This window comes from Streptomyces sp. NPDC048521, assembly GCF_043199855.1.
GTDB lineage: Bacteria > Actinomycetota > Actinomycetes > Streptomycetales > Streptomycetaceae > Streptomyces.
In genome coordinates, this window is the sequence record NZ_JBICWR010000003.1 from 1 (window position 1) to 55,949 (window position 55,949).

A 55,949-nucleotide genomic window follows, 5' to 3' on the forward strand; every position below is an offset into this window, starting at 1 on the left:
GCCCCCCCGGGGGGGGGGTTTGTTCCCCCCCCCTCACCGCCCCCCCCGGGGGGGGGCGGGGGGCCTGCCCGCCGGGCCGGGGGGCCCCCCCCCCGCCCGGCCGCGGCCCCCCCACCGCCGGTCACCGTCCAAGGGGCTGATCGCCGTCGAGGCGGGAACGTACGGATCGACGGTCAGGATCAGCCGACCGTCGACTCAGCCGATGCGGTGCATCCAGTTGTGCTTGTCCTCGGTCATGCCGCGCTGGAGGCCGAGGAGGGCCTCGCGCAGGCGGAGGGTGACCGGGCCGGGGTTGCCGTCGCCGTGGGTCCAGCCGTCCGTCTTGGTCTTGACGTGGCCGATCGGGGTGACCACGGCGGCGGTGCCGCAGGCGAAGACCTCGGTGAGGGCGCCGGACGCGGCGTCCTCCCGCCACTGCTGGAGGGTGATCACGCCTTCCTCGGCGGTGTAGCCGAGGTCGCGGGCGACCTGGAGGAGGGAGTCGCGGGTGATGCCCTCCAGGATCGAGCCGGTGAGGGCGGGGGTGACGATCCGGTCGCCGTAGACGAAGGCGACGTTCATGCTGCCGCTCTCCTCGACCTTGGTGCGGGTCACCGCGTCGAGGTAGACGACCTGGTCGCAGCCGTGCGCGGCGGCCTCGGCCTGCGGCAGCAGGGACGCGGCGTAGTTGCCGCCGGTCTTGGCGTCGCCGGTGCCGCCCGGGACGGCGCGGACGTGGTCCTCGGAGACCCAGATGGTGACCGGCTTGACGCCACCGGCGAAGTACGCGCCGGACGGGGAGGCGATCAGCATGAACAGGTACTCGTTCGCCGGGTGCACGCCGAGCGCCGCCTCGGTGGCGAACATGAACGGGCGCAGGTAGAGGGACTCCTCGCCACCGTGCGGCGGGACCCAGTCGGCGTCCTGGCCGAGCAGCGCGTCCAGCGCGGCGATGAACAGCTCCTCGGGCAGCTCGGCCATGGCCATGCGGCGGGCGGAGTTGCGGAAGCGGCGGGCGTTGGCCTCGGGACGGAACACCGCGATCGAGCCGTCGGGCTGCCGGTACGCCTTCAGACCCTCGAAGATCTCCTGTCCGTAGTGCAGGACATGGGTGGAGGGGTCGAGGGAGATCGGGCCGTACGGGACGAGCTGCGCGTCGTGCCAGCCGCGGCCCTCGGTCCACTTGATCGTCACCATGTGGTCGGTGAAGTGGCGGCCGAATCCGGGGTTGGCCAGGATCGCCTCGCGCTCCGCGGCGGCCAGCGGGTGGGCGGACGGCTTGAGCTCGATCGTGGGCGTCGTCATGAGTGGTTGTCCTTCACCGGTTGTAGTGACGGGCCGCGCTCACGCCCATACTGCCAGTCGTCAGTGCAAGGACGTCCGAGCTTTCCCTCATACCGCGGCTCCGCGTTCGATTATCGCGCGGGGCTCGCGGGTGGACGGAATCGGGGTGAAAGCGGCCCAGGGGGTCGATGGTGGCACCCGGCGGGGACACGGGGAAGCCGCCAGGTGTGGTGACCCGGCGGCTTCTGAGGGTGGAGCGCCGGGTCAGCCGGCTACTCGGGCGGCGAGCGCGTCGCCGATCTGCGCGGTGCTGCGGGCGCCGAGCGCGGCGCGCTCGGTCAGGTCGGCGGCGACCGCCGCGTCGATCCGGTCGGCCTCGGCGTCGTAGCCGAGGTGACGCAGCAGCAGGGCGACGGACAGGACCGTGGCGGTGGGGTCGGCCTTGCCCTGGCCGGCGATGTCCGGAGCCGAGCCGTGGACCGGCTCGAACATGGACGGGAATTCCCGGCTGGGGTTGATGTTGCCGGAGGCGGCCACGCCGATGCCGCCGGAGACGGCCGCGGCGAGGTCGGTGACGATGTCGCCGAAGAGGTTGTCGGTGACGATCACGTCGAACCGCTCGGGCTGCGTGACCAGGTAGATGGTCGCCGCGTCCACGTGCATGTACTCGGTGGTGACCTCGGGGTACTCCGCGGCCACCTTGTTGAAGACGTTGGTCCACAGGTGGCCCGCGAAGGTGAGCACGTTGTTCTTGTGGATCAGCGCCAGCTTCTTGCGCGGGCGGGCCTGGGCACGCTCGAAGGCGTCGCGGACCACGCGCTCGACACCGTAGGCGGTGTTGACGGAGACCTCGGTGGCGACCTCGTGCTCGGTGCCCTTGCGGATGGTGCCGCCGTTGCCGGTGTACGGGCCCTCGGTGCCCTCGCGGACGACGACGAAGTCGATCTGCGGCTGACCGGCGAGCGGGGTGGCGACGCCGGGGAGGAGCTTGCTCGGGCGCAGGTTGACGTGGTGGTCGAAGGCGAAGCGGAGCTTGAGCAGGAAGCCGCGCTCCAGGACGCCGGACGGCACCGACGGGTCGCCGATCGCGCCGAGCAGGATGGCGTCGTGCCGCTTGAGCGCGTCGAGGTCGGCGTCGGTGAGCGTCTCACCGGTGGCGTGGTAGCGCCGGGCGCCGAAGTCGTACTCCTTGGTCTCCAGCTTCACATCCTGCGGCAGGACGGCGGAGAGGACCTTGAGACCCTCGGCCACGACTTCCTGGCCGATGCCGTCACCGGGGATCACTGCGAGATCGATGCTGCGAGACATGCGGGCACCCTACTCCTCGTCCCAGAGAATGACATGCTCTGTCCGCCATGCGGACAGGGTGCGTGGCGCCCTGGGCGATGTGGCTCAGTGGCCGGTCTCGCCGCCGTTGTCCCGGCGGTCGAGGGCGCGCTGGAGGGCGGCGGCGGCGTTCTTGCGGTCGGACTCGCTCGTGCGGGACACGTGGCGGACTCGGCGGCGGACGGTCGTCTCGGGCATGGGAATCGACTCCTTCGGCAAACGTGGAGTGCGGAATGTGAGGAGTTACGAGACGCCGGAAGGGGCGGGGAGCACCGGCCACAGGGGTTGCCTGCACGAGGCCGGGCTTACGACCGCCATTCGCTGGATCGAGCGAGACGTTCGGCTCCTACAAAACTAAGGGAGCCGGCCGTTCCTGTCTGCACAATTACTCGGACTTCCTACTATCTGAGACGGCGGACTGGGTCACACCGCGCTGAGCTGCGCTTTCGCGGTCAGGTGACGTCGCCGTCCCGCCAGTCGAAGACCAGCTCATGCGCCGGGTCGAGGGGGCCGGCGAGCGCGGGGCGCACGTACACGCCCCCTTCCTCCTCCGGCAGCCGCACGATCCCGTCCGGGGACAGGGCATGCACCTGGCCGCTCCACCGCTGCCAGCCCCGGGCGGTGTACAGCAGGGCGCCCTCGTCGCTCGCGGACAGTGCGCCGAGGTCGTAGGCCCGGTCGATCACCCGCTCCAGCTCGGCCATGACCCGGCCGCCGAGCCCGGTCCGCCGTACGTCGGCGCGGACGGCGACGGCTTCCGCGTACCCGGTGCGCAGCCAGCGCCCGCGGTGCCGGACACGGCGCATCACGACGGCCCCGTGGGCGGCGAGTCCGGCGCCGTCCCGCAGCAGCACGTGCATCCCGCCGAGCCCGTGCTCCCAGTCCTCGTCGGAGAGGTCCCCGTCGAACGCGTCGTCCAACAGGGAGCGCACGGTACGCAGTTCGGCGGGCCCGAGGTCGGCCGTGTGGGCGAGACGCAGGTCGAGGGCCATGCGGCCAGTGTCGCACTCCACCCGCCACATCCAACCGCTGAAATACGCTTGACCAGCAAGAGGAGTTCCCCGGCCGGGCGGACATGGCGACGGGCCGGGAAGCCTGCTCGATGTCAGGTTTCCCGGCCCGTGTTCAGGAGGCTGAGGTCAGCCCATGTGCGGGTACGTGTAGTCGGTCGGCGCGACCAGGGTCTCCTTGATGGCGCGGGTCAGCGTCCAGCGCAGGAGGTTCTGGGGGGCACCGGCCTTGTCGTTGGTGCCGGAGGCGCGGCCGCCGCCGAAGGGCTGCTGGCCGACGACGGCGCCGGTCGACTTGTCGTTGATGTAGAAGTTGCCCGCGGCGAACCGGAGCTTCTCCATCGTGTACGCGGCCGCGGCGCGGTCGTTCGCGATGACCGAACCGGTGAGGGCGTAGTCCGACACCGACTCCATCTGGGTCAGCATCTCGTCGTACTTGTCGTCCTCGTAGACGTGCACCGCGAGGATCGGGCCGAAGTACTCGGTCGTGAAGACCTCGTTCTCCGGGTCGGTGCACTCGATGACGGTCGGGCGGACGAAGTAGCCGACCGAGTCGTCGTAGCTGCCGCCGGCGACGATCGTGCAGGACGGGTCGGCCTTGGCGCGGTCGATGGCGGCCTTGTTCTTGGCGAAGGCACGGTCGTCGATCACGGCGCCGAGGAAGTTCGACAGGTCGGTGACGTCACCCATGGTCAGGTAGTCGACCTCGGCCGCGAACTCCTCCTTGAAGCCCGAGTTCCAGATGGACGCCGGGATGTAGGCGCGGGAGGTGGCGCTGCACTTCTGGCCCTGGTACTCGAAGGCGCCCCGGGTCAGGGCCGTCTTCAGCACCGCGCGGTCGGCGCTCGGGTGGGCGACCAGGAAGTCCTTGCCGCCGGTCTCGCCGACCAGGCGCGGGTAGGAGCGGTACTTCTCGATGTTGGCGCCGACCGTCTTCCACAGGTACTGGAAGGTCTTGGTCGAACCGGTGAAGTGGATGCCCGCTAGGTCGCGGTGCTCCAGAGCGACCTTGGAGACCTCGATGCCGTCGCCGGTGACGAGGTTGATGACGCCCCTGGGCAGGCCCGCCTCCTCCAGCAGCTGCATGAGCAGGACGGCCGCGTGGGTCTGGGTCGGGGACGGCTTCCAGACGACGACGTTGCCCATCAGGGCGGGGGCCGTCGGCAGGTTGCCCGCGATCGCGCTGAAGTTGAACGGCGTGATCGCGTAGACGAAGCCCTCCAGCGGGCGGTGGTCGAGGCGGTTCCAGACGCCCGGGGAGTTCGCCGGGGGCTGCTCGGCGAGGATCTGGCGGGCGTAGTGGACGTTGAAGCGCCAGAAGTCGACCAGCTCGCAGGGGGTGTCGATCTCCGCCTGCTGGGCGGTCTTCGACTGGCCGAGCATGGTGGAGGCGGCGATCGTCTCGCGCCACGGGCCGGCCAGCAGCTCGGCGGCGCGCAGGATGATCGCGGCGCGGTCGTCGAACGCCATCGCGCGCCAGGCGGGAGCGGCGGCGAGGGCCGCGTCGATGGCGTCCTTCGCGTCCTGCTGGGTGGCGTGGCGCAGGGTGCCGATGACGGCCTTGTGGTTGTGCGGCTGGACCACCTCGAACGGCTCGCCGCCGCCCATCCGCTTCTCGCCGCCGATGGTCATCGGCAGGTCGATCGGGTTCTCGGCCAGCTCCTTGAGCTTGGCCTCGAGGCGGGCGCGCTCGGGCGAGCCGGGGGCGTAGCCGTGCACCGGCTCGTTGACCGGGGTGGGGACCTGGGTCACAGCGTCCATGAGATCCGTAACTCCTTGTACGTGAGCGGGTGTGCGGGCTCAGCCCTTGCTGACCATGCTGCGCAGGAAGAAGCGCAGGTTCGCCGGCTTCTCCGCGAGACGGCGCATGAAGTAGCCGTACCAGTCGGTTCCGTAGGCGGTGTAGACGCGCATGCGGTGGCCCTCGGCGGCCAGCCGCAGGTGTTCCTCGCCGCGGATGCCGTACAGCATCTGGAACTCGTACTCGTCGAGCTTACGGCCGGCCTGGTGGGCCAGTTCCTGGGCGATGGCGATCAGGCGCGGGTCGTGGGACCCGATCATCGGGTAGCCCTCGCCCTCCATCAGCGTCCTCAGGATGCGCACGTAGGCCTTGTCGATCTCGTGCTTCTGCTGGTACGCGACCTCGGCGGGCTCCTTGTAGGCGCCCTTGACGAGGCGCACCCGGCTGCCGGACGCGGCGAGGCGGCGGGCGTCGGCCTCGGTGCGGAAGAGGTAGGCCTGGATGACGCAGCCGGTCTGCGGGAAGTCCTTCCGCAACTCCTCGTGGATGGCGAACATCGAGTCCAGGGTGGTGTGGTCCTCGGCGTCCAGGGTGACCGTCGTACCGATGGCGGCGGCGGCCTCGACGACCGGGCGGACGTTCGCGAGCGCCAGCTCGTGGCCGTTCTCCAGCGCCTGCCCGAACATGGACAGCTTGACGGACATCTCGACCTTCTCGCCCAGCTCCAGGAGCTTGAGGTGGTCGATCAGCTCCAGGTAGGCGTCCCGGGCGGCGGTGGCCTGCTCGGGCGTGGTGATGTCCTCGCCGACGACGTCCATCGTCAGCTCCAGGCCCTTGGCCGTCAGCCCCTCGATGATCGGGACGATGTCGGCCACGGTCTCGCCGGGGATGAAGCGGTCGACGACCTGCTTGGTCACCGGGGCCGCCGAGATCAGGCGTCGCATCCGGTCGCTGCGCGACGCGGCGAGAATCACGGGACCCAGCACGGGGCACCTCCACAGACAAGCACCGAAGCGGCCGGCACCCGGCGATTCGGGTACGGCACGGAGAACCACCGTGAAATCTAAGGATCTCTCCGATCGTCAGCCATCGACAGCTGTCACGCATCCGTGCCCAGGATCTCAGACAGATGTATGAAGGCGGCGAGAAATGCGGGAGAATGCCCGGGTGACGGCGGCCTACAAGGGTGACTACCAGGAGCTGGTGGACGAGATCTCGGAGCTGCTGGGCGTTCCGGCGACCCTGGAGAACCGCGACTTCGAGCTGATCGCCTTCGGCGCGTACGACAGCGAGGACGAGCTGGACGCCTCCGCTGTGGACCCGGTGCGCACCCGCTCGATCCTGACCCGGCGCTCCACGGCGACCGTCCGGGCCTGGTTCGAGGGCTTCGGCATCACGCGGGCGACCGGGCCGGTGCGGATCCCGCCCAGCCCGGAGGCCGGGGTCTACCGCGGCCGCATCTGCCTGCCGGTACGCCATCGGGGTGTCGTCCTCGGCTACGTCTGGCTGCTGGACGGCGACCCGGGGCCGACGGACGCCCAGCTGGCCGCCGCCATGCGGGTGGCGGACCGGATCGGCGCGCTGCTCGCGGACGAGGCGGAGGCCGGGGCCGGGCTGAGCCGCGAGTTGCGGGCGGTGCTCACCGCGGAACGCGGTTGGCAGCGGGACATGGCGGTGACCGAACTGCGCACCGCCCTGGGCCCCCGCGCGGACGGCCCGCACACGCTGGTCTGCCTCGCCCCCTGGCCCTCCGCCGACCCGGACGACGCCCCCTCCCCGCGTACGGTCCCGCACGCGACGGCGCTGTGCACGCTGCCGTGGGGCGCGACGGGCCTGAGCCTCGCGGTCCTGGTACGGCTGCGCAGCACGGACGTGGTGACACCCGCGCTGACGGCGGCCGCACGGCTGCTGAAGGAGGCCGAGGGGGCGGGGGGTGCCAAGTCGCGGGGAACCGGGGCGCGTACGGCCGCCGCCGTGGCCGCGAGGTTCGGCGGGCCCGCAGGGGCCGGCGCGGCTGCCGGGTTCGCCGCCGGGGTCGGCGAGCCGCGCACCGGCCTCGCCGAGCTGGGCACGGTCTGGCAGGAGGCGCTGGCCGCCGCGCGCGCCGCGCTGGCCGAGCCGCGGTTCGGTCCGGTCGCGGAGTGGGCGCGCATCGGGCCGTACCGGCTGCTGACCGCGCTGCCCCCACAGTCCGCGCACGATCCCGTGGTCGGCCCGCTGCTCTCCCCCGTCCACCGGGAGCTGGCCCGCACCGCCGAGATCTACCTCGACTGCGCCGGACAGGCCGGCCGCACCGCCGCCGAGCTGGGCATCCACCGGCAGACGCTGTACTACCGCCTGTCCCGGGTGGAGCAGCTGACCGGGCTCGACCTGGACGACGGGGAGGACCGGCTGCTGCTGCACATGGCGTTGAAGCGGGCCCGGCTGTAGCCACCCGACCGGTGGTGACGATATCGCGGAGGGCGGCCTCACCCGCCGCCGATGACCAGCACCGCCGCCTCGGCGTCCGCAGCGGGCGTCTCGATCAGGGCTTTGGGAGCGGGTCCGGCCCACAGGTCCATCGGTCCGTCTCCCCCAGAACCTGCGCGGGGCACGGAGCCCCAGGACGGCAGGGTCAGTTCTTCGCGGCTTCCCGGACCACCCGTCGCAGGCCCTCGGTGAGCTGCTCGGCGGTGGTCGCCGAGTCCGGGTCGAAGAGCCACTGGACCATGAGGCCGTTGAGGAGGGTCATGTAGAAGCGGCCCTCGGTCTCGGCGGACTCCTGGTCGACATCGGCCTCGGGGATCTCCCGGAACAGGGATACCAGCCCCGAACGGCCCGCCTTCTGCGCCTCGGCCAGCAGCTTGCGCACCTCGGAGATCCGTTCGTCCTGGAACATCAGCTCGAAGCTCAGCAGCCAGATCGCCCGTGCCTCGGGGACCGTGCGGATGATGGCGCCCCACACCTCCTGGAAGCGCTCCGGCGAGCCCGGGGGCTGCGTCATCTCCCTGCCGAGGCCGGGTTCGAAGCCCTCACCGACGTCTTCGATCAGGGAGATGTACGCCTGCACGAGCAGCGCGTCCTTCGACCCGTAGTGGTAGCCGATCGACGCCAGGTTGGTGCCCGACTCCTTGACGATGTCCCGCGCGGTCGTGCGCAGGAAACCCTTCTCCAGCAGGCAGCGCTTGGCGCCCTCGAGCAGATCCTCACGGTGTCCCATGCCGCTCAGCGTACCCCGCGATCCATACAGGCGTCCTATACGACCGAATTATACAATCGTTCTAGACAGATGTTTAAGACGTGCGTACATTCATCGCCATGACGAACCGGACGAGCGCCACCCCGACCACGCCCCCGACCTCCCCCCTCCGCGCCGGACGCCGTGAATGGACCGCTCTGGGCGTGCTGATGCTGCCGCTGCTGCTGGTCTCGATGGACGTCTCGGTCCTGTACTTCGCCACCCCCGCGATCAGCGCGGATCTGCACCCCAGCGGCACCCAGCAGCTGTGGATCTTCGACATCTACGGCTTCGTCCTGGCCGGCCTGCTGATGACGATGGGCTCCCTCGGCGACCGCGTCGGCCGGCGCAAGCTCCTGCTCCTCGGCGCCGCGGCCTTCGGCGCCGCCTCGCTCCTCGCGGCCTACGCGAACAGCGCCGAGACCCTGATCGCCGCCCGCGCGATCCTCGGCATCGGCGGCGCGACCCTGATGCCGTCCACGATGGCCCTGGTGCGCACGATGTTCACCGACCCCGCCGAGCGGGCGAAGGCGATCGGAGTGTGGTCCGGCGTGATGACCGGCGGTGTCGCCCTCGGATCGGTGATGAGCGGCGTCCTCGTCGAGCACTTCTGGTGGGGCTCGGTCTTCCTGGTCAACCTGCCCGCGATGGCACTGCTGCTGATCCTCGGTCCCGTGCTGCTGCCGGAGTCGAAGAACCCCGAGCCCGGCCGCTTCGACCGGGCGAGCGTCCCGCTGTCGATGGCCGCCGTGCTCCCCGTGGTCTACGGCCTGAAGGAGATCCCCTCCGAGGGCTGGCACCCGGTGTACGTCGTCTCGATCACCGTCGGCCTGCTCTTCGCGGCCCTGTTCGTCCACCGGCAGCGCACCGCCGGCTCCCCGCTGATCCCGCCGGCCCTCCTCCGGGGCCACGGCTTCACCCCGGCACTGGTCCTGAACCTCGTGTCCGCGTTCGGCATGATGGGCTCGGCCATCTTCACCACGCAGTACCTGCAGTCGGTCCTCGGCAAGAGCCCGCTGTCGGCCGCACTGTGGAGCCTGCTCCCGTCGGTGTTCATCGGGGTCGCCGCACCGCTCACCACCCAGCTGGTCCAGCGGGGCGTCAACCGGGCGTACGTCGTCGCCGGCGGCTTCGCGGTCGCCGCGGCCGGTTACGCGCTGCTCGCCTTCACCGGCACCGATTCCCTGTGGCTGGTGCTGGCCGCGGCCGGCGTCCTCGCCTGCGGGGTGGTCGCGATCATGTCCCAGCTGACCGACATGGCCATGGGCGGCACCCCGGTGGAGCGGGCGGGCACGGCCTCCTCCCTCATGGAGACCAGCGCCGAGTTCGGCGGCGCCCTCGGCATGGCGGTCCTGGGCTCCATCGGCACGGCCGTCTACCGCCACGAGATGCCGGCCACGGCCCCGGCCGAGGCCCGCGAGACCCTGGGCGGCGCCCTGGCCACGGCCGCCCGCCTGCCCGGCCGCACCGGCGAGACACTGCTCACCACGGCCCGGGAGTCCTTCACCGGCGGGATGCACGGGGTGGCGGTCGCCGGAGCGGTGACCCTGGCGCTGGCTGCGGCGGGAGCGGCGGTGACGCTGCGGAGGCTCCCGGCCGGGGAGAGCGAGTCGTAGGGCAGGAAAAACGCCGGACGGGCTGAGAAACCTCAGCCCGTCCGGCGTTTCGGCACGGGTGGCTCAGACCAGGTTCACCGACCGGGCCGACGTCGCCCCGATCTCCGCGGCAAGCTCGGCCAGAACGCCGGAGGCCACCGTGTCGTCCACGGTCAGCACCGCCAGCGCCTCACCGCCCGCCGTCGCGCGGGCGACCTGCATGCCGGCGATGTTGATGCCCGCCTCGCCGAGGATGCGGCCGACGGTGCCCACGACACCCGGACGGTCCTCGTAGCGCAGGACGACCATGTGCTCGGCGAGCGCGAGGTCGACGTCGTAGTCGCCGACCGCGACGATCTTCTGGACGTGCTTGGGGCCGGCCAGCGTGCCGGAGACCGACACCTCCTCGCCGGTGCCCAGCGTGCCGCGCACGGTCACCACGTTGCGGTGGTCGGCCGACTCCGAGCTGGTGGTCAGGCGGACCTCGACGCCACGCTCCTGCGCGAACAGCGGGGCGTTGACGTACGACACCGTCTCGTCGACGACGTCCTCGAAGACACCCTTGAGCGCGGACAGCTCCAGCACCTTCACATCGTGCTGGGTGATCTCGCCGTACACCTCGACGTCGAGGCGGACCGCGACCTCACCGGCCAGCGCGGTGAAGATGCGGCCGAGGCGCTCGGCCAGCGGCAGACCGGGCTTGACGTCCTCGGCGATGACACCGCCCTGGACGTTCACCGCGTCCGGCACCAGCTCGCCGGCGAGGGCGAGGCGGACGGACTTGGCGACCGCGATACCCGCCTTCTCCTGGGCCTCGTCGGTGGACGCGCCGAGGTGCGGGGTGCACACGACCTGGTCCAGCTCGAACAGCGGGGAGTCGGTGCAGGGCTCCTTGGCGTACACGTCGAGGCCGGCACCGGCGACCCGGCCCTCCTTCAGCGCCGCGTAGAGCGCCGCCTCGTCCACGATGCCGCCACGGGCCGCGTTGACGATGCGCACGCCGGGCTTGACCTTGCGCAGCGCCTCGTCGCCGATGAGGCCGAGGGTCTCGGGGGTCTTGGGCAGGTGGACGGTGATGAAGTCGGAGACCTCGAGCAACTCGTCCAGGGAGAGCACCTTGACGCCCATCTGCGCGGCCCGCGCGGGCTGCACGTAGGGGTCGTAGGCGACGACCTTCATGCCGAAGGCGGACATGCGCTGCGCGACGAGGGCACCGATGCGGCCGAGGCCCACGACGCCCAGCGTCTTCTCGGCCAGCTCCACGCCCGTGTACTTGCTGCGCTTCCACTCGCCGTTCTTCAGCGCGGCGTTGGCCTGCGGGATGTTGCGGGCGGTGGCGAGGATCAGACCGCAGGCCAGCTCGGCGGCGGTCACGATGTTGGAGGTCGGGGCGTTGACGACCATCACGCCGGCCTTGGTGGCGGCGGAGACGTCGACGTTGTCCAGGCCGACGCCGGCTCGTGCGACGACCTTGAGCTTCTTCGCCGCGGCGATGGCCTCGGCGTCGACCTTGGTGGCGGAACGGATCAGGATCGCGTCGACGTCGGCGATGGCGGGGAGCAGTTCGGCTCGGTCGGCTCCGTTGGCGTGCCGGATCTCGAAGTCCGGGCCGAGCGCGTCGACGGTCGCGGGCGACAGCTCTTCAGCGATGAGTACGACGGGTTTCGAGCTCACGTGAGTCCTCACAAGTCCAATGCGGACGGCCGTCCCGACGGCCGCAGGCGGTGGAGGGGCTAGCCGCGGAAGACGCACGACGCTGTGGGCCTGACGCGTGTTGTGCAGCAGTCTAGTGGCGTGACGGAGGTCGTCATGCGCCTCCGCGGAAGGATCACCCGTCCGTGGCTGGACGGGGTGGACAACAGGGGCCGGAGCAGTCCGCCCCGGCCCCTGACATGAGGCTTACGCCTCCTCGTTCACCCAGCTCATCAGCTTGCGCAGCTGCTTGCCGGTGGTCTCCAGCAGGTGCTCGGAGTCCTGCTGCTTGTACTCGTTGTACTTCTTCAGGCCACCGTGGTACTCGTCCATCCAGTTCTGGGCGAACGTGCCGTCCTGGATCTCGGCGAGGACCTTCTTCATCTCGGCCTTGGTGGCGTCGGTGATGATCCGCGGACCGGTGACGTAGTCGCCCCACTCGGCGGTCTCCGAGACCGACCAGCGCATCTTCTCCAGACCGCCCTCGTACATGAGGTCCACGATCAGCTTCAGCTCGTGCAGGCACTCGAAGTAGGCGATCTCCGGCTGGTAACCCGCCTCGACCAGGGTCTCGAAGCCGGCCTTGACCAGGGCGGAGGTACCACCGCACAGCACGGCCTGCTCACCGAACAGGTCGGTCTCGGTCTCCTCGGTGAAGGTCGTCTTGATGACCCCGGCGCGGGTACCACCGATGGCCTTGGCGTACGACAGCGCCAGCGCGAAGGCGCCTCCGGTGGCGTCCTGCTCGACAGCGGCGATCGCCGGGACGCCACGGCCCTCCTCGTACTGACGGCGCACCAGGTGACCCGGGCCCTTCGGGGCGACCAGGGCGACGTCGACGCCGGCCGGGGGCTTGATGAAACCGAAGCGGATGTTGAAGCCGTGGGCGAAGAACAGCGCGTCGCCGTCGTTCAGGTTCGGCGCGATGGACTCCTCGTACACCTGGGCCTGGATCGGGTCCGGGATGAGGATCATGATGACGTCGGCCTCGGCGGCCGCCTCCGCCGGGCTCACCACGCGCAGACCCTGCTCCTCGGCCTTGGCCTTGGACTTCGAGCCCTCGTGCAGACCGACGCGGACGTCGACACCGGAGTCACGCAGCGACAGCGCGTGGGCGTGGCCCTGACTGCCGTAACCGATGACCGCGACCTTGCGGCCCTGGATGATGGACAGGTCGGCGTCAGCGTCGTAGAACAGCTCGGCCACTTTGGGTTCTCTCCTTGGTGTGCAGATGGTGCGTCCCACCGTATGCCGGTGGGGGAAGGGAAGTTTCGGGGTCTCGGCATACGGGCGGGCGGCGATTCACCGACCGCCCGTATTCAGCCTTACGCAGATCGGTCGAGCGCGCGCAGCGACCGGTCGGTGATCGAACGGGCGCCGCGGCCGATCGCGATCGTGCCGGACTGCACCAGCTCCTTGATGCCGTACGGCTCGAGCATCTTGAGCATGGCGGACAGCTTCTCGCTGGATCCGGTGGCCTCGATGGTGACGGCCTCCGGGGAGACGTCGACGGTCTTGGCGCGGAACAGCTGGACGATCTCCACGATCTGGGAGCGGGTCTCGTTGTCGGCGCGGACCTTCACCAGGACGAGTTCGCGCTGAACGGCCTGGCCCGGCTCCAGCTCGACGATCTTCAGCACGTTGACGAGCTTGTTGAGTTGCTTGGTCACCTGCTCGAGCGGCAGGTCCTCGACGCCCACGACGATGGTGATGCGGGAGATGTCGGGGTGCTCGGTGACACCGACCGCGAGCGAGTCGATGTTGAAGCCGCGGCGGGAGAACAGGGCGGCGATCCGGGCGAGGATGCCCGGCGTGTTCTCCACCAGGACGGAGAGCGTGTGCTTGGACATGGTGTTCTGCTCTTCCTCGCTCAGTCGTCTTCGCTGTCGCCGAAGTCGGGGCGGACGTCCCGGGCGGCCATGATCTCGTCGTTGGAGGTGCCGGCGGCGACCATCGGCCACACCATCGCGTCCTCGTGGACGATGAAGTCGACGACGACCGGGCGGTCGTTGATGGAGTTCGCCTCCGCGATGACCTTGTCCAGGTCCTCGGGGCGCTCGCAGCGCAGGCCCACGCAGCCCATCGCCTCGGACAGCTTCACGAAGTCCGGCACGCGCGTGCCCTTGGCCTCGGGGTTGATGTCGTCGGGGCCGCTGTGCAGCACGGTGTTGGAGTAACGCTGGTTGTAGAACAGGGTCTGCCACTGGCGGACCATCCCGAGGGCGCCGTTGTTGATGATGGCGACCTTGATCGGGATGTTGTTCAGGGCGCAGGTGGTCAGCTCCTGATTGGTCATCTGGAAGCAGCCGTCGCCGTCGATCGCCCAGACGGTACGGCCCGGCTGCCCGGCCTTGGCGCCCATCGCGGCCGGGACCGCGTAGCCCATCGTCCCGGCGCCGCCGGAGTTCAGCCAGGTGGCGGGGGTGTCGTACTGGATGAAGTGCGCGGCCCACATCTGGTGCTGGCCGACGCCCGCCGCGAAGATCGTGCCCTCGGGGGCGAGCTGCCCGATGCGCTCGATGACCGCTTGCGGGGAGAGCGAGCCGTCCCCGGGCTGGTCGTAGCCGAGCGGGTAGGTCTCGCGCCACCGGTTCAGGTCGCTCCACCAGGCGGTGTAGTCGCCCTGGTGGCCGTCGCTGTGCTCCTTCTGGACGGCCTGGACCAGGTCGGCGATGACCTCGCGGGCGTCGCCGACGATCGGCACGTCGGCGGCGCGGTTCTTGCCGATCTCGGCCGGGTCGATGTCCGCGTGGACGATCTTGGCGTAGGGGGCGAAGCTGTCCAGCTTGCCGGTGACGCGGTCGTCGAAGCGGGCACCGAGGGCCACGATCAGGTCGGCCTTCTGGAGCGCGGTGACGGCGGCGACGCTGCCGTGCATGCCGGGCATGCCCAGGTGCTGCGGGTGGCTGTCGGGGAAGGCGCCGAGCGCCATCAGGGTGGTGGTGACCGGGGCGCCGGTCAGCTCGGCGAGGACCTTCAGCTCGGCGGTGGCCTGGGCCTTCAGGACGCCGCCGCCGACGTACAGGACCGGCCGCCGGGCAGCGGTGATCAGCTTGGCGGCCTCGCGGATCTGCTTGGCGTGCGGCTTGGTCACCGGGCGGTAGCCGGGCAGGTCCATGACGGGCGGCCAGGAGAAGACGGTCTTCTTCTGGAGGATGTCCTTGGGGATGTCGACCAGGACCGGTCCGGGACGGCCGGTCGAGGCGATGTGGAACGCCTGCGCGATCACCCGCGGGATGTCCTCGCCCTTGGTGACCAGGAAGCTGTGCTTGGTGATCGGCATGGTGATGCCGACGATGTCCGCCTCCTGGAAGGCGTCCGTGCCGATCGCGGAGGACACCACCTGCCCGGTGATCGCGACCAGCGGCACCGAGTCCATGTTGGCGTCGGCGATCGGGGTGACCAGGTTGGTCGCACCGGGTCCCGAGGTGGCCATGCAGACGCCCACCTTGCCGGTGGCCTGCGCGTAGCCGGTGGCGGCGTGGCCGGCGCCCTGCTCGTGCCGGACCAGGACGTGACGCACTCGGCTGGAGTCCATCAGCGGGTCGTACGCCGGAAGGATCGTGCCGCCCGGAATGCCGAATACCGTGTCCGCGCCGACCTCCTCGAGGGAGCGGATGAGGGACTGCGCACCCGTGACGTGCTCGACGGGGGCGGACTGCTGTCCTCCGGAACGGGGCCGCGGCTGCGGATGGTGGGCCCCGGTGGCCTGCTCGGTCATCGGCATTCTCTTCTCGATGCTGAGGGTTTTTGCGAGGTTCGGGCGGAGTTCAAGCGCTGCACGAAAGGCGCTCGTGCAACAAAAAACCCCTCGTGCCGAAAGGCAAGCGAGGGGAGCGCGCCGGTGAGGTCGCTGGGGATTCCGGATCGTCCTCCGGTGCGTCCCAGCTCAGCCGACGCGCTGTCCAAGTACGAGAATTCGGGTGCGCATGGCACTGACCCTCCCCCCGGCACGCACCACGTGTCAAGTAGGTGGGACGGGAGTCTCATCATGTGAACGAAGGGCACTGCCGCCTCCGAAGACAGCGGGGACACCCCCGGTGTGCACCCCGTGCCCTTTCCCTCGCTCGTTCACCTCCGGGGCGCCACCGTCGGCGTCGAGGCCACGACCGTGCTCAGACCCTCGGGCCTCCGCGTTCCCCCGCTCTCGGCTTCGCTCGCACGGGACGACGCCCACGCGCCCTCGACACCGACACGCCCCTGCGGCTCTCTCGCGCCGCCCGCGAAGGCCGGTCCGGCCGGTGCGTGGGGCACCGGATAATGGCCGGATCCGAGCGCCCGGCGCAGCCGGTACTCGTCCAGGGCTCCGGCGAACGCCATGCCCTGCCCGTGCGTGCAGCCCATCGCGCGCAACGCGACCACCTGGTCCGGCAGATCCACGCCCTCGGCGACGGACTGCAGCCCCAGATCGCCGGCGATCCGCAGCAGCCCAGCGGTGATCTTGTGCAGGCGCGCGGACTCCACCACCCCCTCGACCAGGCTGCGGTCGAGCCTGAGGATGTCCACGGGCAGCCGCCTGAGAGCGGTGATGGCCGCGGAGCCGCTGCCGAACCCGTCCAGCGCGATCCGCACCCCGAGCCTGCTGAGCGCGGTCAGTCGCCGCTCCAGCTCCTCCAAGGAGATCCGGGGATCGGTGTCGGACAGCTCGACGACCAGCGCCCCGGGCGGCAGCCCGTGCCGGCTCAGCAGCGCCTCCACGGAGCCCAGCGGCGTCGAACGGTCCAGCAGCCGCCGGGCGCTCATCCGTACCGCCACGGGTACCACGAGTCCGGTGGCGGCCCGTTCGGCGGCCTGCTCCACGGCCTCCTCGAGGATCCAGCGGTCCAGCTCGGCGGTCTTGTCGCCGTCCTCGGCGACCCGCAGAAACTCGGCCGGCGTGAACAGCACCCCTTGGGAGGAGCGCCAGCGCGCCTGCGCCGAGACGGCCGTGATCCGGCCGTTCTCCAGGCACACCACCGGCTGGTGCAGCAGCGCGAACTCGCCGTCGTGCAGCGCGGCACGCAGCCGCGTGGCCAGCTCCGCCTTGCGCACGACGTCCTGCTGCATCTGCGGTCTGTACAGTTCGACGCGGCCCTTCCCGGCCGATTTCGCACGGTACATCGCCAGATCGGCGTTGCGCAGCAACTCACCGGCGCCCAGTCCCGGTTCGGCGAAGGCGACGCCGATGGAGGCGTTGACCCGGACATCGTTGCCGTCGATGGCGTACGGCTGGGAGAGGGTCACCCGGAGGCGGTCGGCCAGCTCCAGGATGTTCCGCTCCCGGGCGGCACGGTCGCGGGTGCCGTCCCCGACGATCAGGGCCGCGAACTCGTCGCCGCCCAGCCGGGAGGCGGTGTCCCCCTGCCGGACCGCGTCCTGGAGCCTGCGGGCGGCCTGGACGAGCAGTTCGTCCCCGGCCTGGTGCCCGATCGTGTCGTTGACGGCCTTGAAGCCGTCCAGGTCGATGAAGAGCACGGCCGTGCCGCGCAGGGCGGCGCCCCGGTCGGTGGCGCGGCGGCCGGACAGGGCCTGCTGCACGCGCTTGGTGAACAACGCGCGGTTGGGCAGGTCGGTCAGCGGGTCGTGCTCGGCGTTGTGCTGCAACTGCGCCTGCAGCCGCACTCTCTCGGTCACGTCCCGGCTGTTGAAGATCAGTCCGCCGTGGTGGCGGTTGACGGTGGACTCGACGTTGAGCCAGCCGCCGTCGCCGGAGCGGAACCGGCACTCGATGCGCGTGGTGGGTTCCTCCACCGGGCTGGCGGCGAGGAACCGGCGCACCTCGTGCACCACACAACCCAGGTCCTCCGGGTGGATGAGCGCGGCCAGCTCCGTACCCACCAGCTCCTCGGCGGACCGCCCGTAGACCCCGGCGGCGGCCGGCGAGACGTACCGCAGGATGCCGTTGGGCGCGGCGATCATGATCACGTCGCTGGAGCCCTGCACCAGGGAGCGGAAGTGGTTCTCCTTCTGTGCCAGCTCCTGGGTGAGGGTGATGTTGTCCAGCAGCATGATGCCCTGGCGGATGACCAGCGCGAGCACGACGGCCCCCGCGGTGATCAGCACCACGTGATCGGGTCTGCGGCCGTTGAGGACGTTGTACAGGATGCCCAGGGTGCACACGGCCGCGGCGAGGTACGGGGTGAGCGCGGCGAGGGAGCCGGTGATCGGCCGTCCGGCCGGGTACCGGCTGTGGTCACCTGCCGGGGCGGGTAGGGACGGATGCCGGCGGCCTGTGCCGCGCTGTCCGGGCAGGTGCTCGTGGACCACGCGCGTGTGCCCGTCGGAGGCGCGTTCCTCCTGCGCGCTGCGTTGCCGGCGCGCGACCCAGGGGGCGTAGGCGAGCAGCAGCGAACCGGCGAACCAGCCCGCGTCCAGCAACTGTCCGGAGCGGTAGCTGCTGTGCAGCAGCGGCGAGGTGAACAGCGCGTCGCACATCACGGTCAGCGCGAGCGCGCCGATCGCCGTGTTCACCGCCGTGCGGTTGCCCGGGGCACGGCGGAAGTGCAGCGCGAGGACCATGCTGACGAGCGCGATGTCGAGCAGCGGGTACGCGAGCGACAGCGCGGTGTGCGAGACGCTGGACCCGTCGATGCGGGCCGCCTGGGCGAGCGCGAGGCTCCACGACAGGGTGAGCAGCGAGCCGCCGATCAACCAGGCGTCCAGCGCCAGGCAGATCCAGCCCGCTCGCGTCACCGGACGCTTGGCGAGGACCAGCAGGCCCACGATGGCGGGCGGCGCGAAGCACAGGAAGAACAGGTCGGCGTAGCTGGGGCTGGGCACGGGCCGGGCCAGGACGACCTCGTACCAGCCCCAGACCGCGTTGCCCAGCGCCGCCATCGCCGAGGAGAGGGCGAACAGCAGCCAGGCGGACCGGAATCGCACGCGTGCGCTGCGGGCGTACAGGAAGCACGAGACGCAGGCGGTGCCCGCCGCGGCGCTCAGCCCGAAGTCGCCCATGACCAGCGCGACTTCCTCGGTCCCCCAGTCGAACGCGGCTCCGACGGCGTAGGCCGCGCAGATCAGGGCGAGGACGAGCTGCTCCCTCAGTCGCGTACCCTCACGGGCGGGCGGCCGTGCGGGCGGCGGCGCGTCCTGCGGGTGCGGTGCGCGCACCGCACCGTCGAGGGTGCTCGACACAGAGGGCGGCGCGCTCACCGGGGCCTCCCGGTCCGCGCCGCTCCCGGGTCCCGACGGTCCCGCTGCGCCGGGTGGGCATGCCTCCTGCGGCCGCTGTGCCGGCGCTGGTGGTGGCTGGTGTGGTGGCCGCGCCTGCGCGTGGCCGAGCGCCAGGGTCGCCGTCGGCGGCTCCGCCGCGTCGGATCGTTCGTCCATAGGCCGTGCATCGCCCGTCGCCCCCCTCACAAATCTGAAATGTCCATCCCCGGCGCCGAACGGTCAGCGGCGCAGCCCCTGTCGGGACGATACACCAGGATCGTCACTCAGGGACATAGCTTCTCTACGCTCCGTGACGACCAGCGGCGATGCGGGCACGGGCCGCGTCCGAAAGATTGCGGAGGGTGCCGGAAGCGGATTACCGCCCGCTTGATCCCACCGTGTCGTCGTCCGTCGTAAGGATCACGTTCCGCAGGGGCTCCTGGTTCACGAAGCGGGTCAACTGGTCGACGAGCAGCCGCTTGGCACGCGGCAGGAAGGCCGAGGAGGGGCCGCCCACGTGCGGGCTGATGAGCACGCCGGGCGCCTGCCACAAGGGGTGTCCGGGCGGCAGCGGCTCGGGGTCCGTCACGTCCAGGGCGGCGGTGATCCGGCCGCGCCCCAGCTCGGCGAGCAGCGCCTCGGTGTCGACGACGGGCCCGCGCGCGACGTTCACAAGCAGCGCCCCGTCCTTCATGTTGGCCAGGAAATCGGCGTCGACGAGACCCCGGGTGACCTCAGTGAGCGGGGTGGAGAGGATCACGACGTCCGCGTCGGGGAGCAGGGAAAGCACATCGGTGATCGGGTGCACAAGACCGCGCGCCGTGGTGCGCCGGGAGCGCGCGATGCGCGCCACCCGCGCGACCTCGAAGGGTGCGAGCCGGTCCTCGATGGCGGCACCGATGGAGCCGTAGCCGACGATGAGGACGTTCTTGTCGGCCAGGGAGGGGTGGAACCGGCTCTCCCAGCGCTCCTCCTGCTGGGCCCGGACGAAGCCGGGGACGCCGCGCAGGGCGGCGAGGGTCAGGGTGAGCGCGAGTTCGGCGGTGCTCGCCTCGTGCACTCCGCGCGCGTTGCACAGCTGCACGCCCGGCACGATCGACGACAGCCGCGCCGTGATGTCGTCGACGCCCGCCGTGAGCGTCTGGATGACCCGCACGTTCGTCAGCAACTCCAGCGGGCGGACCTTGACCGGCCACCGCTTCATGTACGGCACCACGTACACGGCGCAGTCGGCGGGGTCGCCGGGAAAGGCCTGGTCACCGTCCTCGCCCCCGTCCCAGAACAGGTACCGGGGCCCTTCGGGGAGCCCCTCGATCTCCTCGGGCGCGATGGGTAGCCATACGTCTGCACTCATGGCATGGAGGCTATGTCAGGGGGCCGGGGGCGCAGAGGTTAGGTTGGGGGCCGGGCAGAGGGAGGTTCACGAGCAGGTGGAGCGCAGGACGATCGGCGCGGGGGCGCTCGCGGTGGGGGCCGTCGGACTCGGGTGCATGCCGATGAGCTGGGCCTACAGCGGGTCACGGCAGCGGGGCGACGAGTCGCTGAGAACCGTGCACCGGGCGCTGGACCTGGGCTCGACCCTGCTGGACACGGCGGACATGTACGGCCCGTTCACCAACGAGCTGCTGCTGGGGCGGGTGCTCAAGGAGCGGCGCGGGGACGCCTTCGTGTCCACGAAGGTGGGACTGCTGGTGGGCGAGCAGCACATCGTGGCCAATGGCCGCCCGGGATATGTGAAGCGGGCCTGCGACGCCTCGCTGCGCCGTCTGCAGACGGACGTGATCGACCTCTACCAGCTGCACCGGGCCGACCCGGAGGTGCCGGTGGAGGAGACGTGGGGCGCGATGGCCGAGCTGGTGCGGGCCGGGAAGGTGCGTGCGCTGGGCCTGTGCGCGGTGGGGGCGCGCGGCGGGCGCCGCTTCGGTGCCGGGCTGCACGACACCACCCTGCGCCAACTGCAGCGCGTGCAGCAGGTGTTCCCGGTGAGCGCGGTGCAGGCGGAGCTGTCGGTGTGGTCGCCGGAGGCGCTGGCCACGCTCCTGCCGTGGTGCGAGGCGCGGGGCGTGGGCTTCCTCGCGGCGATGCCGCTGGGCAACGGCTTCCTGACCGGGACGCTGCGGCCCGGCGAGGGCTTCGAACCGGACGACGTACGGGCCCGCCACCCCCGGTTCACGGCCGAGATGATGGCGGCCAACCAGCCGATCGTCGCGGGCCTGCGCCGGATCGCGCGGCGCCACGGCGAGGACGTCACCCCTGCTCAGGTGGCGCTGGCCTGGGTCCTGGCCCAGGGCCGGCAGGTGATCGCCCTGCCGGGCACCAAGCGGGAGCGCTGGGCCACGCAGAACGCGGCCGCGGCCGGGCTCCGGCTGACCGAGGAGGACCTGGCGGAGGTGTCCGGTCTGCCGGCTGCTCTGGGATCGTGGGACTGAGGTGGCCGTGGGGGCCGCGGCCGGGTCCTTCCCGGTTCTCGTCGGTTCCGGCGATCGGTTCTCGCGGATCGGGAACCCGAGCGGGGCGGGCGGTGTATGAGAGGTAGAGCCTGCGATGAGATCACCGCCTCGAAGGGACCATGATCGTGCAACGTCGAGCTGTGTCGGCCGTATTGGCCGCGGCCGCCCTCCTGCTGTCGGCCGGCTGCTCCTCCGACGGAGGCAGATCCCCGGACGGCGGCGCAAGCAAGGCGCCGAGGGGTACGGCGGCCGGCACCGCCCCCTCCGGCAAGGCCACCGAGTCGGTTCCTGCGGCCAAGGGCTCGGTGAAGGTGCTGCGCACGGTCGCCGAGGGCCTGAAGACACCGTGGGGTCTGGCTCCGCTGCCCGGCGGCGGTCTGCTGGTCTCCTCCCGGGACGACGGGACGATCACCCGGATCGACGAGGAGACGGGCAAGAAGACCGAGCTGGGCGCGGTCTCCGGGGTCTCCCCGGCCGGCGAGGGCGGCCTGCTGGGCATCGCGCTGTCCCCGGACTACGCCTCGGACCACATGATCTACGCCTACTTCACCTCGGCCTCGGACAACCGCATCGTCCGCATGATCTACGACGAGCAGAAGCCGGCCGGCGATCAACTGGGCGCTCCCGACACGGTGTTCCGAGGCATCCCGAAGGGCTACATCCACAACGGCGGCCGGATCGAGTTCGGTCCCGACAAAATGCTGTACGCGGGCACGGGCGAGAGCGGCCAGAAGGGCCTGGCGCAGGACAAGGAGTCCCTGGGCGGCAAGATCCTGCGGCTGACCCCGGAGGGCGAACCGGCTCCGGGCAACCCGTTCCCGGACTCCCCGGTGTACTCGTACGGCCACCGCAATGTGCAGGGGCTGGCCTGGGACGACAGACAGCGGCTGTTCGCCTCGGAGTTCGGGCAGGACACCTGGGACGAGCTGAACGCGATCAAGCCCGGCGACGACTACGGCTGGCCGGACGCCGAGGGGAAGTCCTCCGAGGCCGGCTTCCACAACCCCATAGCCCAGTGGCACACCGACGACGCATCCCCCAGCGGCATCGCCTATGTGGACGGCGTGGTCTGGATGGCGGGCCTGAAGGGGCAGCGGCTGTGGCGCGTCCCGCTGAGCGGCACGGAGGCCTCGGCCGCCCCGCAGGCGTTCCTCACCGGCAGGTACGGCCGCCTTCGTACGGTGGTGCCGGCGGGCGGCGACAAGGTCTGGCTCGTGACGAGCAACACGGACGGCCGGGGGTCGCCGAAGAAGGGGGACGACCGGGTGCTGGAGGTCGAGGTGAAGTAGCCCCGCTCTCCCTGGCTCAGGGCTCTCCCGGCTCCTCGTCCGCCTCCTTCTTCGGGCCCTCGTCCGGCTGCGCCACGGCCGGCTGTGGTTCGGGCAGCCGTATGACCGCCTTCCCGGAGGTCAGGTCGATGGGTCCGCGGCCGGGATCGTTGTCCCCGACGTCCTCGCGGGTCAGCTCGAGCCGGTTCTGCTCGTCCCGGGTGTGTTTGCGGCCGGGTGCGAACAGTTCCTCGAAGGCGTTGAACACGGCTACTCCCCTTTGCCGGTTTTCTCCAGAGTAGGTCTCAGCCCGTCGTTCCGGCAGTGAACGTCTCGGCGGTGAAGAGTTCCAGCCGGTGGGCCACCGCCGCCGCCTCGCCCCGGCCCGAGACGCCGAGCTTGCTGAGGATGTTGGAGACGTGGACGCTCGCGGTCTTCGGGGAGATGAACAGCTCCTCGGCGATCTGGCGGTTGGTGCGGCCGGCCGCGACCAGCCGCAGCACGTCCCGCTCCCGGCTGGTGAGGCCGAGGGCCGCGGCCGGGTCGGCGGGGGCGAGGGTCTCGCGCGGGGCACGGGTCAGGGTGAGGCGGGCGCGCTGGGCGAGCCGGGTGACGGCGTCGGCGAGGGGGCGGGCGTCGAGGTGAGCGGCGACCGCGGCGGCCAGTCGGAGCAGTTCCACCGCGCGGTCGCGTTCGTCGTCGCCGCCCTCGGCCAGCAGGGCTCCGGCGAGGCGGTGGCGGACCCGGGCGAGGTCGTAGGGGCGCTCCAGGCACTCGAAGGCGGTGACCACGGGCGACCAGGTGTCGACGGTGTCCTGGCCCTGCGCGCGGAGCAGTTCGGCGCGGGTCCAGTGGTCGTAGGCCTGCCAGAGGGGGGCGCCGGTGGTGAGTTTCCGTACCGCCTCCTTGAGGCGGTGGAGGATCTCGGCGCGGCCGGGCCGGGCCGCGGGCAGGGTGCGGGCGTCGGCCTCGGCGGTGGCGGCGGCCAGCAGCAGCGGCCAGCCGTAGCGGTGGGTGCCGGGTGGGAAGCCGGAATCCAGGGCCTGGAGCAGTTCGGTGCGGACGTCGTCGATGCGGCCCTCCGCGGCGGCGACGCCGAGGGCGATGCGCGCCAGCGGCAGGGACTGCTGGGGCATGGGGTCGTGGGTGCCGTAGTGGGTGCGGGCGGCGGCGAGTTGCCGGCCGGCCTCGGCGAGGTCGCCGCGGGCCAGGGCGAGGTGGGCCAGGCGCAGGGCGCCCGCGCCGCGAGGCTTGGCACTGTGGCCGAGCCGGGTCGCGTGCGCGGCGGCCTCGGCGGCCTCCTGCCACTGGCCGAGGGAGTAGAGCGCTTCGGACAGGTTGCCCCAGGCCCAGGCCTCGGAGTCCAGCAAGGCGTACGTGCGGGTGAAGGCGATGCCTTCGCGCAGGAGGGGGGCGGCCTCGCGGTCGCGTCCGAGTGTCTGCATCACGGACGGCAGGTTCACATAGGCGCGGCCCGCGACATGGTGCACGCCCTCCGCCAGGGTGTCCCGCAGGACCTGCCGCATCTGCGCGAGACCCCTCTCGTGGTCGCCGGAGTCCACCTTGAGGCCGCTGAGGGTGAGGCGGGCGTGGAGTTCGATGTCCCGGGTGCCGACCATGCGCGCGTACTCCACGGCCTGCTCGGCGGCGGCGATGGCTTCGGGGCCGGGCCGGTGCAGCATGGACCAGTTGGCGGCGAGGGCCAGCACCTCGGCGTGCACCTCGGAGGGCGGCAGGCCGCGTACCAGGTCCTGGGCGGTGGCGAGTTCCCGCCAGCCGTCACCGCGGGCCTGGGCCTGGACCAGCCGGGAGCGCTGCACCCAGAACCAGGCGGCGCGCAGGGGGTCCGGCTCCTCCTCCAGGAGGCGCAGCGCCCGCTTGGTGATCTTCAGGGCGCGTTCGCGTTCGCCGCCGAAGCGGCCCGCGACGGCCGCCTCGGCCATCAGGTCGAGGTAGCGCAGGGGGGTGGTGGCCGGGTCGCAGCCGCACGGCGGGTAGCCCTCGGCGTAGTCGAGCGGGCGCAGGGCGGAGCGCACCTCCTCCGCGACGCCGTCCCACAGCTCCATCGCCCGTTCCAGGAGCCGGAGCTGTTCGGTGTAGGCGTGCCGGCGGCGGGCCACGACGGAGGCGTCCAGGACGGCGGGCAGGGCCTTGGCCGCGTCATGGGCGTGGTACCAGTAACTGGCCAGGCGCATCACGCGCGCGTCGGCCGCGACGAGCGTGGGGTCGGCCTCCAGGGCCTCGGCGTAGCGGCGGTTGAGGCGGGAGCGTTCGCCCGGCAGCAGGTCGTCGGCGACGGCCTCGCGGACCAGGGAGTGGCGGAAGCGGTAGCCGTCGCCGGCCGGGGTGACGGTGAGGATGTTGGCGCCGACAGCGGCCCGCAGGGCTTCGATGAGGTCGTCCTCGGTGAGCTGGGCGACGGCGGCGATCAGCCGGTACTCGACGGTGGAACCGCCCTCGGCCACGATCCGGGCGACCCGTTGGGCGCTCTCGGGCAGCGCCTCCACCCGCACCAGGAGCAGATCGCGCAGGGAGTCGGTCAGACCGGTGCAGCTGCCCTGGCAGGCGGCGACGGCGAGTTCCTCGACGAAGAAGGCGTTGCCGTCGGAGCGTTCGAAGATCTCGTCGACCTGGGCGGGGTCGGGTTCGGCGGCGAGGATGCCTGCGATCTGGCGGCCGACCTCCTCGCGGGTGAACCGGGCGAGTTCGATGCGGCGGACGGTGCGCAGCCGGTCGAGTTCGGCGAGCAGGGGCCGCAGCGGGTGGCGGCGGTGGATGTCGTCGGAGCGGTAGGTGGCGAGGACGAGGAGCCGGCCGGTGCGCAGGGTGCGCAGCAGGTAGGCGAGCAGGTGGCGGGTGGAGGCGTCGGCCCAGTGCAGGTCCTCCAGGACGAGCACGACCGGGTGCGCGGCGGCGACCCGCTCCAGCAGCCGCACGGTCAGTTCGAACAGCCGGGCCATGCCCTGTTCGTCGTGGCGGCCGGCGCCGGCCTCGCCCAGTTCGGGCAGCAGCCGTGCCAGTTCCTCCTCCTGACCGGCGGCCGCGGCGGCGAACTCCTCGGCCAGGGCCTGGCGCAGGGCCCGCAACGCGGTGGAGAAGGGGGCGAACGGCAGCCCGTCGGCACCGATCTCCACACAGCCGCCGAGCGCGACGACCGCTTGGCGGCGGCCGGCGGCCATGGTGAACTCCTCGACGAGACGGGTCTTGCCGACGCCCGCCTCGCCACCGAGCAGCAGTGCCTGCGGCTCTCCCGCGGCGGCACGGGCGAGCGCGTCGTTCAGGGTGTTCAACTCGTCGGTGCGGCCGACGAACACGGGGCTGACGGACCTGGTCTCCACGGGCCCGAGCATCGCACGGGGTCCGGACGGCGGGGCACCGGTTTTCCACAGCTTCGGTGTGATCGCCGTGCCGGCGGCCGGGCGGGTCGTACCGACCGGCGGAAGGGCCGTACGACTCCGCTGGGAAGTCGTACGGCCCTGGGGCGGTGGAGGGCCGACCCCCGTGCGGCCCCCCGCTCCGTCCGTGCCCGTTCCGCCGGGGCCCACCGGGCCGGCGGTCACGCGGCGCGTGGCTGCCGGTGCCGGCGGGGCCGGTCGGTATGGGGCTCGGCGGCCGGGCCGTCGTTGCGGGTGGACAGCTCCTGGCGGCCGGCGCGGCGGGCCCGGGCGGCCTCGCGGGCCAGACGGGCCTGCTCGGCCTCGCGGATCAGCTGGGCCGAACGCATCCGGTGGTACTCGATCTCGAACATGGCGTGTCCTTCGAGGAGAGGCGGTGTGGTGCTTCGCTTTCTGCGATGCCTCCACCTTCGTCTGCCAGGGGGGTGCGCCACATCGGGAGAGTTCCGCATCTTCGGGCCGCCGGGGGGCCGCACGCGCACGTAAGGGGCCTTAGGGAATCCGTAAGGTGCTCACGGATTCCCTAAGGCCCCTGGGACCTGCGGGTTCTCAGCCGGCCGAGGGCAGGCCGAGCAGTGCGTCGGAGTACTTCAGGACGGCCAGGAGCAGGCCGATGACGCCGAGCGAGACGCCCGCCCAGGCGACCGACCTGATCCAGGCGGCCTGCGGGCGGCCGGGCGCGCCGAACGCGGGCCGCGCGAGCACGACCACGCCGGTGATCAGCGCGGCCAGCGCGAACAGACCGGCCCACAGGGCGGTGGTGTGCCAGGAGTCTCCGTAGACCTCCTTGAGCTGCGTGGCGACGCTCGCCGTGGTGGAGGTCCGCAACTGGCCGACGAGTTGCTCGCGGGCGCCGGCGATGGTGCCGATCCAGCCGCCGCTGAGCGAGACGAGGCCGAGCGCGGCGGACACGACGGCACCGGCGCCCTGCCCGACCCCGGACAGAACCTTGCCCTCCGGCTCCGGAACGTCGACGGCCTCCCCTTCGACGGCCTCCCCTTCGACGGCCTCCCCTTCGACGGCCGCCCCGTCAGCGGTCTCCTCAACGGCCGCCTCCTCAGCAGCATCCGGGGCAACCGCCTGCGTGTCCGTGGTCACCGTGTCCGTGGTCTTCCCGTCAGTGGTTTCCGTGTCAGCCGTCTCCAGGTCGGCGGCCGCGTCCCCCGCCGCCTCGGACCTCTTCGTCGCGGGTGCCCGCTCCTCCTCGGCGGCGATGCCCTTCGCCGTCGTGCCGTCGTTGCGCGCCTGGGTCCCGGCCTCGGCGCCTTGCTCTGTCCTCGTTGCCATGCCCGGCACCGTACGGACGCTCTCTGAGAGGTCCCTTAATGATCGTTGTGCGCGGTACGCGCGCGTGCCGCACGCCACTCGGGGGCGAGCACCGCCCAGATCTCGGTGCTGGTGCGCACGCCCCGGTGCGGGTAGTTCTCGCGGAGCAGGCCCTCGCGGGTCATGCCGAGCCGCCGGGCCACGTTGATGCTGGGCTGGTTCGCCGAGGACACGTGCCACTCCACGCGGTGCATGCCCCGTTCCTCGAAGGCCCAGTCGAACAGCACCCGCATGCCCCGCGTGACGAGCCCGCGCCCGGTCGCCGCCGGTTCCAGCCAGCAGCCGGCCTCGCAGACCCCGCTCGGGGTGTCCCAGACGCGGAACAGCAGCCCGCCGACGAGCTTCCCGTCCAGCCAGATCCCGTGCAGGCCGCCGGTGTCGGCGGCGCGCTTGCCGGCGTAGGACGCGAGGTAGGCGCGGGCGGAGTCCAGGTCGGTCACCACGTCCGGCAGGCCGACGTGCCGGCCGATGAACTCGCGTCCCCGGTCGATGTCGGCGAGGAACTCCTCGGCGTGCCAGACCTCCAGGGGCCGCAGTTCGGCGCCGTCGTCACCCAGGGATATCGCGTACATCCTGTCGCTCTTCCTTCCGCAGTTCGTCGACCGAGACCCGGCCGAGCCTCTCATGCGCCGCACGGCACTCGGGCGGCTCGATGCTGATGCGGGGCAGCCGACGCTCCAGCCAGGCGGGCAGCCACCAGTTGGCGGTGCCGAGCAGGTGCATCAGGGCGGGCACGAGCAGGGTGCGCAGCACGAACGCGTCGAGGGCGACGGCGGAGGCCAGTGCGATGCCGAACATGGCGATCACGCGGTCGCCGCTGAGCACGAAGGCGAGGAAGACGGAGATCATGATGACCGCGGCGGAGTTGATCACCCGGCTGGTCTCGGCCAGGCCCACGCGCACGGCCCGCCGGTTGTCGCCGGTCGCCAGCCATTCCTCGTAGATCCGGCTGACCAGGAAGACCTGGTAGTCCATGGAGAGCCCGAAGAGCACCGAGACCATGATCACCGGCAGGAAGGGTTCGATGGGGCCCGCGCGGCCGAGACCGAGCGGTTCGCTGCCCCAGCCCCACTGGAAGACGGCGACGACGATGCCGAACGCGGCGGCGACGGCGGCGATGTTCATCGCGGCGGCCTTGAGCGGGATGCCGAGCGACCGGAAGGCGATGAGCAGCAGGAGGCACCCGAGTCCGATGACCACGCCGACGAACACCGGCAGCTTGTCGATGATCACCTCCGCGAAGTCGTCGTAGCCGGCGGTCACTCCGCCCACCTGGATGTCGAGGGAGGTGCCGGTCTCCGCGCGCGGCAGCACGTCGGTGCGCAGCCGGTCGACGAGTTCGCTGGTGGTCTGCGACTGGGGCGCGGAGCCGGGGACGACGGCGAGGTAGGCGGTGTCGCCGCGGGTGGAGTAGACGACCGGGGTGACGGAGGCGATGCCCCGGGTGGCGCGCAGGGTGGTGTCGAGGTTGTCCAGGGCGAGCTTGTCCTCACCGCCGTCGACACGCGTCACCAGGGTGAGCGGCCCGTTCACGCCGGGGCCGAAGCCCTCGGCGAGCAGGTCGTAGGCCTTGCGGGTGGTGGCGGTGCGGGGGTCGTTGCCCTGGTCGGAGGTGCCGAGGTGGAGGGAGAGGGTCGGCAGGGCGAGCAGCGCGACGACGGCGACGGCGAGCGAGCCGAGCAGTTCGGGGTGCCGTTCGACCAGCGCCGACCAGCGGGCGGCGAAATCGGTGGGCAGCTCCGGGCGCGGCCCGTGCTCGGCCAGTCGGCGCCGCTCGCGGCGGCTGAGGGCTCGTGGCCCGATGTACGACAGCAGGGCGGGCAGCAGGGTCACGGAGGCCGCGACGGTCAGCACGACCGTCAGGGAGGCGGCCACGGCGACCCCGTTGAGGAAGCTCAGACGCAGTATCAGCATGCCGAGCAGGGCGATGCACACCGTCCCGCCCGCGAAGACGACCGCGCGTCCGGTCGTGGCCACCGCGTTCGCGGCGGCCTCGGTGACACTCAGGCCGCGTTTGAGGCCGCGCCGGTGTCTGGTCACTATGAACAGCGCGTAGTCGATGCCGACGCCGAGGCCGATCAGCATGCCGAGCATGGGCGCGAAGTCGGCGACCGTCATGGCGTGTCCGAGCAGCACGATGCCGGCGTGGGCGGTGCCGACGCCGACCAGTGCGGTGGCGATCGGCAGCAGCGAGGCGGCGAGCGAGCCGAAGGCGAGGAACAGCACGACGGCGGCGACGGCCACGCCGACCACCTCGGCGGTGTGCCCGCCCGGTGCCTCGGTGAGCCCGATGGCGCTGCCGCCCAGCTCCACCTGGAGCCCTTCGCCCTCGGCGGCCTTGGCGGTACGCACCACGGCCTGCGCCCGGGACCTGCCGATGTCCTCGGCCTGCCGCGTGAAGGTGAGGGTGGCGTAGGCCGTACGGCCGTCCGCGCTGACGCGGTGGGCGCCCTGGTTGCCGTAGGGGCCGGACACCGAGGCCACGCCGGGCAGTCCGGCGATCCGGCCCAGGGTGCGGGTCATGGTCTGCTCGACGTCGGCGGCGTTGACGGTGCCGTTGGTGGTGTGCCAGACGACGGTGTCGCTGTCACCGCCGAGCCCCGGGAAGGCCTCCTGGAGCAGCTGGGTCGCGCGGCCGGACTCGGTGCCGGGCACCTCGTAGTCGTTCGAGTAGGACGAGCCGGCCACGGCGGCTGCCGCGGTGACCCCGCCGAAGGCGAGAAGCCACAGCAGAACGGCGATCAGCCGGTGCCGGACACACCAACGTGCGAGGACTGCCACGGACGTGCTCCCAGAAGACGATTTTTTGATCTTTGGCCGGGAACAGTCATCCATAAACGGAACTGCCGCAAAGGACGCATGAGAAGACGCAGGCGCGGGGCACGTCAGTCGAACTGGTCGCCCAGCGCCATGACCATCGACCCGGCGATCAGCAGCCACAGGGCCCTGCGGGTACGGCCCTTGGATCCGAGGACCGCGGCGAGGGCACACACGGCGGCACCGAGCGCGTACGCGGCGGGCACGAGCGCCGGGGCGGATTCGGTGAGCCGGAGCAGCGCGGCGGCCAGTCCGGCCAGGCTCAGCAGGCCCCCGGTACCGGCGGCGATCCAGCGGGCCCGCCGGGCGTCCTCGGCGTGTTCGTCCTGTTCAGCTGCCTCGGCTATCTCGGGATCGGTGTCGGAATCGGTGCGTCCGCTCATGGCGGTCGAGCGTATCGCCTCCGGCCGGGAAATCCGGTGCGCGGCGGTGGCCCCGGCTGCTACGCATGGTCGCTTGTGACCGAGAGAACCGGAACGACCGATGAACTGACCAAGCGCCTCACCCACCCGCGCTACCCCCGCAGCAACCGCTACGACGCCCGCTGGACCATCGAGAACCAGATGGGCCCGCACGCGCTGTGGCTGCTGGAGTGGCTGGCGCCCGCGCTCGGGCTCGACGCGCTGCCGCCGCACGCCCGCGTGCTCGACCTCGGCTGCGGCCGCGCGATGACCTCCGTCTTCCTGGCCCGTGAGTACGGCGTCCAGGTCACCGCGGCCGACCTGTGGGTGAAGCCCGACGACAACGCCGTGCGGATCGCGGAGGCGGGTGTCGCCGACCGCGTGCTGCCGGTGTTCGCCGAGGCGCACGACCTGCCCTTCGGGGAGGGCACGTTCGACGCGATCGTGTCGATCGACGCCTACCAGTACTTCGGCACGAACGACCTGTACCTGCCCACGCTGACCCGGCTGCTGAAGCCGGGCGGGCGGATCGGGGTCGTGGTGCCGTCGCTGCGGGAGGAGATCGACGGGGCCGAGCCGCCCGAGCATCTCGGGGCGTACTGGGACCCGGGGTTCTGGGCGTTCCACTCCCCGGCCTGGTGGCGGCGGAACTGGACGCGCAGCAAGGCCGTGACCGTCGAGACGGCCGACTGGCTGCGGGACGGCTGGCGCGACTGGCTGCTGTGGAGCGAGGTGTGCGCCGAGGAGAGCCCGAGCGCGTTCATGGCGGGTCTGGCGCGCCAGTCGGTGGAGCTGCTGACGGCGGATCAGGGGCGGGCCCTGGGGTTCGCACGGGTCGTGGGCCGGCGCACCTGACGGGAACGGCCCCGGAGGCATGCCTCCGGGGCCGTACGCGCGAGTGCGGGCTCAGCCTTCGCCGACGCCCAGCTTCTCCAGGATCAGCTGCTTGACGCGGGCCGCGTCGGCCTGGCCGCGGGTGGCCTTCATGACCGCGCCGACCAGGGCACCGGCCGCGGCCACCTTGCCGCCGCGGATCTTGTCCGCGACGCCCGGGTTGCCGGCGATGGCCTCCTCGACGGCCGCGGTGAGCGCGCCCTCGTCGGAGACGACCTTCAGACCGCGCTTGTCGACGACCTCGTCCGGGGTGCCCTCGCCCGCGAGGACGCCCTCGATGACCTGGCGGGCCAGCTTGTCGTTCAGGTCACCCTTCGCGACCAGCTCGGTGACCCGGGCCACCTGCTGCGGCGTGATCGCCAGCTCGTCCAGCGCCTTGCCGGACTCGTTGGCGCTGCGTGCCAGTTCGCCCATCCACCACTTGCGCGCGGAGGCCGCGTCGGCACCGGCGTCGATCGTGGCGACGATCGGGTCCAGCGCGCCGGCGTTGAGGATCGCCTGCATGTCGGTGGCCGAGATGCCCCACTCGGCCAGCAGCCGGGTGCGACGGGCCAGCGGCAGCTCGGGCAGGGCCGCGCGGATCTCCTCGACCCACTCGCGCGAGGGCGCCACGGGGACGAGGTCGGGCTCCGGGAAGTACCGGTAGTCCTCGGCCTCCTCCTTCACGCGGCCCGAGGTCGTGGACCCGGTGTCCTCGTGGAAGTGGCGGGTCTCCTGGACGATCGTGCCGCCGCCGGAGAGGACGGCCGCGTGCCGCTGGATCTCGAAGCGGGCCGCACGCTCCACCGAGCGCAGGGAGTTGACGTTCTTCGTCTCCGAGCGCGTGCCGAACTTGTCGCCGCCCTTGGGCATCAGTGACAGGTTGACGTCGCAGCGCATCTGGCCCATCTCCATGCGGGCCTCGGACACGCCGAGGGCACGGATGACCTCGCGCAGCTCGCGGACGTACGCCTTCGCGACCTCGGGCGCGCGCTCGCCGGCGCCGACGATCGGCTTGGTGACGATCTCGATGAGCGGGATGCCGGCGCGGTTGTAGTCCAGCAGGGAGTGGGACGCACCGTGGATACGGCCGGTGGCGCCGCCGACGTGGGTCGACTTGCCGGTGTCCTCCTCCATGTGGGCGCGCTCGATCTCCACCCGGAAGGTCTCGCCGTCCTCCAGCTGCACGTCGAGGTAGCCGTTGAAGGCGATCGGCTCGTCGTACTGGGAGGTCTGGAAGTTCTTCGGCATGTCCGGATAGAAGTAGTTCTTCCGGGCGAAGCGGCACCACTCGGCGATCTCGCAGTTGAGCGCGAGACCGATCTTGATCGCGGACTCGACGCCGGTCGCGTTGACGACCGGGAGCGAGCCGGGCAGGCCGAGGCAGGTGGGGCAGGTCTGGGTGTTCGGCTCCGCGCCGAGCGCGGTCGAACAGCCGCAGAACATCTTGGTCTTGGTGCCGAGTTCGACATGGACCTCGAGGCCCATGACGGGGTCGTACGACGCCAGCGCGTCCTCGTACGACACCAGGTCGGTCGTGGTGGTCACGGTGAAACTTCCCTCTCAGCCCAGCAGGACGTCGTCGTCGCCCAGCCGCTTCAGCTCGCGGTAGAGGATGGCGAGGCCGGTGACGATGGCCGCGGCGGACACGGCGGCGTCGATCAGACGCAGCGTGTCGCTCTCGGAGCGGGCCAGCTTGGCCTGCTTGGCGACACTGACCGCGCCGAACGCGGTCGTGGCCATGGACAGGTACAGGCCGGACTTGGACTTCTTGAAGCCCTTGGCCTTGGACAGTGCCTTGCTCACAGCGACGGAGCCTCCTCCAGCAGCGGGTGTCCCCACTTTTCCACGAAGGCGGCCTCGACGGCGGCGCCGACCTTGTACAGCCGGTCGTCCTTCATCGCCGGCGCGATGATCTGCAGGCCCACCGGGAGGTCGTCCTCCGGGGCGAGGCCGCAGGGCAGGGACATGGCCGCGTTGCCCGCCAGGTTGGTCGGGATGGTGCACAGGTCCGCGAGGTACATCGCCATCGGGTCGTCGGCGCGCTCGCCGATCGCGAAGGCGGTGGTCGGGGTCGTCGGCGAGACGATCACGTCGACCTGCTCGAAGGCCTTTTCGAAGTCCCGCGTGATGAGCGTGCGGACCTTCTGGGCGGAGCCGTAGTAGGCGTCGTAGTAACCGCTCGACAGGGCGTACGTGCCGAGCATGATGCGGCGCTTGACCTCGGGGCCGAAGCCGGCCTCACGGGTGAGGGAGGTGACCTCCTCGGCCGAGTGGGTGCCGTCGTCACCGGCCCGCAGGCCGTAGCGCAGGCCGTCGAAGCGGGCGAGGTTGGAGGAGCACTCGGACGGCGCGATCAGGTAGTACGCCGACAGCGCGAGGTCGAAGGACGGGCAGTCCAGCTCGACGATCTCGGCGCCCAGCTCCTTCAGCAGCTGGACGGACTCGTCGAAGCGCTGGATGACGCCGGCCTGGTAGCCCTCGCCGCGGAACTGCTTGACCACGCCGATCCGCATGCCTTGCACGCTGCCGTTGCGGGCGGCCTCGACGACCGGCGGGACCGGGGCGTCGATGGAGGTGGAGTCGAGCGGGTCGTGCCCGGCGATGACCTCGTGCAGCAGGGCCGCGTCCAGGACCGTACGGGCGCAGGGGCCGCCCTGGTCGAGGGAGGACGAGAAGGCGACCATGCCGTAGCGGGACACCGCGCCGTACGTCGGCTTCACGCCGACCGTGCCGGTGACGGCGGCCGGCTGGCGGATGGAGCCGCCGGTGTCGGTGCCGATGGCGAGCGGGGCCTGGAAGGAGGCGAGCGCGGCGGAGGAGCCGCCACCGGAGCCGCCGGGGATCTTGGTCAGGTCCCAGGGGTTGCCGGTCGGGCCGTAGGCGCTGTTCTCCGTGGAGGACCCCATGGCGAACTCGTCCATGTTGGTCTTGCCGAGGATGACGACGTCGGCGTCCTTCAGGCGCTTGGTGAGCGTCGCGTCGTACGGCGGGATCCAGCCCTCGAGGATCTTCGAGCCGACGGTCGTGGGCACGCCCTCGGTGGTGAAGATGTCCTTGAGCGCGAGCGGGACGCCGGCCAGCGGGCCGAGCTTCTCGCCGCGGGCCCGCTTCTCGTCCACGGCACGGGCCTGGGCCAGGGCGCCCTCGCGGTCGACGTGCAGGAAGGCGTGGACCTTCTCGTCGACGGCCTCGATGCGGGCGAGGTGGGCCTCGGTGACCTCGACCGCCGTCAGCTCGCCGGAGGCGATCTTCTCGGCGGTCTCGGCGGCCGTGAGCTTGATGATGTCCGTCATGGGATCAGTCCTCCCCCAGGATCTGCGGCACCTTGAAACGCTGCTGCTCCTGGGCCGGGGCGCCGGAGAGCGCCTGCTCGGGGGTGAGCGAGGGACGGACCTCGTCCGGCCGCATGACGTTCGTCAGCGGCAGCGGGTGCGAGGTCGGCGGTACGTCTTGGTCGGCGACCTCGCTGACGCGGGCGACCGCGCCGATGATGTCGTCCAGCTGGCCTGCGAAGTGGTCGAGTTCTTCGGGCTTCAGCTCCAGACGCGCCAGCCGAGCGAGGTGGGCGACCTCCTCGCGCGTGATGCCAGGCATGCAGCGATCCTCTGGGGTGAGTGTGTGGTGTTTGGGCCCAATCCTATGGGGCGAGGCCCGGTGCCCGTGAAACGGCTGACCTCCGGTCCCTCCTCAGCGGCGCCGCTCGTCCCAGGCCGCGCTCTTCAGGAAGTGGTTGTCGTACAGCTCCTGGACCTCCAGCAGGCTCTCGGGGGTCACCTCTCCGAGGCGGATGCGCTGCAGGTGGCGGAAGTACTCGAAGCGCTCGACGCCCGGCGCGATGACGATCAGGAGGTCGGCCGTGCTGCCGGGGGCGGCGGCGAAGGCGTGCGGCCGGTCCGGCGGGACGATCACCAGGTCGCCGCGCTGGGCGGTGACGATGTCGTCGCCGGACAGCAGCTCGGCCTCGCCGTCGAGCAGGAAGAACATCTCGGCGGAGTTGTGGTGCACATGCGGGCGGGCACCGTCGGCACCCTCCGCGAGCGTGACGCGCACGGTGGACAGAGCGCCCCCGCTGGCACTGCTGTCGGCCAGCAGCTTGACCGAGGTGGGCGCCTGGCCGACCACCTCGGCCTCCGCGTCCCGGACCAGGACGGTGTCGTCGAACTTCGGTACGAACAGCGACATGAATCTTCTCCCCCTGTGAGGCGTCGTCAGACCGCGAAGAGCAGGCCGGCACTGATCAGTACAACGATCGCGGTGGCGAAGTGGATCCCGAACGCCACGGCCTTCGTGCCGCCGTTGCGCAGGACTATCAGGGTGTCGCCGAGCGGGACGAGCGCCACGGCGACCATGAACCACGCCTCGGCCCGGGCACCGGCGAAGGCCAGCAGCGCCAGGCCCAGCAGCCCGAAGGTGCCGTCCCGGAGCCCTTTGACCGACAGGTAGGCGCGGGCGTCGCCGCCGGGGTCCGCCGGGACGCCGTAGCCGGCCGCGGCGGGGCCCGGCTGGAACAGGAACCGGTAGCCGAGGAACACGCAGAACAGGTCGAGCAGGGCGGCGAGGGTGTAGGCGGTGACGGTCATGTGTCTTCTCCCCTGAGATTGCTGCTAGCACTGCTAGGAACAGGAGCGAAGCTAGCAGAGCGATGACAGAAAGGCTAGCGGTGCTAGAATCACGGTCATGTCCATCCAGACGCGCCGGGAGCGCGAACGAGCGGAACGCGAGCGGCTGATCGTGACGGCCGCCCGGGAACTGGCGGAGGCCGAGGGCTGGGACGCGGTGACCACGCGCCGGCTGGCCGCCGAGATCGAGTACAGCCAGCCGGTGCTGTACAGCCACTTCAAGGGCAAGGACGCGATCATGGCGGCGGTCGCGGTGCAGGGGTGCGCCGACCTGGCGGCGGAGCTACGGCAGGCCCGGACCGCGGTACGGGGCACACGGGAGGCACTGGCGGCGGTGGCGCAGACGTACACGTCCTTCGCGCGGCGCCGCCCCGCGCTCTACGACGCGATGTTCACCCACCTGGTGGACCTGCCGTTCGCGACGGAGGAGGCACCGGTGCCGTTGCGGGAGGCCTTCGGCGAACTGCTGGCGGCGGTGGACCCGATCGCCGCCGAGGGTGAGGAACCCGGCCTGCTCACGGAGACGTTCTGGGCGGCCCTGCACGGGCTGGCGACGCTGATGCGCAGCGGACGGCTGCCGCAGGAGGGACATGACCGCCGGATGGCCCTGCTGGTCGGGCATTTCGCCGGGCGCTGACCACCCGCGGCCACGGACCGCGACGGTCCCCGCGGCAAACCGCTCCGGCCGGCGTAAGGCGGGAAGCCGCTCCGGTCGGCGTCAAAGGGGGCGGGCGGCTGGGAGGACTATTCCGCGGCCGGCAGCGCGGCGCGAGGCCGTTGCCACCCGCGCGAACCACGGGCCCGCAGCCACGCCGTCGTCTCCTCGGGCGGCATCGCCGCTGCGACGAGCCACCCCTGCACCGCGTCACAGCCCAGGTCCCGCAGCCGTTCCCACGTCTCGTCGTCCTCGACGCCCTCGGCGACGACGAGGAGGCCCAGCGAATGCGCCAGGTCGACGGTGCAGCGCACGATCTCCGCGTCCTGGGCGTCGACGGCCAGCCGCGCCACGAAGGAGCGGTCGATCTTCAGCTCGCTGACGGGCAGCCGCCGCAGGTGGACCAGGGACGAGTACCCCGTGCCGAAGTCGTCCAGGGACATCTTCACGCCGTGGCCGGTGAGCCCGGCGAGGGTGTCGGCGGCCCGCTGCGGGTCCTCCAGCAGGACGTGTTCCGTTATCTCCAGCTGGAGCGCTCCGGCGGGGACCCCGTGCCGGGCCAGCCGCGCGGCGACCGACCCCGCGAAACCCGGCGTGTGGACGTCGCGCGGGGAGACGTTGACGGCGACCGGGACCCGGAGCCCCTGCGCCCGCCACCGGGCGACCTGCCCGAGCGCGGTCTCCAGCACGTACTCCGTGAGGTGGGGCATCAGCCCGGAGGACTCCGCGATCGCTATGAACTCGTCCGGCGGAACCTTCCCGCGCTCGGGGTGCACCCAGCGGACCAGCGCCTCCAGACCGGCGACCTGCCCGTCGAAGCGGACCTTGGGCTGGTAGTGCAGCTGCACCTCGTGGGCGTCCAGCGCCCGGCGCAGATCGCCCAGCAGACCGAGGCGGTCCGGGGTGTTGGAGTCGCGCTTGGACTCGTACACCTCGACGCCCGTACGGTCCCTCTTCGCCTGGTACATCGCCACGTCCGCCCGCCGCAGCAGCCCTTCGGCGTCCAGGGCGTGGTCGGGGAAGACGGCGACGCCGGCGCTGGCCTCCAGGACGAGGGTGAGCCCGTCGAGGTCGAGCGGGGAGCTGAGCGCGGTGACGAGGCCACGGGCGACCCGGGTGGCGGAGGTGGTGGAGTCGGCGACGGGAAGTAAGACGGCGAACTCGTCGCCGCCGAGGCGCGCGGCCTCCGCTCCGCGGGGCAGGGCGAGCCGCAGCCGGTCGGCTATCTGGAGCAGCAGCCGGTCACCGGCCAGATGACCGAGGGTGTCGTTCACCGACCGGAACCGGTCGAGGTCGATCAGCATGAGGGCGGAACGGGCGCCGATGCGTTCGGCGTCGTCGAGCGCGGTCCAGATCCGGTCCAGCAGCCACTGCCGGTTGGGCAGCCCGGTCAGCGGGTCGCGCAGCTGCTCCTCGGCGCGGGCGCGGGCCATCCACAGGGTGGAGTCGAGGGCTATGAGGGGGATCGCGAACAGCGGCAGCAGGATCGGCTGGGCGTCGGCGACGACGCACAGCAGGGGCGCGATGCCGAGCAGCGCGACGGCGACCAGGCCCTGTCTGACCAGGGCGGTGCGGGCGATGGCGGGCAGTCCGCCGCCGCGCGGGGCGTGCAGGTACCACAGCAGGCCGCGGCTGACGGCGAGGTAGGCGACCGCGACGAGAACGACCTCGGGCGCGGTGGTGACGCTCCAGGCGTCGGGTCGCCAGGGCGCCTCGACGCTCGGCACCCGGCCGAACGCGCCGAGCAGCAGGGCGCCGACGCCGATGCCGAGGATGTCCACCGCGCCGTGCAGCACGCCCTGGCGCCAGCGGTGGCGCCGGGCGATGCCGACGAGGACGACGACGGTGAGGCTGACCATGCCGGCGGGCACCCAGCCGTACAGCAGCAGGACGGCGAGGGTGAGGGCGGCGCCGGAGCCGGTGCCGCCCCACCAGCGGGCGCGGCCCAGCATGACGAGGTGGCCGACGATGATGCCGGTGAGCAGGGCCAGCGACCAGCCGACCGTGCCGCCCGGGAAGAGGGCGTGGTGGCCGGTGTAGGCGCGGTAGAAGCCGGCGCCGAGCACGAATCCGGCGGCGGCCACGACGGCCGCGGGCAGTGCGGGCCAGGACAGGTGCCGTTCGGGGTCGGCGCCGGTGAGGCCGGGGGCGGGCTCGACGGCCAGGGGTATCCGGGTGGGGGGTTCGGTGGCGGTGCCGCGTCCGGCCGGGCGCGGCTGCCTGCCCGTCCGCCCGTGGCCCCGTCCCGTCCACCGGTTCCCGCGCCACGCTCCCGCGCGGCGGCGCAGGCGCAGCCGTGAGTCCGGGGCGACGCTCTCGGTCGGTTCCATTCCCGTCCCTCTCACAGCCGGCGGTGCCCACGCCACGCGGTCCGATGCCCGACAACCATCAGCGGCTCCGCGTCGAAGAAACCTTCCCCGCGCCCTTGTCGGGCACGGGGATGCCCCAACCGCAGCTGGGCACGGCAGGTGCACATCTCAACAGTAGGCCGCAGAAGGCTTCCACGGGCAGCGGTCGTCGACGGTTGCCCGAATGCGCCCGGGCCACCCGTATGCAACTGATATGCGCCGATCGGGTGGCCTTCAACCGCTACTCCTCGGTCGGAAGCGCGACTTCGGCCGCCGCTTCGGGGCCTTGCTCCAAGAGGACGCCGAAACCGTCCTCGTTCAGAACGGGAACCTTGAGTTGCATGGCCTTGTCGAACTTTGATCCGGGGTTGTCACCCACAACGACGAACGAGGTCTTTTTCGACACCGAACCGGTCACCTTCGCGCCCCTGCTCTGCAGGGCCTCCTTGGCGCCGTCGCGGGTGAAGTTCTCCAGGGTGCCGGTCACGACGACGGTGAGCCCCTCCAGCGGGCGCGGGCCCTCGTCCTCGCCGGTCGACCGGTCCTCGAGCGGGACTCCAGCGGCCTTCCACTTGCGCACGATCTCGCGGTGCCAGTCCTCGGCGAACCACTCCTTGAGCGCGGCGGCAATGATCGGGCCGACGCCGTCGGTGGTCGCCAGCTCCTCCTCGGTCGCCTGTTCGATGCGGTCGATGGAACGGAACTCGCGCGCGAGGGCCTGCGCCGCGACCGGGCCGACGTGCCGGATGGAGAGCCCGTTCAGGAAGCGGGCGAGCGGACGGGACTTCGCCGCCTCGATGTTCTCCAGCAGGGCGAGGGTGTTCTTCTTCGGTTCGCCCTTCTGGTTGGCGAAGACCGTGACGACCTTCTCCTCGCCGGTCTTGGGGTCGTGCTTGGGCAGACCGCTGTCCGGGTCGAGGACATAGGCCTTGATGGGCAGCAGCTTCTCCACCGTCAGGTCGAACAGGTCGCCCTCGTCCACCAGCGGCGGGTCGGCCGGCTCCAGCGGACGGGTGAGCGCGGCGGCGGCCACCGCGCCGAAGTTCTCGATGTCCAGGCACTCGCGGCCCGCGAGGTAGGAGACGCGCTCCCGCAACTGGGCCGGGCAGGTACGGCCGTTCGGGCAGCGGAGGTCGATGTCGCCCTCCTTCATGGGCCGAAGCGGCGTCCCGCACTCGGGGCACTCGCTCGGCATCACGAACTCCCGCTCGCCGCCGTCCCGCAGGTCGACCACCGGGCCGAGGATCTCCGGGATGACGTCACCGGCCTTGCGGATGACCACGGTGTCCCCGATGAGCACGCCCTTGGCCTTGACGACCTCCTGGTTGTGCAGGGTGGCGAACTCGACCTCGCTGCCCGCCACCGTGACCGGCTCGACCTGGGCGTACGGGGTGACACGGCCGGTGCGGCCGACGCCCACCTTGATGTCGATGAGCTTGGTGTTGACCTCTTCCGGCGCGTACTTGTAGGCGATCGCCCAGCGCGGCGCCCGCGCGGTGGAGCCGAGACGGCCCTGGAGACGGATCTCGTCCAGCTTGACGACCACACCGTCGATCTCGTGCTCGACGGAGTGACGGTTCTCGCCGTAGTACGCGATGAACTCCCGTACGCCGCCGAGGTCGTCGACCACCCGGTTGTGCCGGGAGGTGGGCAGGCCCCAGGTGTGCAGCAGGTCGTACGCCTGGGAGAGGCGGGTCATGCCCGTGAAGCCCTCCAGGGCGCCGATGCCGTGGACGACCATGTGCAGCGGGCGGGTGGCGGTGACCCGCGGGTCCTTCTGGCGCAGCGAACCGGCGGCGGCGTTGCGGGGGTTGGCGAAGGGCTTGTCGCCGGCCGCCACCAGACGTTCGTTGAGTTCGAGGAACTTCTCCATCGGGAAGTAGACCTCGCCGCGGATCTCCACGAGGTCGGGGACCTCGTCGCCGTGCAGCCGGTCGGGGATCTCCGCGATCGTACGGACGTTCGGCGTGATGTCCTCGCCGGTGCGGCCGTCGCCCCGCGTCGCCGCGCGCGTGAGGCGGCCGTTCTCATAGGTGAGATTGACCGCGAGGCCGTCGACCTTCAGCTCGCACAGGAAGTGGTAGTCCTGCTCGCCCAGTTCCCTGGCGATGCGGTCGGCCCAGGCGGCCAGCTCGTCGTCGTTGAAGGTGTTGTCGAGCGAGAGCATCCGCTGGCGGTGCTCGACCGCGGTGAACTCCGTCTCGTACGACCCCGCGACCTTCTGGGTCGGCGAGTCCGGGGTGCGCAGCTCCGGGTACTCCCCCTCCAGGGCCTCCAGGGTCTTCAGCAGCTTGTCGAACTCCGCGTCGCTGATGACGGGAGCGTCCTTCACGTAGTACCGGAAGCGGTGCTCCTCGACCTGCTCCGCCAGCTGCGCGTGCTTCTCGCGGGCCTCGGCGGGCACCGCCGTCGTCTCCGCTTGCTTGTCGCCGGCCACCGTGTTGTCCTCCCGTTACTCTGGGTTGTCCGCGAGGGATCTCGCCGCCCGGACGCAGTGGGCGAGCGCCTGGCGCGCGTAGGCGGGGGACGCCCCCGCCAGACCGCACGCCGGGGTGACCGTGACCGCTTCCGCGAGCAGCTCCGGATGCAGGCCCAGCCTGCGCCACAACGTCCTGACACCCCTGACGCTACCGGCAGGGTCCGACAATGGGCCGTCCGCGGCGGGGACGACACCGGTGAACAGCCGCGTCCCGCCCTCCACGGCCTCCCCGATCGCCTCGTCGTCACGCTCGGTGAGCAGCGCGAAGTCGAAGGAGACGGCGGCCGCTCCGGCCCGGCGCAGCAGGGCGAAGGGGACGTCGGGGGCGCAGGAGTGGACCACGACGGGGCCGCCGCCGTGCGCCCCGATCACGTCCCGCAGGGTGGACTCGACCAGCTGCCGGTCCACGGCCCGGTGCGTGCGGTAGCCGCTGGCGGTCTTCACCTGTCCGCGCAGTACGGCGGTGAGGGAGGGTTCGTCGAGCTGCAGCACGAGCCGGGCGCCGGGCACCCGCCGCCGCACCTCGGCGAGGTGGAGGCGCAGGCCCTCCCCCAGGGAGGCGGCGAGGTCGCGGCAGGCGCCGGCGTCCGACAGCGCGGCCTCGCCGTTCTTCAGCTCCAGGGCGGCGGCCAGCGTCCACGGCCCGACCGCCTGGACCTTCAGGTCGCCCTCGTGGCCCTGCGTGAACTCCTCCAGCGCGTCCAGGTCCTCGACCAGCCAGGAGCGGGCCCGCCTGGTGTCCCGGCCCGGCCGATCCCCGATACGCCAGCCGCTGGGCTCCACGCGCGCGTACAGCTCGACCAGCATCCCGGCGGTACGGCCGATCATGTCGGCGCCGGGGCCTCGCGCGGGCAGCTCCGCAAGGAAGGGGAAGTCCTCGAAGGACCCGGTGGCGGTCTTGGCGGCCTCCCGGGCGTCGCCACCGGGCAGGGACCCGACGCCGGTGGCCCCACCGAACCTGAACTCGCTGTTTTCGCTCACCAGGGAAGCCTACGGAACCCTCCGGCCGAGGTCAGCGCCCCGGCCGTACGGTCAGGTCGTTGACCTCCGCGTCCCTCGGCAGGTCCAGGGCCATCAGGATCGTCGTGGCGACCGACTCGGGGTCGATCCACCGCGAGGCGTCGTACTCCTTGCCCTCCTGCCGGTGCACCTTGGCCTGCATGGGGCTCGCCGTGCGGCCGGGGTAGACGGAGGTGACGCGGACGCCGCCCGCGTGCTCCTCGTGGCGCAGGGAGTCGGCGAGGGCCTTCAGACCGTGCTTGGAGGCGGCGTACGCGGACCAGCCGGCGTGCGCGGTGAGTCCGGCGCCGGAGTTGACGAAGATCACATGACCGCGGGTCGCGCGGAGCTGGGGCAAAAAGTGCCGGGTCAGCTCGGCGGGGGCGATCAGGTTGACGCTGAGCTGGTGGTGCCAGGACTTCGGGGTCAGGTCACCGACGTCGCCGAGGTCCACGACGCCGGCGATGTGCAGCAGCGAGTCCACGCGGTCCGGGAGCGTCTGGTGGGAGAACGCCCAGGAGAGCCTGTCCGGGTCGGCGAGGTCGCCGACCAAGGTGCGCGCCCCCGGGAACTCGGCGGCCAGTTCCTTCGCCCGGCCCGCGTCGCGCGCGTGCAGCACGAGGTCGTCCCCGCGCGCGTGCAGCCGGCGGGCCACGGCCGCGCCGATGCCCGAACCGGCCCCGGTGATCACATGAGTAGCCATGCCCGCCATGCTCGCATCAGTGGACGCCGAGGTGCTCCTCCAGGTAGGCCAGGGCCCCGACCGGCTCCTCGGCGAAGAAGACCAGCTCGGACAGCGGGCGCGGCAGGAAACCCTCGGCCTCCATGCGGCGGAACTGCTCCTTGAGGCCGTCGTAGAAGCCGGCGGTGTTCAGCAGGACGACCGGCTTGGTGGTGCGGCCGTGCTTCTTCAGCTCCAGGATCTCGGTGGCCTCGTCCAGGGTGCCGGTGCCGCCCACCATGATCACCACGGCGTCGGCCTTGTCCAGCAGCAGCTTCTTGCGTTCGGCGAGATCGCCCGCGACGATCATCTCGTCCGCGCCGGGCCGCGCCTTGTTCGCGAGGAACTCCACGGAGACGCCCAGCAGCCTGCCGCCCGCCTCCTGCACGCCGTCGGCGACCACCTTCATCAGTCCGACGTCGGAACCGCCCCAGACCAGGGTGTGACCGGCCTTGCCGATCAGTTCCGCGAACTCGCGCGCGGGGCGCGTGTAACGCTCGTCGAGGTCGGCGGCGGACAGGAAGACGCAGATGTTCATGGCCCCTACCGTACGGTCCCCGCGCCGGGCGGGAAGAAGCGCGGCCTGTCCGGGCGCTGAACCGGTATGACCCAAGGACACACGATCACGATCCAGAAGAGCGAGCGGCACGTGCGCGTGGTGCACGGCGACCAGGTGCTCGCGGAGACCGACCGCCCCCTGGTACTGCGCGAGACGGGCTGCCCGGTGCGGTACTACATCCCGGCCGAGGACGTCCGGCTGGACCTGCTGGCCCCGTCCGACACCCACACGGTCTGCCCGTTCAAGGGCACGGCGTCCTACTGGTCGCTGCCGGACGCGCCCGACCTGGCCTGGGCGTACCCGGATCCGAAGCCCGACGTGGCGCAGATCAAGGATCACCTCTGCTTCTACGACGTCGACGTGTCGTGAGCGACGAAGTCCATGGCCGTGCGGCAGTCTGCACGGCCATGGACAAGAAGACGACTTCCCGCGACGGCACCCCCCTCGCGTACCAGGTGATCGGCCAGGGGCCCACGGTGATCCTGGTGAGCGGCGCGATGTCCACCGGCGGCACCGTGGCGCCCCTGGCCCACCGGCTCGCGGACCGCTGCACGGCCGTTGCCTACGACCGCCGGGGCCGCGGCGCGAGCGGTGACACGCCGCCCTACGAGGTCGCCCGTGAGGTCGAGGACCTGGCGGCGCTGATCGACGCGGTGGGCGGCGACGCGGCGCTGTTCGGGGTCTCGTCGGGCGGCGCGCTGGTCCTGGAGGCGGCGGCGAGCGGGCTGCCCGTCCGTCGCGTCGCGGTCTACGAGGTGCCCTTCGCCGACTTCCTGACGGGCGGCGCGCAGCGCGAGGCCACGTACAAGGAGCAGCTGAACAGGGCGCTCGCCGAGGGGCGGCGCGGGGACGCGGTGGAGCTGTTCCTGCGCCTGACGGGCCTGGCCGAGCAGATGATCCAGGGTGCCCGCCAGTCGCCGATGTGGGCCGGCATGGAGGCCGTGGCGCCGAGCCTCGCGTACGACGACGCGGTCATGGGCGACGGCCTGCTCCCCCGGGACCGGCTCGCCGCGATCTCCGTGCCCGTGCTGTCCGTCGCGGGCGGGGCGAGCCCGGACTTCCTGCGCGAGGCGTCCCGCGCGATCGCGGAGACGGTGCCCCAGGGCACGTACCGGGTCCTGGAGGGGCAGACCCACATGGTGGAGCCGGATGTCCTCGGCCCCGTGCTGGCGGAGTTCCTCACGGGGTGAGGCGCGCCTCCCCCGTGCGTGCTACACCGCCGCCACCGTCGCGCGCGTGGTCGTCGCGATCGTCGCCGAACCGACCACGCGTGTGCCGTCGTACAGGACGATCGCCTGGCCGGGGGCGACGCCGCGGACCGGCTCGGTGAAGGTGACGCGCAGTTCGCCGTCGACCGGTTCCGCGGTGACCTCGGTCTCGCCGCCGTGGGCCCGCAGCTGGGCGGTGTAGGTGCCGGGGCCGGCCGGGGCGGTGCCGCACCAGCGGGGCTTGATCGCCGTGAGCGCGGTGACGTCCAGGGCGGCCGCGGGGCCGACGGTGACGGTGTTGGTGACCGGGGAGATGTCGAGGACGTAGCGCGGCTTGCCGTCGGCGGCCGGGGTGCCGATGCGCAGGCCCTTGCGCTGGCCGATGGTGAAGCCGTACGCGCCCTCGTGCGTGCCCAGGCGGTTGCCGTCCTCGTCGACGATGTCGCCCTCGGCCTTGCCGAGCCGCTTGGCCAGGAAGCCCTGGGTGTCGCCGTCGGCGATGAAGCAGATGTCGTGCGAGTCGGGCTTCTTGGCCACCGCGAGGCCCCGGCGCTCGGCCTCGGCGCGGATCTCCTCCTTGGTGGTGACCGTGTCGCCGAGCGGGAACATGGCGTGGGCGAGCTGCCTGTCGTCCAGGACCCCGAGGACGTATGACTGGTCCTTGGCCATGTCGGAGGCGCGGTGCAGCTCGCGGGAGCCGTCCTCGTTGACGATCACCTTGGCGTAGTGGCCGGTGCAGACGGCGTCGAAACCGAGGGCCAGCGCCTTGTCCAGCAGCGCGGCGAACTTGATCTTCTCGTTGCAGCGCAGGCACGGGTTGGGGGTGCGGCCGGCCTCGTACTCGGCGACGAAGTCCTCGACGACGTCCTCGCGGAAGCGGTCGGCGAGGTCCCAGACGTAGAACGGGATGCCGATGACGTCGGCCGCGCGGCGGGCGTCACGCGAGTCCTCGATGGTGCAACAGCCCCGCGCGCCGGTACGGAAGGACTGCGGGTTCGCGGAGAGCGCCAGGTGCACGCCGGTGACGTCGTGGCCGGCTTCCGCGGCGCGCGCGGCGGCGACGGCGGAGTCGACTCCGCCGGACATGGCGGCGAGGACGCGAAGGGGGCGGGTGCGCTGCGGGGTGTCAGTCGTCATAGCCCTTCCAGGGTACGGGGGCGCGGGAACCGGGACCGCCGGATATCCGTTGGAGACGACATGGGGGCGAGCGAGGACCACGTGGGGGCGGCGAAGGACGACACCGACCGCCGGCTGGGACGGCGGGCGCTGCTGGTCGGCGGGGCCGCGGCAGCGGTGGGCTCGGCCGTGCTGGCACGCCAGGAGCTGTCCCGGCTGTGGTGGCGGCTGCCGGACGTGGAGAAGCCGCGTGTGGCGGGCGCGGTGGACTTCCGGGGCGCGCGCTGGGTGGCGGCCTCGCCGGCGAACTACCGGCGGGCTGACCGGCCGGACGACTACCGGGTGGACCGGGTGGTCGTGCACGTCACCCAGGGCGGCTACGCGTCGGCGGTGAAGGTCTTCCGGGATCCGGCGCACGGGGCGGCCGCGCACTACATCGTGCGCAAGGACGGGCACGTCACCCAGCTGATCCGGGAACTGGACGTGGCCTTCCACGCGGGCAACCGGCAGTACAACGAGCGCAGTGTCGGCATCGAGCACGAGGGCTTCGTGGAGGACGCCTCCTCCTTCACGGACGCCATGTACGCGGCTTCGGCGCGGCTGACGGCGGCGATATGCGGGCGGTACGGCCTGCCGGTGGACCGCGAGCACATCATCGGCCACGTGGAGGTGCCGGGCACGGACCACACGGATCCGGGACCGCATTGGGACTGGGGGCGCTATCTGAGGCTGGTGCGACAGGCGCGCGGAGCCGGAGCCTGACCGGGCGGAAGATCCGGGACTTACCCGGCAAAAAATCAAGAAAACACCCCTTTTGGTCTGGTATGAGCAGTCCTATGCTGGTAGCAGACCTACGGGACGAGTGAGGGAGTCCAAGCGGAGTAGCCGACTTCAGCGAGAGGCACGCACCTCCGCTGGTGCCGACGTCGACGCTCGGGCTGAGAGGCCGAAAGCGGCTGCAGGGACAGCAGCGGACGGCGACCCCCAGCACCTGATCCGGACCATGCCGGCGAAGGGAACCCGCCTCGTAGGTCGTCTCGTGTCGCCAGCCGGGCTGCGCCCTCGCAGCCCGGCGTTTTTATCAGCTGAGTCCCGCGGCCCGGGCCCGCTCCACCGCCGGGCCGATCGCCTTGGCGACCGCCTCGACATCCGCCTCCGTGGAGGTGTGGCCGAGGGAGAAGCGCAGCGTGCCCCGGGCCAGGTCCGGGTCGGTGCCGGTGGCGAGCAGCACGTGGCTGGGCTGGGCGACACCCGCGGTGCAGGCGGACCCGGTGGAGCATTCGATGCCCTGCGCGTCCAGCAGGAGCAGCAGGGAGTCGCCCTCGCACCCCGGGAAAGTGAAGTGCGCATTGGCCGGAAGACGCCCCACGGGTGCCGGGTCGCCGCCGAGGATCGCGTCCGGTACGGCGCCGCGGACGGCGTCGATCAACTGGTCCCGCAGGGCGCCGATCTCGCGCGCGAACCACTCGCGCTGCTCGGCGGCGAGGCGGCCGGCGACGGCGAAGGAGGCGATGACCGGGACGTCGAGGGTGCCGGAGCGGACATGCCGTTCCTGACCGCCGCCGTGCAGGACGGGGACGGGGGTGTACTCGCGGCCGAGGAGCAGGGCGCCGATGCCGTACGGGCCGCCGACCTTGTGGCCGGAGACGGTCATGGCGGCGAGGCCGGAGGCGGCGAAGTCGACCGGGACCTGACCGAAGGCCTGGACCGCGTCCGAGTGCAGCGGGACGCCGAACTCGGCGGCCACCTCGGCGAGTTCACGGATCGGCAGGACGGTGCCGATCTCGTTGTTGGCCCACATCACGGTGGCCAGGGCCACGTCGTCGGGGTTGCGGGCGATGGCCTCGCGCAGCGTCTCGGGGTGGACGCGGCCGTAGGAGTCGACGGGGAGGTACTCGACGGTGGCGCCCTCGTGCTCGCCGAGCCAGTGCACGGCGTCGAGGACGGCGTGGTGCTCGACGGGGCTGGCCAGGACGCGGGTGCGGGCCGGGTCGGCGGCGCGGCGGGACCAGTACAGGCCCTTCACCGCGAGGTTGTCGGCCTCGGTGCCGCCCGAGGTGAAGACGACCTCGCTGGGGCGGGCGCCCAGCGCTTCCGCGAGGGTTTCGCGGGACTCCTCGACCGTGCGGCGGGCCCGGCGGCCGGAGGCGTGCAGGGAGGACGCGTTGCCGGTGATGCTCAACTGGGCGGTCAGTGCCTCTGCCGCCTCCGGGAGCATCGGGGTCGTGGCGGCGTGGTCGAGGTAAGCCATGGTGAGGCGATTCTACGGCGCCCGTGCGGTCGGCCTTGGCCGAGAGTGGTCGCCGTGGGCCACGCGGGGTGGCCGTTCGCCGCGCGGACGCCTTGCGTGGGGCCGTACCCGAGCGTGGCGGGGGCGCGCCCGGCGCTGTCGGCCGTGCCCATCCGGCGGCCGTGGCCGCCGAGGGTGTCCCGTCGCCCTCGGGGCCCTCAGCCGTGGGTCACAGACTCCAGGACACCGTGTGGGACAGCTCCATCGCGGTCACCAGGACGGCCAGGTCGGCCACGCCCAGGGCCAGGCCCAGGTAGGCACGGCCCCGGCGGGTCGTCCCGCGCCAGAGGGCGACGGCGGCCAGGACGATGGCGATCGGGCCGAGGAAGAGGTTGAGCACGAGCAGGCCCAGGAGGCCGAGGATGAAGGACGCGACGGCCATGCCGTCGGCGTCGCGCGTGCGTGGACGGGTGCCGGTGCCGGTGCGGCCGGTGGCCGGTGCGGTGAGTTGCATGGTGCTCAGCTCCTGAAGTCCTTTGCGACGGTCAGTTGGCCGATGTGCCACGACGGCGGCCGTGGCGTTCGCGGATCGCGAAGACGCCGAGCCAGACGGCGATGACGGCGGCCATCACGGCGGTGACGGTCAGCGGTGCGTGGGCCACGGTGCCCAGCACGACGCCGAGCAGCATGAGAGCGGCGACGAGGAACAGCATGGGATCGGATCCCCCCTCCGGGATGCCTCGTGTGGTGCCGGTGTAAAGTTTGGGTGAACAGTTGTAGTAACAGTTGTTCACTGACTTCGAGTCTAGCGCTTCCGACGGCTTTCCAATTCCAGAGAACAGTTGTTAACTGGATGACATGAGTCACACCCTCGGCATCCGGCAGGCCCAGAAGCAGAAGACCCGGCAGGCGTTCCTCGACGCGGCACTCGCCCTGCTGGAGGAGCAGAGCCTGAGCAGCCTGGGCCTGCGCGAGGTCACGCGGGCCGTCGGTGTCGCCCCGACCGCCTTCTACCGGCACTTCCGCTCGACCGCCGACCTCGGTGTCGCCCTGGTCGACGAGGCGCTGGGCAGCCTGCACCCGATGGTGCGGACGACGGTGTCCACGACGGGCGACAGCGAGGAACGCATCACGCGTGCCGTCGAGTTGATCGCGCACCACGTCGACGCGTACCCGGCACACGTCCGGTTCATCGCCCGCGAGCGGCACGGCGGGGTGCAGCCGGTGCGCGAGGCCATCCGGGAGCAACTCGCCCGGTTCGCCGAGGAGGTGAAGGCCGAACTGGCCAAGGACCCGGAGGCGGCGGGCTGGAACGACGACGACCTGCTGATGCTCGCGCACCTCTACGTCGACCAGATGCTCCTCACCGCCTCCCTGTTCCTGGAGGCGCTGGAGGCCCCGGAGGAGGAGCGGGAGCGGGTGACGCGGCTCGCCACCCGGCAACTGCGGCTGATCAGCATCGGCCGCAGCCACTGGCTCGGCTGAGCCACCCCGGCGGCCGTGGGGACCCACCCGCACCCAAAACCTCAGTCGGCGACTGGGCTCGCCCCCTCGTACAGGGCCGTGACGGAGCGGGCCCCGGCCAGCAGTTCCGCGCGGGCCTCGGGCGGGTCGAGGACCTCCACCCGGTCGGAGAACGCCAGGAGTTGGCGCACCGCGCGCAGCACCGGGTACGACAGCCGGGCGGTGACCCATGCGCTCTCGCCGTCGTCGTCGGGCAGAGCCGTCAACTGCGCGGCGACCATCCGCCGGAACAGGTCGAGCAGCTCGCGCCGGACCCGCACGGTGACCTCGACCCCGTCCTCCCGCTCCTCCACCTGGCGGCGCAACACCTCCCAGGCATCGGCCAGTTCGACTCCGGCGCGCCGCCGTACGGGCTCGTCCAGCAGCCGGGCCGAGAGCACCCGGTCGGCGCGGAACAGCCGTGGGGCACCTCGCCGGTCGGCGACCAGGTACCAGACGCCGGCCTTGGCGACCAGGCCGTACGGGTCCACGGTGTACGTCCGCGGCTCCCGCTCCCCGCTGTGCCGGTAGCGCAGCCTCAGCCGCCGGTCGGAGAAGACCGCGTCCTGCAGCAGCTGGAGATCGACGGCCCCCAGCGGGCCGCTCCTCCAGCGGGTGGCGTCGACCAGGATGCGGCGGCCGGTCACCTCGGCGGCGGGCCGGTGCGGCGCCGGAAGCGCGGCCATCACCTTGCGCAGGGCCGAGTCGAGGGCCGCGTCGAGACCGAGTGCGGCATGGGCGCCCTGGGCGGCCAGGATGAACAGGGCGCGGGACTCGTCGGCGGTCAGCCCGGTGACGTCCGTGCGGAAACCGGCGAGGAGCTCGATGCCGCCGTGCCGGCCGCGCTCGGCGTAGACCGGGACGCCCGAGGCCGACAGCGCCTCGATGTCCCGGTAGATGGTGCGGACCGACACCTCGAGCCGGTCGGCGAGTTCATGCGCGGGGACGCGGCCCCGGGTCTGCAGGAGCAGCAGGATCGACAGCAGCCGGTCGGACTTCACCGCGCCAGGATCCCGGCGTGCGGGCGGCCGGAGCAATGGCTGACAGCCGATGGCAGGTTTTCCGACGAGACCCCGCCCGGACACCCGCGCGAAGAGAGGCCGCCGTGCCCACCGATCCCCGGCCGCCGTACGCCCGCGCCACGACCCGGGTCGCCCGCCTCATCGGGGCCGTACGCCCCGAGCAGCTGACCGGACCGGCGCCCTGTACCGAGCTCGACGCGCGCACGCTGCTGAGCCCTGCCGTCGGCGGCACCCGGCGGATCGCCCTGGCCGCGAGGGCGGCGACGGCCAGACCCTGCCACTGCTCGTCCCCCGACGTCCACGACGAGCCGGTGCCGGCCCCCGAAGGAGCCGGCGCCCGCGAGAGGCCGGCGGCCTGGCTGGGGCGGCGACCGCTCAGCCGAGCCTGACCCGGGCGAGCTGCCGGGACTGGGCGACCAGGCGGTCCTCGCTGTCCCAGACCTCGGCGTCCTCCTCCAGGAAGCCGCCGGCCAGGTTGCGGGTGGTGATGGACACCCGCAGCGGGCCGGGGGCCGGACGGTGGCGGACGTGGACGGTGAGTTCGACCGTGGGCACCCAGCCCTCGAGGCCGATCTCGAAGGCGGTCGGCGGCAGGGCGTCCACCGTGAGCAGCAGGGAGAGCGGGTCGGCGGGGCGGCCGTCGGCGAGACCGAACCAGGCCCGCATCTCCCCCTTGCCGGAGGGAGCGCCGAGCGCCCAGCCGAGGGTGGCGGGGTCCAGCTTGATCATCAGCCGCTCGGTGATGGCCGAGCTGCCCGGCACCGGAGCGGGAGAGTCGTCCGGGCCGAAGCACTGGTCCAGCGGCGGGATCGCGGGCGGGGTCGCGGTCGTACGGACGTCGTCGGGGAGGGCGGCGAGGTCGCCGTAGGAGGCGAGGACGCGGATGCGCTCGACCTCGTTGCCCTCGTCGTCGTACTGGAAGAGCGAGCCCTGGCCGGTGGAGAGGGTGCGGCCGGTGCGGACCCGCTCCGTGCGGATGACCGCCGGGCCGGGCCGGGAGGCGGTCAGGTAGTGCGCGGAGATGGTGAAGGGGTCCGGGTGCGGGAGCGTGTCCGCGAGCGCCCGGCCGAGCACGGCCAGCAGATAGCCGCCGTTGACGGCCGTGATGATGGTCCAGCCGGCCGAGAGGTCGATGTCGTAGACACCGGGCGCGCGCCGGGTGACCGTCGTGTCCCGGTCGAACTCGCTGTCGCCGATCACGGCCCGCGACGGGAGTCCCCCCGCTCGAGCGAAGCCGAGAGTGGAAGAGGGAGCGGAAGCTGCTTCTGGCATGGATGAACGGTACAACAGGAAATTACTAAGCGGTAGCTTTGGGGTCTTCCGTTGGCCGACCCTGTCTACTCCTCGGTCACCGTCGAACGGCGGTTCCACGCACGAGGCGCCCGCCAATGGAACCGCATCGCGAGCAGCCGCAGCACGAAAGCCGTGACGACCGCGAGCCCGCTGGTCAGCGAGGTCAGGGCGTCGTAGTGGATGCACAGCACGACCATCGTGGCGCCGACGATCGCCGGGACGGCGTACAGATCGCGGTCCCAGCGCAGCAGGGACGGGACCTCGTTGGCGAGGACGTCCCGCAGCACACCGCCGCCGACGGCGGTGGCCAGGCCCAGGGTCGCGGACGCGGTCAGGTTGAGGCCGTAGCTGTACGCCTTCGTCGTGCCGCTCACGCAGAACAGGCCCAGACCGGCCGCGTCGAAGACGAGCACCGCCGCCTGGATGCGCTCCACGTGCGGGTGCAGGAAGAAGACGACGAGCGCGGCCAGCAGCGGGGTGACGAAGTACCCGAGGTCCGTGAAGGCGGCCGGGGGCACGGCCCCGATCACCAGGTCGCGGAACAGCCCTCCGCCCAGCGCGGTGACCTCGGCGAGGACGGCGATGCCGAAGACGTCGAAGTTCTTCCGGACGGCCAGCAGCGCGCCGGAGATCGCGAACACGAAGATGCCGATGACATCGAGCGTGTGCTGAACGGAGGGACTGAAAAGTTGCTGGAGCTGCACCCTGACATTCTTACCTGCCCACGCGCCTGAACCTTACAAAGCCAGGCTCACAGGGCGGGTTTCCCTGTGGTGAACAGCCAGGTGCCGAAGAGGTCGTCCAGTTGCCGCCCGCTGACGCGCTCGGCGAGGCGGATGAAGTCGGCGGTGTCCGCGTAGCCGTACCGGTGGAGCTTCGTCCAGGCGGGCAGCAGCTTGAAGAAGGCGGTGTCACCGATCCGCTCGCGCAGCGCCTGGAGCGTCATCGCGCCGCGCTGGTAGACGGCGGAGGCGAACATCGTGTCCCGCTGCGGGTCGGCCACCTCGATCTGCCAGAAGGCGGAGTCGGCGGGGCGGGAGGTGTAGCCGGCCAGGAAGGAGTCGTGCGCGGAGCGGGTGCCCCGGTGCTCCGCCCACAGCCACTGGGCGTAGGTGGCGAAGCCCTCGTTGAGCCAGATGTCCTTCCACCGCGCCACGCTCACCGAGTCGCCGAACCACTGGTGCGCCAGCTCGTGCACGATGGTCGACTCACTGCGCACGGCCGAGTAGGCGGGCTTGCTCTGCACCTCCAGCGAGAAACCCGCCTCGGGCATGTCGTCGACGATCGCTCCGGTCTCCTCGAAGGGGTACGGCCCGAAGACCTGGGACCAGTAGTCGGTGGCGGCGGCGGTGACGGCGTACACGTCGACACTGTTGCTGTTCTTCAGCACGGGGTCGACGGCGACGTAGATCGGGGTGCCGCCGGGGGTCCGCCCCGTGCGCACGTCGAACTTCCCGATGGTGGCGGTCGCGAGGTAGGTGGCCATGGGCCGGCGCTCCCGCCAGTGGGTGTACGTCGAGCCGCCCTCGTCGTGCATCGAGACCAGCCGGCCGTTGGAGACGGCGGTCAGGCCGCGTGGCGCCTTGATCCGGATGTCGTAGGTGGCCTTGTCGGAGGGGTGGTCGCTGGAAGGGAACCAGGTGGAGGCGGCGTTGGGCTCGCAGGCGACGAAGACTCCGTCGCCGGTCTTCATCCAGCCGTACTCGGAGCCGAACACGATGGGGCCGCCGAGGGGCTGCGGTACTCCGCCGTAGGTGACGGTCACGCTGAAGTCCCGTCCCGCGCGCAGGCCGTGCCGCGGGGTGACGGTGACCTCGTCGCCGTCGCGCGTGAACCGGGCGCGTCTGCCGTCGACTTCGACCTTGGTGATCTCCAGCTGCTGCAGGTCGAGATCGAAGGAGGAGAGCTGCTGGGTGGCGCGGGCCGTGAGGGTCGTACGGCCGTCCAGGCGGCCGGTGTCCGGGGCGTAGGCGATGTCCAGGTCGTAGTGGCGGGCGTCGAAGCCGCCGTTGCCCAGGCGCGGGAAGTAGGTGTCGCCGATGCCGGGGGCGCCCGTGGTCGGGGCGGCTGAGGCGGCGATGACGAGGAAGGAGGCCGCCGCGGTGGCGAGCGAGCCTAAACGTGCCGAACGGGAGAGTGCCATGAGTCGTCCCTTTCGAGCGTGTGCCGATCAGTGGTCGGACACGGACGACTCTGCACTCCCCCGCTCAGGCATGTACATGACTTTGCCTAGTTGTCATGTGCTACTTGTCGGTTGACTCCTGGGAGTCGGTGCCGGCTGCCTCGTCGGCGGCGTCAGCGGCGGGCTCATCGGCAGCCTCGGCCTCGGCCGGTTCCGCCTTGGAGGGCTCCTTGTCGGCCTTGGCGGGCTTCGCCTTGGCCTTCACCGGCTCCTTCTCCGCCTTGGCGGGCTCCTTCTCCGCCTCGGCCGGTTCCGCCTTGGCCTTCGCCGGCTCCTTCTCCGCCTTGGCGGGCTCCTTGTCGGCCTTGGCCGGTTCCGCCTTGGCGGACTCCTTCTCGACCTTGGCCGGTTCCGCCTTGGCGGACTCCTTCTCGACCTTGGCCGGCTCCTCCTCGGCCTTCGCCGGCTCCTTCTCCGCCTTGGTGGGCTCCTTGTCGGCCGGCTCCTCCTCAGCCTTGGCCGGTTCCGCCTTGGCCGACGGCTTCTCGGTCGGCTCCTCCTCGGCCTTCGCCGGTTCCTTCTCCGTCGAATCGCCGGAGACGACCGCCTCCGGAACCAGTTCGGACGCGGCCTTCGCCGCCGACAGCAGAACCGTGTCCTGCGGGGCCTGGTCGGCGAAGTTCTCCGGGTGGTGGCAGGCGACCCGCTGACCCGGCCTCAGCTCCACGAGCTGCGGCTCGGTCGTCTTGCAGATCTGCGTCGCCTTCCAGCACCGGGTGTGGAAGCGGCAGCCGGAGGGCGGGGCGATGGGCGACGGCACGTCGCCGCGGAGCAGGATGCGCTCGCTCTTCTGGCCCCGGCGCTTGGTGTCCGGCACCGGCACGGCCGACATCAGCGCCTTGGTGTACGGGTGCATCGGCGACTCGTACAGCGAGGTGCGGTCGGCGAGTTCCACGATCTTGCCGAGGTACATCACCGCGATCCGGTCCGACACGTGCCGGACGACGGAGAGGTCGTGGGCGATGATCACGTAGGTCAGGCCCAGCTCCTGCTGGAGGTCGTCCATGAGGTTCACGACCTGCGCCTGGATCGACACGTCCAGCGCGGACACCGGCTCGTCCGCCACGACCAGCTTCGGCTTCAGGGCGAGCGCGCGGGCGATGCCGATGCGCTGGCGCTGACCGCCGGAGAACTCGTGCGGGTAGCGGTTGTAGTGCTCGGGGCTGAGACCGACCAGTTCGAGGAGCCGCTGGACCTCCTTCTTCACCCCGCCCTCGGGCTCGACGCCCTGGAGCCGGAAGGGCGCCGAGACGATCGAGCCGATGGTGTGCCGGGGGTTCAGGGAGCCGTACGGGTCCTGGAAGATCATCTGGATGTCGCGGCGCAGCGGGCGCATCTGCCCGGTGCTCAGCCGCGTGATGTCCTGGCCCTCGAAGGTGATCTTGCCGCCGGTCGGGTCCTGGAGGCGGGTGATGACCCGGCCCATGGTCGACTTGCCGCAGCCCGACTCGCCGACCACGCCCAGGGTCTCGCCCTTGCGCACCTCGAAGTCGATGCCGTCGAC

The 55,949-nt window shown here is 71.6% G+C and carries 51 protein-coding genes (1 of these 51 running past the window's edge); 11 read left to right on the forward strand and 40 right to left on the reverse strand.

What is annotated here, in order from left to right; genetic code table 11:
• Positions 1–195 precede the first annotated feature (195 nt).
• The 6 genes from ACGFRF_RS07565 to ACGFRF_RS07590 all read right to left on the reverse strand — a co-directional run bounded on the left by ACGFRF_RS07565 (position 196) and on the right by ACGFRF_RS07590 (position 6,326).
• Entirely contained in the window at positions 196–1,284 is a 1,089-nt protein-coding gene (locus tag ACGFRF_RS07565) for a branched-chain amino acid aminotransferase (protein ID WP_393737694.1), read from the reverse strand.
• Between the two features lie 243 nt (positions 1,285–1,527).
• The gene (locus ACGFRF_RS07570; RefSeq protein ID WP_393737695.1) at positions 1,528–2,571 is read right to left on the reverse strand and encodes a 3-isopropylmalate dehydrogenase; all 1,044 of its coding nucleotides are present in this window, start codon (positions 2,569–2,571) and stop codon (positions 1,528–1,530) included.
• An 84-nt stretch (positions 2,572–2,655) separates the two neighbouring features.
• Positions 2,656–2,787 (reverse strand): hypothetical protein, encoded by a 132-nt coding sequence (locus tag ACGFRF_RS07575; protein ID WP_107080646.1) that lies wholly within the window; start codon positions 2,785–2,787, stop codon positions 2,656–2,658.
• Positions 2,788–3,041: 254 nt separating this feature from the next.
• Positions 3,042–3,581: an aminoglycoside 2'-N-acetyltransferase gene (locus tag ACGFRF_RS07580; protein WP_393737696.1), complete on the reverse strand. Its 540-nt coding sequence runs from the start codon at positions 3,579–3,581 to the stop codon at positions 3,042–3,044.
• Between the two features lie 147 nt (positions 3,582–3,728).
• Positions 3,729–5,360, reverse strand: coding sequence for an L-glutamate gamma-semialdehyde dehydrogenase (gene pruA / locus ACGFRF_RS07585; RefSeq protein ID WP_393737697.1), 1,632 nt, complete (start codon positions 5,358–5,360; stop codon positions 3,729–3,731).
• 39 nt (positions 5,361–5,399) lie between these two features.
• Positions 5,400–6,326, reverse strand: a complete 927-nt coding sequence (locus tag ACGFRF_RS07590; RefSeq protein ID WP_393737698.1) for a proline dehydrogenase family protein — start codon at positions 6,324–6,326, stop codon at positions 5,400–5,402.
• A 163-nt stretch (positions 6,327–6,489) separates the two neighbouring features.
• Between ACGFRF_RS07590 and ACGFRF_RS07595 the strand changes: the two genes are divergently transcribed.
• Positions 6,490–7,770, forward strand: coding sequence for a PucR family transcriptional regulator (locus ACGFRF_RS07595; RefSeq protein ID WP_393737699.1), 1,281 nt, complete (start codon positions 6,490–6,492; stop codon positions 7,768–7,770).
• A gap of 184 nt (positions 7,771–7,954) precedes the next feature.
• Here the strand turns inward: ACGFRF_RS07595 and ACGFRF_RS07600 are convergent, their stop codons facing one another.
• Positions 7,955–8,539, reverse strand: coding sequence for a TetR/AcrR family transcriptional regulator (locus ACGFRF_RS07600; RefSeq protein ID WP_393737700.1), 585 nt, complete (start codon positions 8,537–8,539; stop codon positions 7,955–7,957).
• Positions 8,540–8,637: 98 nt separating this feature from the next.
• On the opposite strand from ACGFRF_RS07600, the gene ACGFRF_RS07605 reads away from it, so the two are divergent.
• Entirely contained in the window at positions 8,638–10,173 is a 1,536-nt protein-coding gene (locus ACGFRF_RS07605; protein ID WP_393737701.1) for an MFS transporter, read from the forward strand.
• A gap of 63 nt (positions 10,174–10,236) precedes the next feature.
• Here the strand turns inward: ACGFRF_RS07605 and serA are convergent, their stop codons facing one another.
• The 6 genes from serA to ACGFRF_RS07635 all read right to left on the reverse strand — a co-directional run bounded on the left by serA (position 10,237) and on the right by ACGFRF_RS07635 (position 20,332).
• Positions 10,237–11,826, reverse strand: a complete 1,590-nt coding sequence (gene serA / locus ACGFRF_RS07610; RefSeq protein WP_393737702.1) for a phosphoglycerate dehydrogenase — start codon at positions 11,824–11,826, stop codon at positions 10,237–10,239.
• Between the two features lie 225 nt (positions 11,827–12,051).
• On the reverse strand, positions 12,052–13,050 hold the full coding sequence (ilvC, locus tag ACGFRF_RS07615; RefSeq protein ID WP_393737703.1) for a ketol-acid reductoisomerase: 999 nt from the start codon (positions 13,048–13,050) through the stop codon (positions 12,052–12,054).
• Between the two features lie 119 nt (positions 13,051–13,169).
• Entirely contained in the window at positions 13,170–13,694 is a 525-nt protein-coding gene (ilvN, locus tag ACGFRF_RS07620) for an acetolactate synthase small subunit (protein WP_016432494.1), read from the reverse strand.
• Positions 13,695–13,714: 20 nt separating this feature from the next.
• Positions 13,715–15,565, reverse strand: coding sequence for an acetolactate synthase large subunit (locus ACGFRF_RS07625; RefSeq protein ID WP_393737704.1), 1,851 nt, complete (start codon positions 15,563–15,565; stop codon positions 13,715–13,717).
• Positions 15,566–15,915: 350 nt separating this feature from the next.
• Positions 15,916–18,978 carry a putative bifunctional diguanylate cyclase/phosphodiesterase gene (locus ACGFRF_RS07630; RefSeq protein WP_393737705.1) on the reverse strand — a complete coding sequence of 1,021 codons (3,063 nt, stop codon included), beginning with the start codon at positions 18,976–18,978 and terminating at the stop codon, positions 15,916–15,918.
• 376 nt (positions 18,979–19,354) lie between these two features.
• Entirely contained in the window at positions 19,355–20,332 is a 978-nt protein-coding gene (locus tag ACGFRF_RS07635; protein ID WP_393737706.1) for a 2-hydroxyacid dehydrogenase, read from the reverse strand.
• Positions 20,333–20,408: 76 nt separating this feature from the next.
• Here ACGFRF_RS07635 and ACGFRF_RS07640 point away from each other — a divergent pair, with 76 nt between their 5' ends.
• A complete protein-coding gene (locus tag ACGFRF_RS07640; RefSeq protein ID WP_393737707.1) occupies positions 20,409–21,407 on the forward strand; it encodes an aldo/keto reductase in 999 nt (332 codons plus the stop codon).
• A gap of 140 nt (positions 21,408–21,547) precedes the next feature.
• Positions 21,548–22,717 carry a PQQ-dependent sugar dehydrogenase gene (locus ACGFRF_RS07645; protein ID WP_393737708.1) on the forward strand — a complete coding sequence of 390 codons (1,170 nt, stop codon included), beginning with the start codon at positions 21,548–21,550 and terminating at the stop codon, positions 22,715–22,717.
• A gap of 16 nt (positions 22,718–22,733) precedes the next feature.
• On the opposite strand, the gene ACGFRF_RS07650 is transcribed toward ACGFRF_RS07645, so the two are convergent.
• The 7 genes from ACGFRF_RS07650 to ACGFRF_RS07680 form a co-directional block, all read right to left on the reverse strand.
• Positions 22,734–22,964: a DUF6191 domain-containing protein gene (locus ACGFRF_RS07650; protein ID WP_393737709.1), complete on the reverse strand. Its 231-nt coding sequence runs from the start codon at positions 22,962–22,964 to the stop codon at positions 22,734–22,736.
• A 37-nt stretch (positions 22,965–23,001) separates the two neighbouring features.
• Positions 23,002–26,046 (reverse strand): AAA family ATPase, encoded by a 3,045-nt coding sequence (locus ACGFRF_RS07655; protein WP_393737710.1) that lies wholly within the window; start codon positions 26,044–26,046, stop codon positions 23,002–23,004.
• Between the two features lie 206 nt (positions 26,047–26,252).
• Positions 26,253–26,444, reverse strand: coding sequence for a hypothetical protein (locus ACGFRF_RS07660; RefSeq protein WP_393737711.1), 192 nt, complete (start codon positions 26,442–26,444; stop codon positions 26,253–26,255).
• Positions 26,445–26,640: 196 nt separating this feature from the next.
• On the reverse strand, positions 26,641–27,378 hold the full coding sequence (locus ACGFRF_RS07665) for a hypothetical protein (protein WP_393737712.1): 738 nt from the start codon (positions 27,376–27,378) through the stop codon (positions 26,641–26,643).
• 35 nt (positions 27,379–27,413) lie between these two features.
• On the reverse strand, positions 27,414–27,989 hold the full coding sequence (locus ACGFRF_RS07670) for a GNAT family N-acetyltransferase (protein WP_393737713.1): 576 nt from the start codon (positions 27,987–27,989) through the stop codon (positions 27,414–27,416).
• Complete coding sequence (locus tag ACGFRF_RS07675; RefSeq protein WP_393737714.1) at positions 27,967–30,198, reverse strand: MMPL family transporter; 2,232 nt, start codon at positions 30,196–30,198, stop codon at positions 27,967–27,969. The genes ACGFRF_RS07670 and ACGFRF_RS07675 overlap by 23 nt, the downstream gene beginning before the upstream one ends.
• 104 nt (positions 30,199–30,302) lie before the next feature.
• Positions 30,303–30,617 (reverse strand): hypothetical protein, encoded by a 315-nt coding sequence (locus ACGFRF_RS07680; protein WP_393737715.1) that lies wholly within the window; start codon positions 30,615–30,617, stop codon positions 30,303–30,305.
• A 75-nt stretch (positions 30,618–30,692) separates the two neighbouring features.
• On the opposite strand from ACGFRF_RS07680, the gene ACGFRF_RS07685 reads away from it, so the two are divergent.
• Positions 30,693–31,490, forward strand: coding sequence for a methyltransferase domain-containing protein (locus ACGFRF_RS07685; RefSeq protein WP_393737716.1), 798 nt, complete (start codon positions 30,693–30,695; stop codon positions 31,488–31,490).
• A gap of 51 nt (positions 31,491–31,541) precedes the next feature.
• On the opposite strand, the gene gatB is transcribed toward ACGFRF_RS07685, so the two are convergent.
• The 6 genes from gatB to ACGFRF_RS07715 form a co-directional block, all read right to left on the reverse strand.
• Complete coding sequence (gene gatB, locus ACGFRF_RS07690) at positions 31,542–33,056, reverse strand: Asp-tRNA(Asn)/Glu-tRNA(Gln) amidotransferase subunit GatB (protein ID WP_393737717.1); 1,515 nt, start codon at positions 33,054–33,056, stop codon at positions 31,542–31,544.
• Positions 33,057–33,071: 15 nt separating this feature from the next.
• Positions 33,072–33,314, reverse strand: a complete 243-nt coding sequence (locus ACGFRF_RS07695) for a hypothetical protein (RefSeq protein ID WP_128435083.1) — start codon at positions 33,312–33,314, stop codon at positions 33,072–33,074.
• Positions 33,311–34,804: an Asp-tRNA(Asn)/Glu-tRNA(Gln) amidotransferase subunit GatA gene (gene gatA, locus ACGFRF_RS07700; RefSeq protein WP_393737718.1), complete on the reverse strand. Its 1,494-nt coding sequence runs from the start codon at positions 34,802–34,804 to the stop codon at positions 33,311–33,313. Before gatA ends, ACGFRF_RS07695 begins: the two co-directional genes overlap by 4 nt.
• A 4-nt stretch (positions 34,805–34,808) precedes the next feature.
• Positions 34,809–35,105 (reverse strand): Asp-tRNA(Asn)/Glu-tRNA(Gln) amidotransferase subunit GatC, encoded by a 297-nt coding sequence (gatC, locus tag ACGFRF_RS07705; RefSeq protein WP_031117542.1) that lies wholly within the window; start codon positions 35,103–35,105, stop codon positions 34,809–34,811.
• A 93-nt stretch (positions 35,106–35,198) separates the two neighbouring features.
• Entirely contained in the window at positions 35,199–35,693 is a 495-nt protein-coding gene (locus ACGFRF_RS07710; RefSeq protein WP_393737719.1) for a cupin domain-containing protein, read from the reverse strand.
• A gap of 26 nt (positions 35,694–35,719) precedes the next feature.
• Positions 35,720–36,091: a DUF4267 domain-containing protein gene (locus tag ACGFRF_RS07715; protein ID WP_393737720.1), complete on the reverse strand. Its 372-nt coding sequence runs from the start codon at positions 36,089–36,091 to the stop codon at positions 35,720–35,722.
• Between the two features lie 97 nt (positions 36,092–36,188).
• On the opposite strand from ACGFRF_RS07715, the gene ACGFRF_RS07720 reads away from it, so the two are divergent.
• The gene (locus ACGFRF_RS07720) at positions 36,189–36,767 is read left to right on the forward strand and encodes a TetR/AcrR family transcriptional regulator (protein ID WP_393737721.1); all 579 of its coding nucleotides are present in this window, start codon (positions 36,189–36,191) and stop codon (positions 36,765–36,767) included.
• 107 nt (positions 36,768–36,874) lie between these two features.
• On the opposite strand, the gene ACGFRF_RS07725 is transcribed toward ACGFRF_RS07720, so the two are convergent.
• The 5 genes from ACGFRF_RS07725 to ACGFRF_RS07745 all read right to left on the reverse strand — a co-directional run bounded on the left by ACGFRF_RS07725 (position 36,875) and on the right by ACGFRF_RS07745 (position 43,870).
• The gene (locus tag ACGFRF_RS07725; RefSeq protein ID WP_393737722.1) at positions 36,875–39,115 is read right to left on the reverse strand and encodes a putative bifunctional diguanylate cyclase/phosphodiesterase; all 2,241 of its coding nucleotides are present in this window, start codon (positions 39,113–39,115) and stop codon (positions 36,875–36,877) included.
• Positions 39,116–39,374: 259 nt separating this feature from the next.
• The gene (gene ligA, locus ACGFRF_RS07730) at positions 39,375–41,570 is read right to left on the reverse strand and encodes an NAD-dependent DNA ligase LigA (RefSeq protein ID WP_393737723.1); all 2,196 of its coding nucleotides are present in this window, start codon (positions 41,568–41,570) and stop codon (positions 39,375–39,377) included.
• A gap of 15 nt (positions 41,571–41,585) precedes the next feature.
• The gene (locus tag ACGFRF_RS07735; RefSeq protein ID WP_393737724.1) at positions 41,586–42,593 is read right to left on the reverse strand and encodes a methionine synthase; all 1,008 of its coding nucleotides are present in this window, start codon (positions 42,591–42,593) and stop codon (positions 41,586–41,588) included.
• A 31-nt stretch (positions 42,594–42,624) separates the two neighbouring features.
• A complete protein-coding gene (locus ACGFRF_RS07740) occupies positions 42,625–43,323 on the reverse strand; it encodes an SDR family oxidoreductase (RefSeq protein WP_393737725.1) in 699 nt (232 codons plus the stop codon).
• A 7-nt stretch (positions 43,324–43,330) separates the two neighbouring features.
• A complete protein-coding gene (locus ACGFRF_RS07745; protein ID WP_393737726.1) occupies positions 43,331–43,870 on the reverse strand; it encodes a TIGR00730 family Rossman fold protein in 540 nt (179 codons plus the stop codon).
• A 66-nt stretch (positions 43,871–43,936) separates the two neighbouring features.
• Between ACGFRF_RS07745 and ACGFRF_RS07750 the strand changes: the two genes are divergently transcribed.
• Both ACGFRF_RS07750 and ACGFRF_RS07755 read left to right on the forward strand, forming a co-directional pair.
• Entirely contained in the window at positions 43,937–44,260 is a 324-nt protein-coding gene (locus ACGFRF_RS07750; protein ID WP_393737727.1) for a DUF427 domain-containing protein, read from the forward strand.
• A 38-nt stretch (positions 44,261–44,298) separates the two neighbouring features.
• Positions 44,299–45,081, forward strand: coding sequence for an alpha/beta fold hydrolase (locus ACGFRF_RS07755; RefSeq protein WP_393737728.1), 783 nt, complete (start codon positions 44,299–44,301; stop codon positions 45,079–45,081).
• A gap of 21 nt (positions 45,082–45,102) precedes the next feature.
• Here the strand turns inward: ACGFRF_RS07755 and mnmA are convergent, their stop codons facing one another.
• Complete coding sequence (mnmA, locus tag ACGFRF_RS07760) at positions 45,103–46,236, reverse strand: tRNA 2-thiouridine(34) synthase MnmA (RefSeq protein WP_393737729.1); 1,134 nt, start codon at positions 46,234–46,236, stop codon at positions 45,103–45,105.
• A gap of 60 nt (positions 46,237–46,296) precedes the next feature.
• On the opposite strand from mnmA, the gene ACGFRF_RS07765 reads away from it, so the two are divergent.
• Complete coding sequence (locus tag ACGFRF_RS07765) at positions 46,297–46,977, forward strand: N-acetylmuramoyl-L-alanine amidase (protein WP_393737730.1); 681 nt, start codon at positions 46,297–46,299, stop codon at positions 46,975–46,977.
• Positions 46,978–47,296: 319 nt separating this feature from the next.
• Here the strand turns inward: ACGFRF_RS07765 and ACGFRF_RS07770 are convergent, their stop codons facing one another.
• The 3 genes from ACGFRF_RS07770 to ACGFRF_RS07780 all read right to left on the reverse strand — a co-directional run bounded on the left by ACGFRF_RS07770 (position 47,297) and on the right by ACGFRF_RS07780 (position 49,158).
• Positions 47,297–48,466 carry a cysteine desulfurase family protein gene (locus ACGFRF_RS07770; protein WP_393737731.1) on the reverse strand — a complete coding sequence of 390 codons (1,170 nt, stop codon included), beginning with the start codon at positions 48,464–48,466 and terminating at the stop codon, positions 47,297–47,299.
• Between the two features lie 208 nt (positions 48,467–48,674).
• Positions 48,675–48,959 carry a DUF4190 domain-containing protein gene (locus ACGFRF_RS07775; RefSeq protein WP_393737732.1) on the reverse strand — a complete coding sequence of 95 codons (285 nt, stop codon included), beginning with the start codon at positions 48,957–48,959 and terminating at the stop codon, positions 48,675–48,677.
• A gap of 31 nt (positions 48,960–48,990) precedes the next feature.
• On the reverse strand, positions 48,991–49,158 hold the full coding sequence (locus ACGFRF_RS07780) for a hypothetical protein (RefSeq protein WP_393737733.1): 168 nt from the start codon (positions 49,156–49,158) through the stop codon (positions 48,991–48,993).
• Between the two features lie 145 nt (positions 49,159–49,303).
• Here ACGFRF_RS07780 and ACGFRF_RS07785 point away from each other — a divergent pair, with 145 nt between their 5' ends.
• Positions 49,304–49,930: a TetR family transcriptional regulator gene (locus ACGFRF_RS07785; protein ID WP_393737734.1), complete on the forward strand. Its 627-nt coding sequence runs from the start codon at positions 49,304–49,306 to the stop codon at positions 49,928–49,930.
• 41 nt (positions 49,931–49,971) lie between these two features.
• Here the strand turns inward: ACGFRF_RS07785 and ACGFRF_RS07790 are convergent, their stop codons facing one another.
• Positions 49,972–50,949: a helix-turn-helix transcriptional regulator gene (locus ACGFRF_RS07790; RefSeq protein WP_393737735.1), complete on the reverse strand. Its 978-nt coding sequence runs from the start codon at positions 50,947–50,949 to the stop codon at positions 49,972–49,974.
• A gap of 104 nt (positions 50,950–51,053) precedes the next feature.
• Between ACGFRF_RS07790 and ACGFRF_RS07795 the strand changes: the two genes are divergently transcribed.
• The gene (locus ACGFRF_RS07795) at positions 51,054–51,359 is read left to right on the forward strand and encodes a hypothetical protein (RefSeq protein WP_393737736.1); all 306 of its coding nucleotides are present in this window, start codon (positions 51,054–51,056) and stop codon (positions 51,357–51,359) included.
• Here the strand turns inward: ACGFRF_RS07795 and ACGFRF_RS07800 are convergent.
• The 4 genes from ACGFRF_RS07800 to ACGFRF_RS07815 form a co-directional block, all read right to left on the reverse strand.
• Positions 51,346–52,242, reverse strand: coding sequence for a thioesterase family protein (locus tag ACGFRF_RS07800; RefSeq protein ID WP_393737737.1), 897 nt, complete (start codon positions 52,240–52,242; stop codon positions 51,346–51,348). The two genes, ACGFRF_RS07795 and ACGFRF_RS07800, sit on opposite strands and share 14 nt — an antisense overlap.
• 65 nt (positions 52,243–52,307) lie before the next feature.
• Positions 52,308–52,967: a trimeric intracellular cation channel family protein gene (locus ACGFRF_RS07805; protein ID WP_393737738.1), complete on the reverse strand. Its 660-nt coding sequence runs from the start codon at positions 52,965–52,967 to the stop codon at positions 52,308–52,310.
• A 47-nt stretch (positions 52,968–53,014) separates the two neighbouring features.
• A complete protein-coding gene (locus tag ACGFRF_RS07810; RefSeq protein WP_393737739.1) occupies positions 53,015–54,406 on the reverse strand; it encodes a M1 family metallopeptidase in 1,392 nt (463 codons plus the stop codon).
• Between the two features lie 100 nt (positions 54,407–54,506).
• On the reverse strand, positions 54,507–55,949 hold the 3' portion of the coding sequence (locus ACGFRF_RS07815; RefSeq protein ID WP_393737740.1) for an ABC transporter ATP-binding protein. It continues 162 nt past the right edge of the window; 1,443 of the gene's 1,605 nt are visible here — the last part of the coding sequence; the start codon falls outside the window, past its right edge; it ends in the stop codon at positions 54,507–54,509.

What these genes read in the sequence shown, in the direction of transcription:
- ACGFRF_RS07565 (WP_393737694.1), bottom strand. Translation starts at nt 1,284, where the DNA reads ATGACGACGCCCACGATCGAGCTCAAGCCGTCCGCCCACCCGCTGGCC.
- ACGFRF_RS07570 (WP_393737695.1), bottom strand. Translation starts at nt 2,571, where the DNA reads ATGTCTCGCAGCATCGATCTCGCAGTGATCCCCGGTGACGGCATCGGC.
- ACGFRF_RS07575 (WP_107080646.1), bottom strand. Translation starts at nt 2,787, where the DNA reads ATGCCCGAGACGACCGTCCGCCGCCGAGTCCGCCACGTGTCCCGCACG.
- ACGFRF_RS07580 (WP_393737696.1), bottom strand. Translation starts at nt 3,581, where the DNA reads ATGGCCCTCGACCTGCGTCTCGCCCACACGGCCGACCTCGGGCCCGCC.
- pruA (WP_393737697.1), bottom strand. Translation starts at nt 5,360, where the DNA reads ATGGACGCTGTGACCCAGGTCCCCACCCCGGTCAACGAGCCGGTGCAC.
- ACGFRF_RS07595 (WP_393737699.1), top strand. Translation starts at nt 6,490, where the DNA reads ATGCGGGAGAATGCCCGGGTGACGGCGGCCTACAAGGGTGACTACCAG.
- ACGFRF_RS07600 (WP_393737700.1), bottom strand. Translation starts at nt 8,539, where the DNA reads ATGGGACACCGTGAGGATCTGCTCGAGGGCGCCAAGCGCTGCCTGCTG.
- ACGFRF_RS07605 (WP_393737701.1), top strand. Translation starts at nt 8,638, where the DNA reads ATGACGAACCGGACGAGCGCCACCCCGACCACGCCCCCGACCTCCCCC.
- ilvN (WP_016432494.1), bottom strand. Translation starts at nt 13,694, where the DNA reads ATGTCCAAGCACACGCTCTCCGTCCTGGTGGAGAACACGCCGGGCATC.
- ACGFRF_RS07625 (WP_393737704.1), bottom strand. Translation starts at nt 15,565, where the DNA reads ATGACCGAGCAGGCCACCGGGGCCCACCATCCGCAGCCGCGGCCCCGT.
- ACGFRF_RS07635 (WP_393737706.1), bottom strand. Translation starts at nt 20,332, where the DNA reads ATGAGTGCAGACGTATGGCTACCCATCGCGCCCGAGGAGATCGAGGGG.
- ACGFRF_RS07645 (WP_393737708.1), top strand. Translation starts at nt 21,548, where the DNA reads ATGATCGTGCAACGTCGAGCTGTGTCGGCCGTATTGGCCGCGGCCGCC.
- ACGFRF_RS07655 (WP_393737710.1), bottom strand. Translation starts at nt 26,046, where the DNA reads ATGCTCGGGCCCGTGGAGACCAGGTCCGTCAGCCCCGTGTTCGTCGGC.
- ACGFRF_RS07660 (WP_393737711.1), bottom strand. Translation starts at nt 26,444, where the DNA reads ATGTTCGAGATCGAGTACCACCGGATGCGTTCGGCCCAGCTGATCCGC.
- ACGFRF_RS07665 (WP_393737712.1), bottom strand. Translation starts at nt 27,378, where the DNA reads ATGGCAACGAGGACAGAGCAAGGCGCCGAGGCCGGGACCCAGGCGCGC.
- ACGFRF_RS07670 (WP_393737713.1), bottom strand. Translation starts at nt 27,989, where the DNA reads ATGTACGCGATATCCCTGGGTGACGACGGCGCCGAACTGCGGCCCCTG.
- ACGFRF_RS07680 (WP_393737715.1), bottom strand. Translation starts at nt 30,617, where the DNA reads ATGAGCGGACGCACCGATTCCGACACCGATCCCGAGATAGCCGAGGCA.
- gatA (WP_393737718.1), bottom strand. Translation starts at nt 34,804, where the DNA reads ATGACGGACATCATCAAGCTCACGGCCGCCGAGACCGCCGAGAAGATC.
- gatC (WP_031117542.1), bottom strand. Translation starts at nt 35,105, where the DNA reads ATGCCTGGCATCACGCGCGAGGAGGTCGCCCACCTCGCTCGGCTGGCG.
- ACGFRF_RS07710 (WP_393737719.1), bottom strand. Translation starts at nt 35,693, where the DNA reads ATGTCGCTGTTCGTACCGAAGTTCGACGACACCGTCCTGGTCCGGGAC.
- ACGFRF_RS07715 (WP_393737720.1), bottom strand. Translation starts at nt 36,091, where the DNA reads ATGACCGTCACCGCCTACACCCTCGCCGCCCTGCTCGACCTGTTCTGC.
- ACGFRF_RS07720 (WP_393737721.1), top strand. Translation starts at nt 36,189, where the DNA reads ATGTCCATCCAGACGCGCCGGGAGCGCGAACGAGCGGAACGCGAGCGG.
- ACGFRF_RS07725 (WP_393737722.1), bottom strand. Translation starts at nt 39,115, where the DNA reads ATGGAACCGACCGAGAGCGTCGCCCCGGACTCACGGCTGCGCCTGCGC.
- ACGFRF_RS07740 (WP_393737725.1), bottom strand. Translation starts at nt 43,323, where the DNA reads ATGGCGGGCATGGCTACTCATGTGATCACCGGGGCCGGTTCGGGCATC.
- ACGFRF_RS07745 (WP_393737726.1), bottom strand. Translation starts at nt 43,870, where the DNA reads ATGAACATCTGCGTCTTCCTGTCCGCCGCCGACCTCGACGAGCGTTAC.
- ACGFRF_RS07750 (WP_393737727.1), top strand. Translation starts at nt 43,937, where the DNA reads ATGACCCAAGGACACACGATCACGATCCAGAAGAGCGAGCGGCACGTG.
- ACGFRF_RS07755 (WP_393737728.1), top strand. Translation starts at nt 44,299, where the DNA reads ATGGACAAGAAGACGACTTCCCGCGACGGCACCCCCCTCGCGTACCAG.
- mnmA (WP_393737729.1), bottom strand. Translation starts at nt 46,236, where the DNA reads ATGACGACTGACACCCCGCAGCGCACCCGCCCCCTTCGCGTCCTCGCC.
- ACGFRF_RS07765 (WP_393737730.1), top strand. Translation starts at nt 46,297, where the DNA reads ATGGGGGCGAGCGAGGACCACGTGGGGGCGGCGAAGGACGACACCGAC.
- ACGFRF_RS07770 (WP_393737731.1), bottom strand. Translation starts at nt 48,466, where the DNA reads ATGGCTTACCTCGACCACGCCGCCACGACCCCGATGCTCCCGGAGGCG.
- ACGFRF_RS07775 (WP_393737732.1), bottom strand. Translation starts at nt 48,959, where the DNA reads ATGCAACTCACCGCACCGGCCACCGGCCGCACCGGCACCGGCACCCGT.
- ACGFRF_RS07780 (WP_393737733.1), bottom strand. Translation starts at nt 49,158, where the DNA reads ATGCTGTTCCTCGTCGCCGCTCTCATGCTGCTCGGCGTCGTGCTGGGC.
- ACGFRF_RS07785 (WP_393737734.1), top strand. Translation starts at nt 49,304, where the DNA reads ATGAGTCACACCCTCGGCATCCGGCAGGCCCAGAAGCAGAAGACCCGG.
- ACGFRF_RS07800 (WP_393737737.1), bottom strand. Translation starts at nt 52,242, where the DNA reads ATGCCAGAAGCAGCTTCCGCTCCCTCTTCCACTCTCGGCTTCGCTCGA.
- ACGFRF_RS07810 (WP_393737739.1), bottom strand. Translation starts at nt 54,406, where the DNA reads ATGGCACTCTCCCGTTCGGCACGTTTAGGCTCGCTCGCCACCGCGGCG.